The organism is uncultured Bradyrhizobium sp. (assembly GCF_936928535.1).
Taxonomy (GTDB): Bacteria; Pseudomonadota; Alphaproteobacteria; order Rhizobiales; family Xanthobacteraceae; genus Bradyrhizobium.
This window is the reverse complement of sequence record NZ_CAKZHY010000080.1, coordinates 1-49,658: the sequence shown is the minus strand read 5'-3', so window position 1 is coordinate 49,658 and position 49,658 is coordinate 1. Positions and strand designations below refer to the sequence as shown.

The 49,658-nt window shown below is 63.7% G+C and carries 52 protein-coding genes and 1 tRNA gene; 29 read left to right on the top strand and 24 right to left on the bottom strand.

From position 1 onward, the window contains the following. Window positions 1-84: 84 nt before the first annotated feature. Window positions 85-1,281 carry an acetylornithine transaminase gene (locus tag Q0687_RS12750; protein ID WP_298876953.1) on the bottom strand — a complete coding sequence of 399 codons (1,197 nt, stop codon included), beginning with the start codon at window positions 1,279-1,281 and terminating at the stop codon, window positions 85-87. 251 nt (window positions 1,282-1,532) lie between these two features. Continuing rightward, window positions 1,533-2,681: a tetratricopeptide repeat protein gene (locus Q0687_RS12745; protein ID WP_298876950.1), complete on the bottom strand. Its 1,149-nt coding sequence runs from the start codon at window positions 2,679-2,681 to the stop codon at window positions 1,533-1,535. Window positions 2,682-2,805: 124 nt separating this feature from the next. Between Q0687_RS12745 and Q0687_RS12740 the strand changes: the two genes are divergently transcribed. The 4 genes from Q0687_RS12740 to Q0687_RS12725 all read left to right on the top strand — a co-directional run bounded on the left by Q0687_RS12740 (window position 2,806) and on the right by Q0687_RS12725 (window position 5,995). Further along, the gene (locus Q0687_RS12740) at window positions 2,806-3,753 is read left to right on the top strand and encodes a hypothetical protein (protein ID WP_298876947.1); all 948 of its coding nucleotides are present in this window, start codon (window positions 2,806-2,808) and stop codon (window positions 3,751-3,753) included. Between the two features lie 83 nt (window positions 3,754-3,836). Then, window positions 3,837-5,102 (top strand): methyl-accepting chemotaxis protein, encoded by a 1,266-nt coding sequence (locus Q0687_RS12735; RefSeq protein ID WP_298876944.1) that lies wholly within the window; start codon window positions 3,837-3,839, stop codon window positions 5,100-5,102. A gap of 109 nt (window positions 5,103-5,211) precedes the next feature. Then, complete coding sequence (locus Q0687_RS12730) at window positions 5,212-5,643, top strand: MerR family transcriptional regulator (RefSeq protein ID WP_298876941.1); 432 nt, start codon at window positions 5,212-5,214, stop codon at window positions 5,641-5,643. Then, on the top strand, window positions 5,576-5,995 hold the full coding sequence (locus tag Q0687_RS12725; protein WP_298876938.1) for a carboxymuconolactone decarboxylase family protein: 420 nt from the start codon (window positions 5,576-5,578) through the stop codon (window positions 5,993-5,995). Before Q0687_RS12730 ends, Q0687_RS12725 begins: the two co-directional genes overlap by 68 nt. A gap of 292 nt (window positions 5,996-6,287) precedes the next feature. Here the strand turns inward: Q0687_RS12725 and rimO are convergent, their stop codons facing one another. After that, window positions 6,288-7,613, bottom strand: a complete 1,326-nt coding sequence (gene rimO, locus Q0687_RS12720; protein ID WP_298876935.1) for a 30S ribosomal protein S12 methylthiotransferase RimO — start codon at window positions 7,611-7,613, stop codon at window positions 6,288-6,290. 111 nt (window positions 7,614-7,724) lie between these two features. Between rimO and Q0687_RS12715 the strand changes: the two genes are divergently transcribed. From Q0687_RS12715 to Q0687_RS12695, 5 genes are all read left to right on the top strand, one after another. Continuing rightward, a complete protein-coding gene (locus Q0687_RS12715; protein ID WP_298876932.1) occupies window positions 7,725-8,315 on the top strand; it encodes an ANTAR domain-containing protein in 591 nt (196 codons plus the stop codon). Beyond that, window positions 8,312-9,475 (top strand): CmpA/NrtA family ABC transporter substrate-binding protein, encoded by a 1,164-nt coding sequence (locus Q0687_RS12710; protein ID WP_298876929.1) that lies wholly within the window; start codon window positions 8,312-8,314, stop codon window positions 9,473-9,475. The genes Q0687_RS12715 and Q0687_RS12710 overlap by 4 nt, the downstream gene beginning before the upstream one ends. A gap of 336 nt (window positions 9,476-9,811) precedes the next feature. Beyond that, window positions 9,812-11,590: a NirA family protein gene (locus tag Q0687_RS12705; protein WP_298876926.1), complete on the top strand. Its 1,779-nt coding sequence runs from the start codon at window positions 9,812-9,814 to the stop codon at window positions 11,588-11,590. Beyond that, complete coding sequence (locus Q0687_RS12700) at window positions 11,587-13,200, top strand: sulfite reductase subunit alpha (protein WP_298876925.1); 1,614 nt, start codon at window positions 11,587-11,589, stop codon at window positions 13,198-13,200. Before Q0687_RS12705 ends, Q0687_RS12700 begins: the two co-directional genes overlap by 4 nt. A gap of 257 nt (window positions 13,201-13,457) precedes the next feature. Next, window positions 13,458-13,631: a hypothetical protein gene (locus Q0687_RS12695; RefSeq protein WP_298876922.1), complete on the top strand. Its 174-nt coding sequence runs from the start codon at window positions 13,458-13,460 to the stop codon at window positions 13,629-13,631. Here the strand turns inward: Q0687_RS12695 and Q0687_RS12690 are convergent, their stop codons facing one another. The 3 genes from Q0687_RS12690 to pxpB are packed head-to-tail and all read right to left on the bottom strand — an operon-like array spanning window position 13,632 to window position 16,199. After that, window positions 13,632-14,402, bottom strand: a complete 771-nt coding sequence (locus tag Q0687_RS12690) for a 5-oxoprolinase subunit PxpA (protein ID WP_298876919.1) — start codon at window positions 14,400-14,402, stop codon at window positions 13,632-13,634. 31 nt (window positions 14,403-14,433) lie between these two features. Beyond that, entirely contained in the window at window positions 14,434-15,471 is a 1,038-nt protein-coding gene (locus tag Q0687_RS12685) for a biotin-dependent carboxyltransferase family protein (protein ID WP_298876916.1), read from the bottom strand. Continuing rightward, window positions 15,468-16,199: a 5-oxoprolinase subunit PxpB gene (gene pxpB, locus Q0687_RS12680; protein WP_298876913.1), complete on the bottom strand. Its 732-nt coding sequence runs from the start codon at window positions 16,197-16,199 to the stop codon at window positions 15,468-15,470. The genes Q0687_RS12685 and pxpB overlap by 4 nt, the downstream gene beginning before the upstream one ends. A 248-nt stretch (window positions 16,200-16,447) precedes the next feature. On the opposite strand from pxpB, the gene Q0687_RS12675 reads away from it, so the two are divergent. After that, a complete protein-coding gene (locus Q0687_RS12675; RefSeq protein WP_298876911.1) occupies window positions 16,448-17,146 on the top strand; it encodes a ribonuclease activity regulator RraA in 699 nt (232 codons plus the stop codon). An 18-nt stretch (window positions 17,147-17,164) separates the two neighbouring features. After that, a complete protein-coding gene (locus tag Q0687_RS12670; protein WP_298876908.1) occupies window positions 17,165-17,569 on the top strand; it encodes a cupin domain-containing protein in 405 nt (134 codons plus the stop codon). Window positions 17,570-17,581: 12 nt separating this feature from the next. Here Q0687_RS12670 and Q0687_RS12665 read toward each other — a convergent pair whose 3' ends face one another. The 4 genes from Q0687_RS12665 to Q0687_RS12650 form a co-directional block, all read right to left on the bottom strand. Next, on the bottom strand, window positions 17,582-17,938 hold the full coding sequence (locus Q0687_RS12665; protein ID WP_298876905.1) for a hypothetical protein: 357 nt from the start codon (window positions 17,936-17,938) through the stop codon (window positions 17,582-17,584). 178 nt (window positions 17,939-18,116) lie between these two features. After that, complete coding sequence (locus Q0687_RS12660) at window positions 18,117-19,007, bottom strand: DUF2147 domain-containing protein (RefSeq protein WP_298876902.1); 891 nt, start codon at window positions 19,005-19,007, stop codon at window positions 18,117-18,119. 155 nt (window positions 19,008-19,162) lie between these two features. Further along, the gene (locus tag Q0687_RS12655; RefSeq protein WP_298876899.1) at window positions 19,163-19,654 is read right to left on the bottom strand and encodes a hypothetical protein; all 492 of its coding nucleotides are present in this window, start codon (window positions 19,652-19,654) and stop codon (window positions 19,163-19,165) included. Window positions 19,655-19,664: 10 nt separating this feature from the next. After that, a complete protein-coding gene (locus Q0687_RS12650; RefSeq protein WP_298876897.1) occupies window positions 19,665-20,447 on the bottom strand; it encodes a transporter substrate-binding domain-containing protein in 783 nt (260 codons plus the stop codon). A 174-nt stretch (window positions 20,448-20,621) separates the two neighbouring features. On the opposite strand from Q0687_RS12650, the gene Q0687_RS12645 reads away from it, so the two are divergent. After that, entirely contained in the window at window positions 20,622-21,119 is a 498-nt protein-coding gene (locus Q0687_RS12645; protein ID WP_298876963.1) for a DUF1993 domain-containing protein, read from the top strand. On the opposite strand, the gene Q0687_RS12640 is transcribed toward Q0687_RS12645, so the two are convergent. The 6 genes from Q0687_RS12640 to Q0687_RS12615 all read right to left on the bottom strand — a co-directional run bounded on the left by Q0687_RS12640 (window position 21,120) and on the right by Q0687_RS12615 (window position 27,227). Then, a complete protein-coding gene (locus tag Q0687_RS12640) occupies window positions 21,120-21,599 on the bottom strand; it encodes a hypothetical protein (RefSeq protein WP_298876892.1) in 480 nt (159 codons plus the stop codon). 170 nt (window positions 21,600-21,769) lie between these two features. Beyond that, window positions 21,770-22,759, bottom strand: coding sequence for a hydroxyacid dehydrogenase (locus Q0687_RS12635; RefSeq protein WP_298876889.1), 990 nt, complete (start codon window positions 22,757-22,759; stop codon window positions 21,770-21,772). A 35-nt stretch (window positions 22,760-22,794) separates the two neighbouring features. Next, window positions 22,795-23,895, bottom strand: a complete 1,101-nt coding sequence (gene ugpC / locus Q0687_RS12630; RefSeq protein WP_298876886.1) for a sn-glycerol-3-phosphate ABC transporter ATP-binding protein UgpC — start codon at window positions 23,893-23,895, stop codon at window positions 22,795-22,797. Between the two features lie 6 nt (window positions 23,896-23,901). Next, window positions 23,902-24,807 carry a carbohydrate ABC transporter permease gene (locus tag Q0687_RS12625; RefSeq protein WP_298876883.1) on the bottom strand — a complete coding sequence of 302 codons (906 nt, stop codon included), beginning with the start codon at window positions 24,805-24,807 and terminating at the stop codon, window positions 23,902-23,904. Continuing rightward, window positions 24,807-25,745, bottom strand: coding sequence for a sugar ABC transporter permease (locus tag Q0687_RS12620; protein WP_298876881.1), 939 nt, complete (start codon window positions 25,743-25,745; stop codon window positions 24,807-24,809). Before Q0687_RS12620 ends, Q0687_RS12625 begins: the two co-directional genes overlap by 1 nt. Before the next feature lie 141 nt (window positions 25,746-25,886). Continuing rightward, complete coding sequence (locus tag Q0687_RS12615) at window positions 25,887-27,227, bottom strand: extracellular solute-binding protein (protein WP_298876878.1); 1,341 nt, start codon at window positions 27,225-27,227, stop codon at window positions 25,887-25,889. A gap of 486 nt (window positions 27,228-27,713) precedes the next feature. Between Q0687_RS12615 and Q0687_RS12610 the strand changes: the two genes are divergently transcribed. Both Q0687_RS12610 and Q0687_RS12605 read left to right on the top strand, forming a co-directional pair. Beyond that, window positions 27,714-28,514, top strand: a complete 801-nt coding sequence (locus Q0687_RS12610) for a Spy/CpxP family protein refolding chaperone (protein WP_298876873.1) — start codon at window positions 27,714-27,716, stop codon at window positions 28,512-28,514. A gap of 111 nt (window positions 28,515-28,625) precedes the next feature. After that, window positions 28,626-29,003 (top strand): response regulator, encoded by a 378-nt coding sequence (locus Q0687_RS12605; protein ID WP_298876870.1) that lies wholly within the window; start codon window positions 28,626-28,628, stop codon window positions 29,001-29,003. A gap of 83 nt (window positions 29,004-29,086) precedes the next feature. Here Q0687_RS12605 and Q0687_RS12600 read toward each other — a convergent pair whose 3' ends face one another. The 3 genes from Q0687_RS12600 to glk form a co-directional block, all read right to left on the bottom strand. Continuing rightward, window positions 29,087-29,242: a hypothetical protein gene (locus tag Q0687_RS12600; protein WP_298876867.1), complete on the bottom strand. Its 156-nt coding sequence runs from the start codon at window positions 29,240-29,242 to the stop codon at window positions 29,087-29,089. Between the two features lie 143 nt (window positions 29,243-29,385). Next, window positions 29,386-29,589, bottom strand: a complete 204-nt coding sequence (locus Q0687_RS12595; protein ID WP_298876866.1) for a hypothetical protein — start codon at window positions 29,587-29,589, stop codon at window positions 29,386-29,388. A gap of 133 nt (window positions 29,590-29,722) precedes the next feature. Next, window positions 29,723-30,691 (bottom strand): glucokinase, encoded by a 969-nt coding sequence (glk, locus tag Q0687_RS12590; RefSeq protein ID WP_298876960.1) that lies wholly within the window; start codon window positions 30,689-30,691, stop codon window positions 29,723-29,725. 232 nt (window positions 30,692-30,923) lie between these two features. On the opposite strand from glk, the gene pncA reads away from it, so the two are divergent. The 12 genes from pncA to Q0687_RS12530 all read left to right on the top strand — a co-directional run bounded on the left by pncA (window position 30,924) and on the right by Q0687_RS12530 (window position 44,515). Continuing rightward, window positions 30,924-31,550: a bifunctional nicotinamidase/pyrazinamidase gene (gene pncA / locus Q0687_RS12585; RefSeq protein ID WP_298876863.1), complete on the top strand. Its 627-nt coding sequence runs from the start codon at window positions 30,924-30,926 to the stop codon at window positions 31,548-31,550. A gap of 73 nt (window positions 31,551-31,623) precedes the next feature. Next, window positions 31,624-32,682, top strand: a complete 1,059-nt coding sequence (locus Q0687_RS12580; protein ID WP_298876861.1) for an alpha/beta fold hydrolase — start codon at window positions 31,624-31,626, stop codon at window positions 32,680-32,682. Between the two features lie 129 nt (window positions 32,683-32,811). Then, the gene (locus Q0687_RS12575; protein WP_298876858.1) at window positions 32,812-34,845 is read left to right on the top strand and encodes an NAD(+) synthase; all 2,034 of its coding nucleotides are present in this window, start codon (window positions 32,812-32,814) and stop codon (window positions 34,843-34,845) included. A 37-nt stretch (window positions 34,846-34,882) separates the two neighbouring features. Continuing rightward, window positions 34,883-35,266, top strand: a complete 384-nt coding sequence (locus Q0687_RS12570; RefSeq protein WP_298876855.1) for a GrlR family regulatory protein — start codon at window positions 34,883-34,885, stop codon at window positions 35,264-35,266. Between the two features lie 451 nt (window positions 35,267-35,717). Beyond that, window positions 35,718-36,533: a sugar phosphate isomerase/epimerase family protein gene (locus tag Q0687_RS12565; RefSeq protein WP_298876853.1), complete on the top strand. Its 816-nt coding sequence runs from the start codon at window positions 35,718-35,720 to the stop codon at window positions 36,531-36,533. Between the two features lie 30 nt (window positions 36,534-36,563). Next, entirely contained in the window at window positions 36,564-38,201 is a 1,638-nt protein-coding gene (locus Q0687_RS12560) for an ABC transporter substrate-binding protein (RefSeq protein ID WP_298876850.1), read from the top strand. Window positions 38,202-38,205: 4 nt separating this feature from the next. Continuing rightward, window positions 38,206-39,189, top strand: a complete 984-nt coding sequence (locus Q0687_RS12555) for an ABC transporter ATP-binding protein (protein ID WP_298876847.1) — start codon at window positions 38,206-38,208, stop codon at window positions 39,187-39,189. Beyond that, entirely contained in the window at window positions 39,186-40,178 is a 993-nt protein-coding gene (locus tag Q0687_RS12550) for an ABC transporter ATP-binding protein (protein WP_298876845.1), read from the top strand. The genes Q0687_RS12555 and Q0687_RS12550 overlap by 4 nt, the downstream gene beginning before the upstream one ends. Then, complete coding sequence (locus Q0687_RS12545) at window positions 40,178-41,107, top strand: ABC transporter permease (RefSeq protein ID WP_298876842.1); 930 nt, start codon at window positions 40,178-40,180, stop codon at window positions 41,105-41,107. Before Q0687_RS12550 ends, Q0687_RS12545 begins: the two co-directional genes overlap by 1 nt. Then, a complete protein-coding gene (locus tag Q0687_RS12540; protein ID WP_298876839.1) occupies window positions 41,104-41,964 on the top strand; it encodes an ABC transporter permease in 861 nt (286 codons plus the stop codon). Before Q0687_RS12545 ends, Q0687_RS12540 begins: the two co-directional genes overlap by 4 nt. 158 nt (window positions 41,965-42,122) lie before the next feature. Continuing rightward, window positions 42,123-43,970 (top strand): dihydroxy-acid dehydratase, encoded by a 1,848-nt coding sequence (ilvD, locus tag Q0687_RS12535; RefSeq protein ID WP_298876837.1) that lies wholly within the window; start codon window positions 42,123-42,125, stop codon window positions 43,968-43,970. Between the two features lie 218 nt (window positions 43,971-44,188). Continuing rightward, window positions 44,189-44,515: a hypothetical protein gene (locus Q0687_RS12530; protein WP_298876956.1), complete on the top strand. Its 327-nt coding sequence runs from the start codon at window positions 44,189-44,191 to the stop codon at window positions 44,513-44,515. Between the two features lie 68 nt (window positions 44,516-44,583). On the opposite strand, the gene Q0687_RS12525 is transcribed toward Q0687_RS12530, so the two are convergent. Further along, a complete protein-coding gene (locus Q0687_RS12525; RefSeq protein ID WP_298876835.1) occupies window positions 44,584-45,000 on the bottom strand; it encodes a hypothetical protein in 417 nt (138 codons plus the stop codon). Window positions 45,001-45,201: 201 nt separating this feature from the next. Here Q0687_RS12525 and Q0687_RS12520 point away from each other — a divergent pair. Further along, window positions 45,202-45,291, top strand: a tRNA-Ser gene (locus Q0687_RS12520). 107 nt (window positions 45,292-45,398) lie between these two features. Then, a complete protein-coding gene (locus tag Q0687_RS12515) occupies window positions 45,399-46,067 on the top strand; it encodes a DUF4145 domain-containing protein (RefSeq protein ID WP_298876832.1) in 669 nt (222 codons plus the stop codon). Window positions 46,068-46,120: 53 nt separating this feature from the next. Here the strand turns inward: Q0687_RS12515 and Q0687_RS12510 are convergent, their stop codons facing one another. The 3 genes from Q0687_RS12510 to Q0687_RS12500 all read right to left on the bottom strand — a co-directional run bounded on the left by Q0687_RS12510 (window position 46,121) and on the right by Q0687_RS12500 (window position 47,450). Then, window positions 46,121-46,600 carry a hypothetical protein gene (locus Q0687_RS12510; protein WP_298876829.1) on the bottom strand — a complete coding sequence of 160 codons (480 nt, stop codon included), beginning with the start codon at window positions 46,598-46,600 and terminating at the stop codon, window positions 46,121-46,123. A 214-nt stretch (window positions 46,601-46,814) separates the two neighbouring features. Next, window positions 46,815-47,249: a hypothetical protein gene (locus tag Q0687_RS12505; RefSeq protein WP_298876828.1), complete on the bottom strand. Its 435-nt coding sequence runs from the start codon at window positions 47,247-47,249 to the stop codon at window positions 46,815-46,817. A gap of 3 nt (window positions 47,250-47,252) precedes the next feature. Further along, window positions 47,253-47,450 (bottom strand): hypothetical protein, encoded by a 198-nt coding sequence (locus tag Q0687_RS12500; protein WP_298876825.1) that lies wholly within the window; start codon window positions 47,448-47,450, stop codon window positions 47,253-47,255. A 567-nt stretch (window positions 47,451-48,017) separates the two neighbouring features. On the opposite strand from Q0687_RS12500, the gene Q0687_RS12495 reads away from it, so the two are divergent. Continuing rightward, complete coding sequence (locus tag Q0687_RS12495; protein WP_298876821.1) at window positions 48,018-48,461, top strand: hypothetical protein; 444 nt, start codon at window positions 48,018-48,020, stop codon at window positions 48,459-48,461. Between the two features lie 255 nt (window positions 48,462-48,716). Here the strand turns inward: Q0687_RS12495 and Q0687_RS12490 are convergent, their stop codons facing one another. Then, entirely contained in the window at window positions 48,717-49,163 is a 447-nt protein-coding gene (locus Q0687_RS12490; RefSeq protein WP_298876818.1) for a hypothetical protein, read from the bottom strand. Between the last annotated feature and the right edge of the window lie 495 nt (window positions 49,164-49,658).

Sequence of the window (49,658 nt, the reverse complement as noted above, 5' to 3'; positions counted from 1 at the left end):
ATCATCGACAGATGAGCCTCAGTCTATGCTAATCGCCCAACCGGACAGTCGTGGGACAAGCCCGGCCATGACGGAGAGTGCACCTCACGCCACGCATCTCGCCGCGCCGGCCTTGGTCAGGATCGCATCGAGACAGCCGATCATCTCGGCGATCTCAGCCTTCGTGACGTTCAGCGCCGGCATGAAACGCAGCGCGTCGAGCTGCGGTGCGTTGAGCAGCACGCCGGCCTCGAACGCCTGCGCGACGATGCCGGGCGCGATCGGCAGCTTGAGATCGAGCGCCAGCAGCAGGCCGCGGCCGCGCACCCCGCCGAGGCCGTGCCGCGCCGAGACCTTCTGCAACTCGCTTTCGAGCAGCAGGCCGGTCTCGGTGACGGACTTCAAGAAATCGGGCTTGCTGACCTCCTCGAGCACAGCAAGCCCTGCCGCGCACATAAGGGGATTGCCGTTGAACGTGCCGCCCTGGTCGCCGTGCGCAAAGCAGGCGGCGCGTTCGGTTGCAAGCAGGGCTGCGAGCGGCACGCCGCCGCCGATGCCCTTGCCCAGCGTCATGATATCGGGGGCAATGCCGGTGTGCTCGTAGTGGAAGAGCTTTCCGGTCCGGCCCATGCCGGTCTGGATCTCGTCGAAGATCAGAAGCAGGCGGTGTGCCTCGGTGAGCGCGCGCAATTCCTGCAGGAACTGATCGGTCGCCGGCCACACGCCGGATTCACCCTGGATCGGCTCGAGCATGACAGCAACGGTGTTGGCGTTGATCAGCCTTTCGACCGAGGCGATGTCGTTGAGCTTGGCCTTCTTGAAACCGGCGACTTTCGGCTCGAACAGCGGCTCGAAGGCCTTCTTGCCCGAGGCCGACATGGTCGCCAGCGTGCGGCCGTGGAAGCCGCCTTCGAACGTGATGATCTCGAACGCGCCACCCTTGTGCAGGCTGCCATATTTCCGCGCGAGCTTGATCGCGCCCTCATTGGCCTCGGCGCCCGAGTTGGCAAAGAACACCTGGTCGAACGCGCTGGTCTCGACGAGCGCCTGCGCGAGCTTGAGGCTCGGCTCGTTGTAGAAGGCCGGGCTCGGTGTCAGCAGCCGTTTGGCCTGCGACGCCAACGCATCCGCAACCGCGGGCGGGGAGTGGCCGAGGCAGTTCACGGCCCAGCCCTGCACGAAATCGAGATAACGCTTGCGGCTATCGTCCCACAGATATGAGCCTGCACCGCGGACGAACACGGCCTTGGGCCGTGCGGTGATGTCCATCAGCGCGTCATACGGATGGGTGGCGGTGGTCATGTCGAACTCCTCTTTAGGGTAGAAGATCTGGTCGGCGGGTGAAAACGGCGCGCGAAAAGCAAGAAGGCCGCACTTTGCGGGTGCGGCCTTCTCGAAAACTAAGCTGAATTTACTGGTTCAGCGGCGTCGTCGGACATGGCGCAACCCATCATCGTCGCTGGAGCGACGACGGAAAGCTGCGCGGCGGTGGGTCCGAGAGGTGATCATGGGGCGCGTCCGTACAGCCGAAGGGCAGGGTTTGTCAAGCGGGATTACTCGACGCCGTAATGTGCGAACTCCTCGGCGATCCGGGCATTGACCGCCTTCGCCGCCGCGATGTCGCGCGCGGAGCCTTTGGTGTCGCCCTTCTTCCGCTTCGCGAGCCCGCGGCCATAGAGCGAACTCTCGAGCTCAGGCTTTGCGCTCAGGGCGGCATCGTAGTCGGCGATCGCCGCGTCGAGATTGCCGAGCTTCAGATAGGCGAGGGCGCGGCTGTCCAATGTGTCGGGATCGTTCGGTCGCATCCGCAGCGACTGCTCGCAATCGGCCAGCGCGTCCTGCAGGCGGCCGAGAATGGCGCGCGTCATGCAGCGCGAATTGAACACGCCGGCGTAGCTCGCATTGGCCTCGAGCGCGCGATCGTAATCCGCGAGCGCCAGCGCATAATCGTGCGCGTCGAAATACATGTTCGCGCGCGCATAGAAATCACGGTCGTTGTGCGGCGAGAGCTGGATCGACTTGGCGAAATCGGCGAGCGCGCGATCACGCTCGCCGCGATCGCGGAAGATGCGCGCGCGGTTGCCATAGGCCGGGCCATAGTTCGGATCGAGCCTGATCGACATCTCGAGATCCGCCAGCGCGCGGTCGATCTCGCCATGTTCGCGATAGGCCGAGCCGCGGTTGTAATAGGCGAGCGCGAATTTCGGATCGAGCTTGATCGCCCGGTTGTAGTCGGCGAGCGCATGCTCATAGTCGTCTTTGCCGATGTAGGAATTGCCGCGGTTGTTGTAGTACCAGGCATCGTCCGGAACGAGCCTGATGGCGCGGCTGTAGTCCATGATGGCGTGGTCGCGGTCGCCGAGATCGTCATAGACGATTCCGCGATTGAACCACGCGGGTGCATCGGTCGCGTCGAGATCGATCGCACGGTTGAGATCGGCCAAGGCGCGCTCGGTCTCCCCCTTGCGCCGATAGATCTCGCCGCGGTTGGAAAGCGCGCGCTCGTTCGACGGATTGGCTTGCAGCACGGCCGAGCACCCGGCGAGCCGTTGGTCGTCGCTGACCCCTTCGGAACCGAAGCACCATTGCCGCGCCTGCGCCGCCGACGGGGAGTGTGCGGCGGCCGGAAACGTGAGCAGGGTCAATGCGGCAGCCAACGCGCGCAGCGCCGGCCGGATATCGATCGTGTGATTGCATGTCATTTGTTTGCTGCGCAGAAACCTAAGAGCCTCTAGCGCGTTTGTGATCTCGGGACAGCAATTGGTTCGAACCGGATCTCGGCCGGGACCGACCAAGAGGGACGGGACCATCAAGATAGTTTCAGCCTTGTCCGACACGCCTTATCCGATCGACCTCGACAGTATTCGCGGTGCCTTCCCGCCGGGCGTCGAGGCGCCGCCTTTGCTGCTGGATTTTGCCGGCTGGCTGAACGGCCGCCCCTGGGGCAGCGTCGGCTGCTTCTCCCTGCAGGGCCAGTTCTCCGATCAGGCCCCGATCTTCGATGGCAGCCCCTTGCGCGATCGCTTCGCGCTGTTCATGCGTCTGCCTGACGGCTCGGCCGTCGGCGGCTGGTACGGCGCAGGTCTCGACCGGGACGATCCCCCGATCGTGGGTCTGGGCTCGGAGGGCGATTACGAGCTGCTCGCGCCGTCCCTCGATGCACTGCTGACGAAGCTCACATCGCAGCAATTCGACAAGGCCTGGCACGATTTGCGGCCGCACGACGAGGTCGAGCCGCAGACGGTCGAGCTCGCGCAATGGCTCGCGCGGCGCCCCGCCGGCGAACCTGCCTGTTGCGACGACGGCGGTTCGGAGCTGCCCGACTTCCGCGGCTTCGTCGAGAAGTGGAGCCGGGACCGCGAGGAATATTGGGCCAATCATCGCCTGATGGCCGAGCTTGGCTGGCGGCTGGCGGCGCACCTGCCCAAGGGCAAGAAAGCCTGGGACAAGACCCATTTCGAGGTTGCGATATCAGGCAAGCAATACGAGGCGCGCGTCCTGTCGCGCGGGCCGCAGCCGTTCGAAGAGGCCGCCTCGATCGAATCCCTGCTGCGCGACCTCCGCGAGGAGATGCGCCGCGCCCAGCCCGAACTCGGCCTGTGGTACGCGATGAAATTCGGCCTCTATGCCGATGGCCGCGTCATGCCGAATTTCGAATACGACGTGCGGCCGACCATCGACGGCGAGCCGGCGCTCCTCGCCGAAGCCAAGGCCGATCTCGCCCGCGCCCCGCGCCCGGAGCGCTGGGTGCCGAAATGGCTGGCCGCTGGCTGATCTTTCCGAACGGTATGCGACCATTAAGTGTTTGGTTAATGTTTTCTTGCTAGTCACTGGACCGCTTCGAATTGGGGGAGCGGATGCGATTCTTCGGGCGACGGACAAGCCAGGACCGCAATGCTCAGGTTGGGCAAGCAGTCTTCGAACATTCGGTTGATGCGGTCATGGTGCTGGCGGGGCCCAAGATCATCGCCTGTAACGAGGCGGCGGTCAGGTTTGGCGGTTATCGCAGCAAGGCCGATCTGCTGTCCCGGTCACCGGCCGATATGGCTCCTGAATTCCAAGCAGACGGCCGCCGCTCGTCGGACTGCGTCAAGGAGACACTCGCGCGGGCGATGAAGGAGGGCCACGCTCGCTTCGAATGGATCACGCGCCGAGCGGATGGGCAGATGGTCCCGGTGCAGGTCACACTTGTTCCCGCAGAGATCGATGGCCACCAGCCCGTCGTCATCAGCTTTCGACGTGATTTATCGGAGCTGATTGCCGCGCGGGAAGAGAAAAAGCGCGCCATCGCCAAACTTGCCGGCGAATTCGAGGAAACCATCGGCTCCATTGCCAACGCCGTGTCGTCGGCTGCCAAGGACGTGGAGACGACGGCCGGCTCGCTCAGCTCGACCGCTGAGAACGCCGCGCAACGCGTGTCGACCGTCGCTGCCGCCTCGTCCGAAGCATCTGCCAACGTCCAGTCGGTCGCGGGCGCGACCGAAGAGCTGTCGAGCTCCGTTGCCGAGATCAACCGTCAGGTCGCGACCTCCTCAAGCATTGCTGGCGAGGCGGTGCAAGCATCCGCGCGCACCAATGATCTCGTGAGGAGCCTGTCGGAAGCCGCAGCCAGGATCGGTGCGGTCACCGAAATGATCAATGCGATCGCGAGCCAGACTAATCTTCTGGCATTGAACGCTACGATCGAGGCAGCGCGAGCTGGCGATGCCGGTCGCGGTTTCGCGGTCGTTGCCGCCGAAGTCAAAAGCCTATCTAGCCAGACTGCCAAGGCCACCGAAGAGATCAGCGCTCACATCAGTGCCATGCAACGGGCGACCGACGATACCGTTGTCGCGATCCAAGGGGTCGGCACGACGATCGGGCAGATCAGCGACATTGCTAAGACGATTGCCGTTGCTGTCGAGCAGCAGGGACAGGCGACCCAGGAGATCGCGCGCTCGGTCAGTCAGGCCGCTACGGGCACCAGCGAAGTCGCCAGCAACATCAATGCGGTGACGCAGACGATCGACGCCGCTGGCGCATCCGCCACTAACATGCATGGCGCAGCGGCCCAGTTGTCGCGCCATGCCGATGCGTTGCGCGACAAGGTGTCCGGTTTCCTTAAGGCCGTGCGCGCCGCATAGCCCACGGCGCTCAGTTGATCGTCAGAACCCCGCGACGCTGCGATCCCCCTTGACTTAGAGCGCGCTCGAAGGGGTATCTGTACGTGCGTCAGTACGAGAACGGGCACCCATGAAGATCGGCGACCTCGCAAAACGAACCGGCTTGTCGACTCACACGTTGCGTTACTACGAGCGCATCGGGCTGCTGCCATACGCCGACCGGGATCGTTCCGGCCAGCGTGACTTTGACGCATCGATCCTCACATGGATCGAATTCCTCGGTCGGCTCAAGACCACGGGAATGCCGATCAGGGACATGTTGCGTTATGCGGCGCTTCGTGATGAAGGCGAAGCCACCGGGCGAGCCCGGCGGGAGATGCTGGAAACCCACCGGGAACAGGTTCGCACGCAGATTGCCGAACTCCAGGAATGCCTTCTCGTCCTTGATACCAAGATCGCCGGCTATGCCGGCGACGAACAGAGGACGAAGAAAAATGACGCACGCCGAAACACAAGCCGAAAGCCGCTTCGCTCGCGGCCAGCGGGCCCTGTCACGCATTGACGGCAGGGCCGGCGAAAACGTCGTCGCCTCACTCGCCGACATCGCTCCGGATTTCGCACGTTACGTGATCGAGTTTCCCTTCGGCGACATTTACAGCCGTCCGGACCTCGGCCTGCGCGAGCGAGAGATCGCGACCATCGCTGCGTTGACGGCGCTCGGAAATGCCGCGCCTCAGCTCAAAGTGCATATCGAGGCGGGTCTTAACGTCGGACTGTCGCGCGACGAGATCGTCGAGATCATCATGCAGATGGCCGTCTATGCGGGTTTCCCGGCGGCGGTGAACGGTTTGTTCGCAGCCAAGGAGGCGTTTTCCGCGCATGACGGACGACAGGCATCGGGAGGAGCGACGTGACGAACTGCTCCAGACGGGCTTTTTGCTCGGCGGCAATGGCTGGTGTGATCGCCTCCATCTCGTTGTTGCGAGCATCAGAACCTGAAAGTGGTCCGTCATCCTGAGGTGCGAGGCATCGGACGCAACGCGTCCCATGCGGAGCCTCGAAGGATGAACGGCCGAGATGCTGCGGCAGCCGGGCCGTCGTCCTTCGAGGCTCGTCCTGCGTTGCAGGACGAGCACCTCAGGATGACGGTCATGGAGCGGGAAGCGCTGTTAGACTTGGTCGCTACGCTCGCGATGACGGATTGCTTCAGAATCCCGCGACGCTGCCGTGCAGATCGTATTGGTCGGCGCGCTCGATCTTCGCGGTGACGATCTCCCCGACGCGCAAGGGACGGCGGCTCGTCAGATACACCGCGCCGTCGATCTCCGGCGCATCCGCCTTGGAGCGACCCTTGGCCACGGTCGGGCCGACCTCGTCGATGATGATCTGCTGGCGCGTGCCGACCTTGCGCTTGAGCCGGCGCGCCGAGATCTTCTGCTGGCGGGCCATCAGCGCGTTGTAGCGCTCCTGCTTGACCTCTTCAGGCACCGGGTTCTCGATCGCGTTCGACGTCGCGCCGGCAACCGGCTCGTATTTGAAGCAGCCGAGGCGATCGATCTCGGCTTCATCCAGCCAGTCGAGCAGGTAAGCGAAGTCGGCATCGGTCTCGCCGGGGAAGCCGACGATGAAGGTCGAGCGCAGCGCGAGGTCAGGACATTCCTCGCGCCAGCGCTTGATGCGCGCCAGCGTCTTGTCCTTCGCGGCCGGGCGCTTCATCGCCTTCAGCACCTCGGGGCTTGCATGCTGGAACGGGATGTCGAGATAGGGCAGCACCTTGCCCTCGTTCATCAGCGCGATGACCTCATCGACATGCGGGTAGGGGTAGACATATTGCAGCCGGACCCAGGCACCTAACTCGCCGAGCTCGCGTGCGAGGTCGAGGAATTTGGCGCGGACCTGGCGGTCCTTCCACGGGCTCTCGGCATATTTGAGATCGACGCCATAGGCCGAGGTGTCCTGCGAGATGACAAGCAACTCCTTGACGCCGGCACCGACCAGCCGCTCGGCCTCGCGCAGCACGTCATTGGCCGGACGCGAGACCAGGTCGCCGCGCAGCTTCGGGATGATGCAGAAGGTGCAGCGGTTGTTGCAGCCTTCGGAGATCTTTAAGTAAGCGTAGTGGCGCGGCGTCAATTTGATGCCCTGCGGCGGCACCAGATCGAGATGCGGATTGTGCGCCGGCGGCAGCGCGCGATGCACGGCATCGAGCACGCTCTCATATTGCTGCGGACCGGTGATGGAGAGCACGCCGGGATAGGCCTGTTCGATCGCTTCCGGTTCGGCGCCCATGCAGCCCGTGACGATCACCTTGCCGTTCTCGGCCATGGCCTCGCCGATCGCCGAGAGCGATTCCTGCTTGGCGCTGTCGAGGAAGCCGCAGGTGTTAACGATGACGATATCGGCGCCGTCATGCTTGCGGGCGAGCTCGTAACCCTCCGCGCGCAGGCGCGTGATGATACGCTCGGAATCCACCAAAGCCTTGGGACACCCGAGTGACACGAAGCTGACCTTGGGCGCAGCCGTCTGATCCATATCCAAATCTGCCTGATTGACAGGCCTCAGCTAGTCCCAATTGCCCATAATTACAACCCTTTGCATACCCCTCCGGCATGCTATGGATGAATCGCCTGCCGTGAGTGAGCCATGAGCGCCGAACTGTCGCCCAAAATCGTGATCGTCGACGAGAGCCCCGTCCGGGCCGCGATCCTCGAGGAAGGGTTGCGGGAGGCCGGATTCACGCAGGTTGTCCATATCCGTGAGATGCAGAGCCTGCTCGCCCGTATTTATGCGGTGGACCCCGACATCATCGTGATCGATCTGGAAAACCCCAGCCGTGACGTGCTGGAAGCGATGTTCCAGGTCAGCCGTGCGGTGAAGCGTCCCATCGCGATGTTCGTCGACCAGAGCGACTCCGCCTCGATCCAGGCTTCCGTGGAAGCGGGGGTCTCGGCCTACATCGTCGACGGGCTGAAGAAGGAGCGTATCAAGCCGATCCTCGACCTCTGCGTGTCGCGCTTCAACGCCTTCGCAAAACTCCAGGAGGAGCTGGAGCGGACAAAGTCGCAGCTCGAGGACCGCAAGATCATCGAGAAGGCCAAGGGCATTCTGATGAAGGTCAAGGGCCTCACCGAGGACGAGGCCTATGTGCTGCTGCGCTCCACCGCCATGCGCGAGAAGAAGAAAATCGGCGAGATCGCCCAGTCGATCATCACCGCGTCGGAGATGCTGAAATGACCGCACCCCTCCGCATCGGGTTCATCCCGCTGATCGATGCCGCCGCCCTGATCGTTGCCGTCGACAAGGGATTTACCGCGGCCGAAGGGCTCGAGGTCGAGCTGGTGCGCGAGGTGTCCTGGTCCAACGTCCGCGACAAGCTCAATATCGGCCTGTTCGACGCCGCGCATCTGCTCGCGCCGGTCGCGATCGCGTCCTCGCTCGGGCTCGGCCACGTCAAGGTGCCGATCGCCGCGCCCTTCAATCTCGGCATCAACGGCAATGCGATCACGGTATCGCCTGCGCTGCATGCCGCGTTGATGGAGCAGATCGAGGGCGACCGCTTCGATCCGCTGGCCACCGCGAAGGCGCTGGCGAAGGTCGTTGCCATCAGGCGCAAGGCCGGCGCCGATCCGCTGACCTTCGGCATGACGTTTCCGTTCTCGACCCACAATTACCAATTGCGGTTCTGGATGGCGGCCGCCGGCGTCGATCCCGATGAGGACGTGCGTCTCGTCGTGCTGCCGCCGCCCTTCATGGTCGACAGTCTCAAGAGCGGCCATATCGATGCATTCTGCGTCGGTGCGCCCTGGAACTCGATCGCGGTCGATCTCGGCATCGGCCATATCCTGCACTTCTCCTCCGACATTCTCGTTCATGCGGCCGAAAAGGTGTTGGCGGTTCGCCAGGTCTGGGCCGACAAGCATCCGGATGTGGTCGCGAGCCTGGTACGGGCCGCCGTCGAGGCCGCGGCCTTCATTGAGCATCCGGAGAACCGGACCGAGGCTGCGCGCATCCTGGCGCAACCCGACCGGATCGGCGTCGATGCCGAAGTGATCCAGCGGACCCTCGACGGGCGCCTGAAGATCTCGCCCGATGGCGCGGTGCGCGAGAGCGACCGCTATCTGCTGGTCGGGCGCGAAGGGGCGGGGCGCCCCGATCCCGTCCAGGCCGCCTGGCTCTACGCCCAGATGGTACGCTGGGGGCAGACGGCGCTGACCCCGGACGGCGTCAAGACGGCGATGGCCGTCTTCAGGCCCGATCTCTACGACGCCGCCCTCGGTCGTCAGCCTCCCGCCGAGGCGCCTGCGTCCTTCGGCGCTTTTGCCGGTCCGGCCTTCGATCCCGACAACATCAGGGACCACCTCGAAGCCTTCGCGGTTGGTCGCTGGAAGGCCTGATTCGGCGCCTGCATATTTTTTGAGCGCCGACGAACATCGTCCAAATTTTGAGCTTTCTGCTCGAATTTCGTGAGAAGCTGTCCCCCGGACTTTTCCGCAAGCGCCGGTAAACACCTGAAACTATATCGCTTTTTATTTCATGGCGGCTGGCACGCAACTTGTATGTTGCAGTGCGGCCAGCTTGTCGCAGATGCCTGCTGAGCCAAGTCCCACAGCAACGAAGCTGATTGGACCGTTGGGTGGCGAGGCGGGCTTCGGGCCGGCTGAGTTCCTCGCGGGGTCGTTCCCTTCCGTCGATAGCCACCCCCGGTGGCCGCAGGAGCTTCGTTACCGACCATGAAAATCGATACGCTCGCAGTCGACTTCACCGACGAGCAGAAACGCTATCTCGAAGGTTTCACGACCGGCCTGCAGATCAGCCGCGTCGGTCGCGGCTTCGGCGGTGGCGGCAAGGTCAATGCAGAACCCGTTGGTCCCGATGCTGCGCATATCAAGGCGCAGGACAAGCTCGTCGCCTCCGGCAAGAAGCTCGCCGACCAGGAGAAGTTCAAGCGCGACGAGCATCCCTTCGATGCCTATCCGCGGCTGCGTCAGCAGGCGCTGGGCAACATGCCGCCGAGCCCGGCGGACAATTTCCGCTGGCGCTATTACGGCATCTTCTATGTCGCGCCGACGCAAGACTCCTACATGTGCCGCCTGCGTATCCCGAACGGCATCATGAAGCATTGGCAGCTGTCGGGACTTGCCGATCTCGCTGAGGCAACAGGCGGCCCCTATAGCCACGTCACCACGCGCGCCAATCTCCAGCTTCGCGAGATCCCCCCGAAGAACGCGATCCTGCTGCTCGAGGGCATCCAGGAGCTCGGCCTGTGTTCGCGCGGCTCCGGCGCCGACAACATCCGCAACGTCACGGGGACGCCGACGGCCGGCATCGATCCGCAGGAAATCATCGACACGCGGCCCTATGCGCGCGAGTGGCACTACCACATCCTCAACGACCGCTCGCTCTACGGCCTGCCGCGCAAGTTCAACGTCGCCTTCGACGGCGCCGGCAAGATCGCTGTGCTGGAGGAGACCAACGACATCGCCTTCACGGCCTATGAGGTGAGGGATGGCTTTGGCGTCGAGCCTGGGGTCTGGTTCCGCCTCGGCCTCGGCGGCATCACCGGCCACAAGGATTTCGCAAAGTACTCGAACATCATCGTCAAGCCGGAGCAGGCGACGGCCGTTGCCGACGCCATCGTGCGGGTCTTCATCGAGCATGGCGACCGCACCAACCGCAACAAGGCGCGGCTGAAATACGTGCTCGACGCCATGGGCCATGATGGTTTCCTCAAGCTGGTCGAGGAGCGGCTGAAGACGCCGTTCACGCGCGTCCCCGAAGAGGCGTTTGCTGTGCGACCTCAGGCGGACCGCATGGCCCATATCGGCGTGCACAAGCAGAAGCAGGACGGGGCGAACTGGATCGGCGTGTCGCTGACGCTCGGCAAGATGAGCTGCCAGCAGATGCGGGGCCTTGCCAAGGTCGCGCGCGATCTTGGCGATGGCGAGATCCGCCTCACCGTGTGGCAGAACCTGCTGATTTCAGGCGTGCGTGACGAGAACGTTGCGCTTGCGGTTGCTGCGATCAAGGAGATCGGGCTCGCGGTCGAGGCCTCGCACATCCGCGCCGGCCTGATCGCCTGCACCGGCAATGCCGGCTGCCGCTTTGCCGCGTCGAACACCAAGCGCAATGCCGCCGAGATCGGCGATTGGTGCGAGGGGCGTGTCGCCATGGACAAGCCGGTCAACATCCACCTGACCGGCTGCCACCATTCCTGCGCGCAGCACTACATCAGCGACATCGGCCTGATTGGCGCACGTGTGCCGATCAATGAGGAGGACACCGTCGAGGGCTATCACCTCTTCACCGGCGGCGGGTTCGGCCCAGACGCCGATGTGGGGCAGGAGGTCTACCACGACCTCAAGGCCGACGACGCGCCAAAGACCGTCGAGGCCCTGCTGAAAGCCTATCTGGCCAACCGTTCGTCGCCCGACGAAACCTTCCTTTCCTTTGCGCGCCGCCATGACGGCGAAATGCTGCGCAAGCTTGCCGATGCACAGGTGTCCGCATGAACCAGATCACGCCTCCGCCGAAGCTCGATATCATTCCCGCCGGCGCGCCGTTCTCCGACGCGCAGCGTTCCTGGCTGAACGGCTTCTTTGCCGGCCTGTTGTCGCCTGATGTGGCGACGCCCTTGTCCGGGGAGCAGGGCGCCGCTGTCATGCAAAGTGGCGATGGCGACGACGGCGAGGCGCCCTGGCACGACCAGACCATGCCGATTGCCGATCGGATGAAGCTTGCGGAAGGGCGCCCCGTCCGCCGCAAGATGATGGCGGCGATGGCGCAGCAGGATTGCGGCCAGTGCGGCTATAATTGCCACGACTATTCGGAGGCGATCGCGAGCCGCAGCGAAGAGCGGCTCAATCTCTGCGTTCCCGGCGGCAAGGAAACCGCGCGGATGCTGAAACAGCTCCACGAGGAGCTGGACAAGGCGCCGGCAGCAGCCAAGGAAGATGCTGCGAAGGCCGATGCAGTGGCGGCGCCTGCCGTGACTGTTACGATCGCAGAGCCCGGCCGCTCGCGCGACAACCCGATCGCAGCCACCTTCCTGTCGCGGCGCCTGCTCAACAAGGGCAAGTCGGAGAAAGAGACCTACCACATCGAGTTCGACCTCTCGGAGGGCAAGCTCGACTACGTGGTTGGCGACAGCTTTGGCGTCTTCCCGCGCAACGATCTCGGCCTCGTCGACCAGATCATTGCGCTGCTCGGCGCCTCGCACACCACCAAGGTCAACAACAAGACGTTGCGTGAAGCCCTGATCGACGACGTGTCGCTGTCGCCGGCGCCCGACTCGCTGTTCGAGCTGATCTCCTTCATCACCGGCGGCGCGCAGCGCGAGAAGGCAAGGGCGCTGGCGCAGGGCGAGGATCCCGATGGCGATGCCACCACGCTCGATGTGATGGCGGCGCTGCAGAAGTTCTCCGGAACGCGGCCGCATCCGGAAGCGTTTGTCGAAGCGCTGGAGCCGCTGCAGCCGCGGCTCTATTCAATCTCGTCCTCGCACAATGCGACGCCCGGAAAGCTTTCGCTGACGGTCGATTCCGTTCGCTACGTCATCGGCAAGCGCAAGCGGCTCGGCGTCGCCTCGACCTTCCTCGGTGAGCGCATCGCCGAGGGCGACAAGCTCAAGGTCTATGTGCAGAAGGCGCACGGCTTCGGCCTGCCGCAGGACCCGAAGACGCCCGTGATCATGATCGGCCCCGGCACCGGCATTGCGCCGTTCCGTGCCTTCCTGCTCGACCGCAAGGCGACTGGCGCACAGGGCAAGAACTGGCTGTTCTTCGGCCATCAGCGCAGCGATTGCGACTTCTTCTATCAGGACGAGCTCAACGCGATGAAGACCTCCGGTCTGCTCACGCGCCTGTCGCTGGCCTGGTCGCGCGACGGCGAGAAGAAGTTTTATGTGCAGGACCGCATGCGCGAAGTCGGCCGCGAGCTGTGGACCTGGCTCGCAGAAGGCGCGCATCTCTACATCTGCGGCGATGCCAAGCGCATGGCCAAGGACGTCGAGCGCGCGCTGGTCGATATCGTCGCCCAGTTCGGCGCGCGTTCGACCGACGAGGCGGTCAGCTTTGTCGCCGATCTCAAGAAGCGGGGCCGTTTCCAGGCTGACGTGTACTAAGGCGCGGCTCGACCAGCGCTAATCGCCGCCGCCGCGCATCGTGCCGGCGGCGGCGTTCTACTGTGCATGGGGTTGTTTTGAAGGTTTGGGTCAGGGAACCGGAACCGGTTCCATTTGGCTTGGATTCTAACGAATAGGATTCCCGGAACCCGCGGCCGGGGAGAATTTTCGCCTCCAAAGCGGGCTTCGAGAGGGCTTCAATCGCTATTTGCACGATGGTCTTACAGCCGTCGTGTCGGATCGTTCATACTTGGTGGATGGTGCGTTGGAAATCGACCATCCGGGAATTGTCGGCGGAAGCCAGGCTTCATCTCTATGCGCGATCGGTCTCGCGCAGGACAACGGCGAGCGCGCACCCTATCGGCATCTACGGCGCGTGTGCGCTGATCGCGGTGCTGGTCTTCGGCACGCTCTCGGCGCGCCCGTTCTGATCACGCCCCACGCTTGAACGGCGCGACCTCGATCCCGGCATCCTTCAACGATTGACGTAGCGTCCGCGCGATCTCGACGGCGCCATGCGTGTCGCCATGGATGCACACCGTGTCGGTGCGCATCTTGATGACCTTGCCGGTGACTGAGACCACCGCCCCATCCTGCACCATGCGCACCACGCGCTCGGCGATCGCCTTGGCATCATGCAGCACCGCGCCCGGCTTCTTGCGCGAGACGAGGTTGCCATCGTCCTCATAGGCGCGATCGGCGAACACCTCGTGCACCATCGGCAGGTTGGCCGCTTCGCCGGCCTTCACCAGTTTTGAATTGGCCAGCACGACGAAGATCAGGCTGGGGTCGACGGCCTTGATGCCCGCGGCAATCGCCTTCGCCGTCATGTCGTCCTCGCAGGCGACGTTGGAGAGCGCACCATGCGCCTTCACATGCGTGACCTTGTGGCCGGCCGCGGTCGCGATCGCCTGCAGCGCGCCGATCTGGTAGGCGACGAGGTTCTCGATCTCGGAGGCCTTCAGCCCCGCGATCGGATGCCGACCGAAACCGTGCAGGTCGCGATAGCCAGGGTGCGCGCCGACCGAGACGCCGCGCGCTTTCGCCAATTCCACCGTCCTGCGCATGATGTCGGGGTCGCCGGCATGGAAGCCGCAGGCGACGTTGACCGAGCTCGCGAGCTCGATCATGGCGGCGTCGTTGCCCATCTCCCACGCGCCAAAACCTTCGCCGAGGTCGCAATTGAGATCGATCGTCTTCATGGTTGCTCTCCGCCTCTGGTCTTGTTGTCGTCTACGGCTCCGCCGTGACCTGCCAGGTCCCGGCATCCATGGCGCTCACCGCATAGCCCGCAACATTGGCATCGCTGAGTGCTTCGATGTTGAGCTCCACCGTGTCGGACGCGCGCAGGCGATCGGGCAGGGTGCGGATCAGCTGTTGAAACTTGCGCGCCTCGTCCTGCGCCTCTGCGATACCGACGGCCTTGAATCGGAACGCCGTGCCCGCCGAGGTCTGCGCGAGACGACCGACATCGGCCGTGATCACGGTTGCGATCTTGGGATAGCCGCCGGAGGTGCCGCGGTCCATCATCAGCGCGATCGGCGCACCGTTGCCGGGCACCTGGATGCTGCCGTTCACGGTGCCGTCGGAGACGATGTTGTGGCCGTGCAGATGCTTGATCGCGGGGCCTTCGAGCCGGTAGCCCATGCGGTCCGATGTCGCCGAGATCTTCCACTCGCTCTCCAGGAACAGCGCCTTGTTGGCGTCGTCGAACTCGTCGTCTTGCGGACCCAGCACGACGCGGATTGGTCCGCTCACCGGCTTTGGCAATTCGATCCGCAACTCAGGCGCGCCGCTGGCGGCATCGACGGCGAATTCGTCGCCGGCCTGGAGCGGGCGCGGGTAGGGGCTGCCGAGCCCGGCGCGGGCGTTAACCGCGAGGCTGCCGAACACCTCTTCGCCCTTGATGGCGCCTTCGATCGCGAGATAGCTGAACGCGCCGCCACGGGCGAAGCCCAGCGTCAGCGTCTCGCCATCCTTGAGTGTGACCGATGAATCCATGGCGACCGGTTTTCCGGCGACGTCGGCATTGCGTGGTGCGCCTGATATGGCGATACGCACGGCGCCATCCCTGGCCGTGAAGGTCGCACCGAACGGGCCGATCTCGACCGCGGCCGCGAACGGCTCGTTGCCAACAAGCGTATTCGCCGCTGATAGCGCCAGCCGGTCCATCGCGCCGCTGACCGTGAGGCCATAGCGCTGCGCGCCGAGGCGGCCGCCGTCCTGGACGGAGCTCGCAGGCCCGATGCTGGCGACGATGAGCCGGCTCATGCGTCGACCTGCTCGGCGACGATCTCGCCGGCCTCGGCCGCGCGATTCAGCTCCTCGAACGTCTTGTGGTCGATCGCAAAAAACGTCACGCGATCACCGGGCTCGGTGAGGAAGGTTGGATTGCGGTGGAGATGATAGGTCCTGACCGGGGTACGTCCGAGCAGCTGCCATCCGCTCGGCGCGGCCAGGCACTGGATGCCGGCCTGGATGCCGCCGATCGAGATCGTGCCTGCGGGTGTGAACAGCCGCGGGCTCTCCCGCCGAGACATGTGCAGCGATTTGTCGAGGCCGCTGAGATAGGACCAGCCCGGCGTGAAGCCGATCATGGCGACGCGATAATCGCCGCCGGCGTGCCGGGCGACGATGTCATCAGGCGTGGTGTTCAGCGCTTTCGCGACATCCTCGAGGTCGATGCCATGCTCGCCGCCATAGGCGACGGGAATGCGCCAGCGCCGTGCTGTTGTGGTAGGCGGCAACGGCTGGCTGGCGAGGGCAAGAAGTTTTTCGCCGAGCGCATCGAACCCGATCTTGCCGGGATCATAATGCACCAGCAGCGAGCGATAGGTCGGGATCGTCTCGGAGATGCCCTCGATGGGCGCTGCCAGCAGCGCCTTGTCGAGTGCGAGCACGCGTTCGTTGGCAGCGTCGTCGATGGTGCGGCTGAACTCGACCGTGACGGCGCTATCGCCACTGGGCAGAAGGCGGGGCGGGGGAAGCGTCGCGGCCATGAGATGTCGAATTCGGGCCTTGAGGAAATGCGCGGGCTCGACCTTGAGTTCCGCCTCAACCCTGCTTCGCGTAAATGCGCCCGCAAGTCCAATAAATTAATGCTGGGGGTGACGATAAAGCCTTGTTATCGCGTCGCATAACAGCCCGGCGGACCTGCGTTCTCGACAGGGCTTTGGGCCTTGACGGGAAGTCTCCGGCTCGCAAGATGCGCGCGTCCTTTCCCGCACCCCGGAGCTCGTCTGTTTCCATGTCGCTGTCCCCCGAAGCCCGCAAGACCCTTGCCGGCATCACCACCGCCACCATCACCACGGTCCTGCTGAAGAAGGGCCTGCGCAATGTGTGGATGCGCGGCGCGCGTCCGCTTCGCCCGGGCCTGCCGCGCCTGGTGGGACCTGCCTTCACGCTGCGCTTCGTGCCGGCGCGTGAGGATCTGGCGACGCCGGAATCCTGGTCGTCGCCGATCTCGACGCGCACCGCGATCGAGGCGATGCCGGAGGGCTGCATTGCCGTGGTCGACGCCATGGGCATCACCGACGCCGGCATCTTCGGCGACATCCTCTGCGCCCGCATGATGAAGCGCGGGGTCACCGCGCTCGTCACCGACGGCGTCGTGCGTGACGTCGAGGGCGTGCTCGGCACCAATCTTCCGGTGTGGTGCGACGGCTATGCCGCGCCGCCGTCCGTGGCCGGCCTGACCTTCGTCGGCTGGGGGGAGCCGATCGGCTGCGGCGGCGTCGCCGTGTTCCCGAACGACATCGTCGTCGCCGACCAGGACGGCTGCGTGCTGATCCCGGCGGCGATGCTCGATCACGTCCTCAATGAGGGCGTCGAGCAGGAGCGGATGGAAGCCTGGATCGTCAACGAGGTGAACAACGGCGCGGCGCTGCCGGGCCTCTATCCCATGAACGCCGAGACCAAGGCGCGCTACGCCGCCAGCAAGAAGTAACAGGAAACGAGGACCCCCATGGACATCACCCTCGCAGGCACGCGGCCGACCCGCCGCGCGCCCAAGGAAAATTTCACCGGCACCGTGTTGCAGGACCCCATCAACATGGCACCCGCGCCGGCGCGGCTGAACGTCTCGCGCGTCTCCTTCGAGCCGGGCGCGCGCACCAACTGGCACCACCATCCGCTCGGGCAGACCCTCTACGTGATTTCAGGCGTCGGCCGCGTCCAGACCAAGGGCGGCCCAGTCAAGGAAATCCGCCCCGGCGACACCGTCTGGATTCCGCCGGGTGAAGTGCATTGGCACGGCGCCTCGCCGGGTAACAGCATGTGCCACATCGCCATGCAGGAAGCGCTCGACGGCGTGTTCTCGACCTGGCTCGAGCCGGTCACTGACGCCGAATACGGTGCGCCGCTGGGCTAGAGAGCGCGCCGCTCACATCCGCTCTGCGGTCCACGTCCCCGAGCACATGGCGCCACGCCATGTGCCGGAGCCGGACGTGCCGCTGAGCCGGCCGGAGCCGACGGCATGCTTGATGCCGGTGCTCAAGCTGACGCTGATGCCGCCGGCATCGGCGACCCGGCCTGACGCTGTCACCGCCGCGCTGCTCGAGGCGATCTGGCCGTTGCTGATGCCGATCGCGACGGTCGAGCCGTTGCCGCAGGTTTCGCTCGACGACGAGATGCGGACATTCCATGTCCCGTCGAAGGCCGAGCCCGCTGCATCCGCCTGCGCGAGCGGGAAGGCGATGGCGATAATGGTAGCGAAGAGACCCTTGCGAAATCCGTTCATGACACGCCCCTTTGATTTGACCGTGCGGGGATAGTGTCACCGCCGCGGAAGGAGCGATGTGAGGACTGTCACGCGCGCCAAATCCTCTGTGAGGCGACGCACATCGCGGGCACCGTCGCAACGCAAAGGGGCCCGTATCACGGGCCCCTCGTCTTTTTCGAAACTGTCGAGCGCGGCCCTAGTTCACGCGCGTCCAGGTTTGACCGCCGCAGAACATGCCGCCAAAGGCACAGCCTTGCACGCGCAGGCGGTCAGTGCCCCTTAGCGTGATCGTCGAATCGTAGGTCGAGCCCGAGTTGGGGTCGAGGATGCGGCCCGACCATTTCTGGTCCTTGCCGGGCTTCATGTTGATCAGCACCTGCTCGCCATTCTGGTTCGATTTGCTGTCGACTGAATAGCCGCACAGATTATTGCCGCACTGCTCGATGCGGACCTTGCCTTCCTTCTCCTCGGTGAGCCAGACGCCGAGCGGCGAATTGAGATCGCGCGCGGGCGCGGCTGCAGGAGGCGGCGGCGCGATAGCCGCGGCCTGAACGGGAGCAGGGGCTGGTGCAGGTGCAGCCGGCGGTGCTGGTGGCGTGGCAGCGAGGCTCGGAGCCGGCGGTGGAGGTGGTGCGGGCGGCACCGCAGCCACCGTCGGGGCCGCGCTCGGAGCCGGTTGTGGCGGCGGCACCATCTCTTCGGCCGGAGCAGTGCTGGCCGTTGCCGCCGGAGGCGGAGCAACTGCGGGCGGCGGGGCCGGAGGCGGCGCTGCGGCTGCGGGGGCAGATGTCGCAGGCGCTTGTTCCGCTCCCGGGGGCGCGGCTACAGGCGAGGGGGCTGGAGCGGGAGCGGACGGCGTTTGCGGATCGCCCTTGGCCTGCTGCGGCGCCTGCTGGTCCTGCTTGGTGTCGTTCTTCTTGGCTTTCTTGGCCTTGCCCTGGCCAGTGTTGTCGTACACGCCGGGGATCTGCACCGTGCCGCGGTCCGGATCGATGCGGATGGTGCGCCCGCCATACTCGAATGTGTACTGCGCCTGCGCTGCGGTGCTCGCCAAAAGGAATGCGGCCGTGGCCAACAGCTTCCTCATTTCCATCTCCCGAAAAGCTGGTCCCCGCACCGACGCTTACGCCCCGGTTCATCTGCGAAAAGTGATCTGGATCACTGTCACGGTATGAGTCGTCTGCCGGCGGTCCCGGGTTCAACAAGGCCGAACGCGGTCGAGAGTTGGACGGGCGGTTCCGGCTACTTCTCCGGGCAATGCGAATCGGCGGCCTGTTCGGCACGGGCGAGGGCCGCCGCATTGGCCTTGTCGGTGTGGATTTCCACCGCACTAACGAGGCAGGCTTTCTCGCCATTGATCGCGAATACCGAGAGCTCCTGGACCTCGCGCTCATCGTCACCGACCCGGCTCCAGGTCCGGATCACCGCGGCCCTGGGAACGCCGCCGCGCATGATCCACTGCACCTTGTCGCCAAGAGCCTTGCCGGCGCCGCGCCATTGCGCGGTCGGCCCCTGCACCTTCTCGATCGCGCGCCTGGGCGCGATCGTCAGGGAGACGATGTTGCCCTCGTCGGCGAAACGCACGACATAGCCGGCCGGCCCCGGGCAGGTCCACAGCCCGAACCCTTCCTTGGATTGGTCCTTGCAGGTCGGGCCAGTCGCGGGCGTGAAGGGCGTCTGGCCGAACGCGCCGCCGGCTCCGGTCAGCGCGAGCGCCGTCGCCAACGCGATCATCGGCCGCATGCTAGTCGAACCAGGCGGCGTAGATCTTCTTGTAGCTGCCGTCCTCCATGGAGATGTGCAGCCATTGGTCGACGAAGGCCTTCAGCGCCATGTCGCGCTGGAGCCAATAGGCCTTCTCCGAGAAATCGAACGGCTTGTCCGGATGCACCGCGCAGAGCACGCCTGAGTTTTGCTTCTGCTGGTAGCGGGTCTCAGAGGCGTCCGTCATCATCAGGTCGGCGTTGCCCTTGGCGATCTCGTGGAAGATCTCGGTATTGTCGGGGAATACTGTGATCTCGGCGTCCTTGATGTTGGCGCGCGCGAAACGCTCATTGGTGCCGCCGGGATTGACGATGACGCGGGTGCCCTTCTTGTCGATATCGGCGATGCTCTGATACTTGCCGACATCGGCGCAGCGCGCGATCGGCGTCTTGCCTTCGCGCATGATCGGCACCGAGAAGTAGCCCTTCTTCTGGCGGTCCAACGTCACCGAGACGCCGCCCATGGCGATGTCGAACTGGTCGGCCTCGAAATCCTTCATCAGTTTCGGCCAGGCCGTCGGCACGAACTCGACCTTGACGCCAAGCGCCTTGCCCAGCGCTTCCGCCATGTCGACGTCGAAACCGGAAAACTGCTGCGTCGCCTTGTCCAGATAGGTGAAGGGCTTGTAGTCGCCGGTCATGCCGACGCGCAAGGTCCCGCGCTTGATGATGTCATCCAGCCGAGACGGAGCCGGCTGCTGCGCGTAAGCCGAGAAGTTTGCCAGCAACGTCACGGCCAACGCCGCCAGGATTCGAAAGGTCATCTCTTTTCCACCCAAGTCTCTTCCAGCCAAGTTTCTTCCAGCCAAGACTTTTTCAGCCAAGTCTTTTCCACTCATGCCCAAGCTGTCACTGTGCAGCTCTTGGGACGTGGATTTAGACCAGATGCCAGTGTCTGGCGAGATGGAATTGAAGGGAATCTTGAAGTGACGATCTCGATGTACGAGGCCTCGGTCGGCCTGTTCGTGCCGTACTTGCGCAATCTGTCCGTGCTGCTCGACAAAGGCGTTACCCATGCCGAGACCCGCAAGTTCAACCCGGCGGTCCTGCTCGGCATGCGCATGGCGCCAAACATGTACGATCTGGCGCAGCAGGTCGGCGAAGCCTGCCGACACGCAACCGTGGCACCGGCCTTGCTGGCGCAGTGCGAGCCGGTCGCGCTGCCGCCGCTGGAGCACGATATGGCCGGGCTCCAGGCGCGGATCGCCACCTCAATCGAGTTCATTGAAAGCCTGCCGCGCACCGAGATCGACGCGGCCGCGGAGCTGAAAGTCTTCTTCAAGCTGAAGAACGGGACCGAGCTGCCCTTTACCGGGCGGACGCTGCTGCTCACCAACAGCGTCCCGCAGTTCTTCTTTCACGTCACGACCGCGTACGACCTGTTGCGGCACGCAGGCGTCGAGCTCGTGAAGAAGGATTTTTTGGGACGGAAGTAGCTACGCTTCGCCCTTGCGCTCGTAATCGGCGAGCGAGCTGCGGCCGGCGATCTCGCTGCGCAGCAGCTCGAAGCGCTTGTTGGCCTCATTCTCGTGTTCGTCGACAAAATGCACAGCGGCTTCGCTGCTCATGGGGCCGCTGACCACGGGCGTGGACTGCTCGCCGATGGTCTCGTGCACGTAGTACTGGCCGTCATCGCCGCGATGGACCGTCCATTTCAGGCGGATCGCCACCATGGGGCCGGGACCGACCTTGCTGTACCCGTCCGCATCGGTGTGATCAGGGACCAGCGGCTGCTCCTCGACCACGGGATGCTCGTCGACCACATGATGTTCTTCGTGAGCCAAGTGCTCGCCACCGACCACGAACTCGGTCTCGCGAATGATCTCGGTCTCGCGGACAACAAGGGTCGGCTCGGGGTGCTCCAGAATGCTGGCGATGGTCGCCAGCGCGTGGTCGGTCGGGTCGATCTCTGACAAGGGTCCATCCTCCAGCTCGACGCGGCCGGCAAGTCTGTCCCACTGCCGCCGCGGCTGGTGACATTACGCGGGTTTGATTAAGGCTGAGTTGGGGCCCGATCTGCACCAAAATGGGACGCATTCTGGCCTTCCGAAGGCGGGCGAGATGCCGTCCCGCCTTCGGTTTCGCGTCAGCTGAGCACATCCTGATTGATGATGTTTTGCCTGATGGGATCGCCATCCAGCACGCTGAGGATATTGCGTGCGGTCTGCTCGCTCATGCGTTGGACCGCCTCGACTGTGACGCCGGCCACGTGCGGGGCGATGATGACGTTGGGCAGCGCGAACAGCTTGTTGCTGACGGGCGGCGGCTCGACCTCGAACACGTCGATGCCGGCGCCGGCGAGCTTGCCGGAAACCAGGGCGTCGTACAGCGCGGCTTCCTTCACGATGCCGCCACGCGCGGTGTTGATGAGATAGGATCTCGGCTTCATCCGGCCGATCCTGTCAGCGTCGAACAGGCCGACGGTTTCAGGCGTCTTCGGACAGTGGATGGTGACGAAGTCGGCGTTGGGCAGTGCCGCGTCGAGGTCAGTGACGGGCTCGCAGCTGGCGGCCTTGATGTCGGCTGCTCCCTTGTAGGGATCGTAGACCTGCACGTTCATTTCCATCGCCAGGCAGCGCTTGGCGGTGCGGCTGCCGATGCGGCCGAAGCCGATGATCAGCACGGTCTTGCCGTAGAGATCGAATGGCAGCATGCCGAGCCGGTTGGCCCATTGGCCATCCCTGACGCAGGCGTGCAATTCATTGGCGCGCTTTGCCAAGGTCAGCATCATGAACAGCGCCTGCTCGGCGACAGAGGGCGAGTTCGCGCTGCCCGCGACCATCAGCGGCACCTTGCGGCGGGAGAGGGCGGGCACATCGACAGCGTCGTAGCCGACGCCGATACGGGTCACCACCTTCATGTCCTTGGCGGCTTCGAGCTCGGTCTCGCCGAATGCAGTGGCGCCGAGCGCCACGCCGTGGACCGGCGCGTGGCTCTTCAGCAGGGCCTCGAAATCCCCGGCCGAGATCAGGTTGGCAAACTCGACGAGCTCGATATCGTCCCGCTGGGTGAGGAGGGCGCGTGCCCCTTGCGACAAAGTTTGTGTGACGAAAATCTTCTTCTTGTTGGTCGTCATCGCTCCCCGCCTGCTCGCGTTTCTTAAGGCCGGCGTCACAGCACGACGCCGGTCTCCTCGTTTAGCAGGTGCATGTTGTTGAGGTCCATCGCCAAACGCATGGGAGCCCCGTCCTTGGCGCCGGCATTGGGATTGACGCGGCCGCATACCGGCGTGCCTTCAAGGCCGAAATAGACCAGCGTCTCCATCCCCATCGGCTCGGTGACGTCGAGCACCGTATCGAAGGTCTCGACCCCCGGCTCCAGATGCGCATGCGCCTCGGTGAGATGCTCGGGCCGGATGCCGAGCAGCAGCCTGTCGGTCCGCGGCAAAGCGTTGTAGCGCGCGGCGCGGGCTGGAGGCAGCGCAAAGGCAATGCGGTCGGTCAGGCGGATCTGGAGCGTGCCGCCGGCGTCCTCTAGTCGGCACGGGAGGAAATTCATCGCGGGCGAGCCGATGAAGCCTGCGACAAAACGTGTTGCCGGCTTGTGGTAAAGTTCGTTCGGCGTGCCGATCTGCTCGATGCGCCCCTTGTTCATCACCACGACGCGATCGGCCAAGGTCATCGCCTCGACCTGGTCGTGGGTGACATAGACCGTCGTGGTGCGCACTTTCTGGTGCACCTTCTTGATCTCGATCCGCATCTGCACGCGCAGCTTGGCGTCGAGATTGGACAGCGGCTCGTCGAACAGGAAGACCTTTGGATTGCGCACGATGGCGCGCCCCATGGCAACGCGCTGGCGCTGGCCGCCGGAGAGCTGTTTCGGCTTGCGGTCGATCAGGTCGGTGATGTCGAGCAGGCGCGCGGCTTCCGTCACCCGAGCCTTGATCTCGGCCTTGGGATAGTGCTTCAGCCGCAGCCCGAACGACATATTCTCGGCCACCGTCATGTGCGGATAGAGCGCGTAATTCTGGAACACCATGGCGATGTCGCGATCCTTCGGCGGCACGTCGTTGACGACGTCGCCGCCGATCATGATGTCGCCGTCGGTGATATCCTCGAGCCCTGCGATCATGCGCAATGTGGTCGACTTGCCGCAGCCGGAGGGTCCGACCAGCACGATGAACTCATGGTCGGAGATATCGAGGTCGATACCGCGCACGGCTTCAACGTCATCGTAACGCTTGACTACTTTTCGCAATGCAACGTCAGCCATAAGACATCAACCCTTTGTCGCGCCGGCGGTCAGGCCGGCAATATAATAGTCCATCAGGAAGGCGTAGATGATCAGCGGCGGCGCCGCGCCGAGCAGCGCGCCGGTCATGATCTGCCCCCAGTTGAAGACGTCGCCCTTGATCAGCGTCGTGGTGATGCCGACCGGCAGCACCAGCTGATCAATCGACGTCGTGAACACGAGGGGATAAAGGAACTGGGCCCAGGACACCGTGAAGGCGAAGATCGTCGCCGCGATCAGACCGGGCAAGGCGACCGGAATGAAGATGCGGAACAGGGTCTGGAGCCAGGACGCGCCGTCGATGATCGCGGCCTCGTCAAGCTCCTTCGGGATCGAGGCGAAGTACCCGATCATGATCCATGTGCAGAACGGCACCGTCAGCGTCGGATAGATGAATGCCAGCACATACCAGCGGTTCAGAAGCGTAATGCCGGTGAAGTCCTGGATCACCGCGAGCATCTTGAACAGTGGAATGAACAGCAGGCTGTCCGGGATCAGATAAGTCAGGAACACGCCGGTGGCGAGCGTCGCCGAGCCCCAGAACTTCATCCGCGCCAGCGCGAACGCCGCCGGGATGCTGATCAGCATGGTCACGATCACCACCACGATCGAAATGATCGACGAGTTCCAGAAGAACCGTAAAAACTGGTTCGAGCTCAGTAGCTCGACATAGTTCGAGAGCGTTGGGTGAAACACCCACCACGGGTTGGTTGCCGCCGAGATTTCCGCGCTGCTCTTGAGCGAGGTGATCACCATGTACAGCGGCGGTGTCAGGAAGAAGATCGCAAACAGCACCAGGAAGAAATAGGACCAGCGCAGCGCCCAGGCGCGATCCCGGCTCATGCTGCCGAGTTTGCGGGTTGGTCCGGCCTTGTCGATCGCCAGCGTGCTCATCAGGCTTCGTTCCCACGTTTGTTGACATCGCGCAGGATGAAGATCGCCGCGACGGCGAGGATCGGCACCATGAACAGCGAGACGCAGGCGCCGAGAGGAATGTCGCTGCTCTGGATACCGACCTGGAATGCCCAGGTGGCGAACAGATGCGTCGTGTCCAGCGGTCCGCCTGAGGTGAGAATTCGCACGATGTCGAAATTGGCGAAGGTCACGATCAGCGAGAACAGCGTGGTGATCGCGATGATGTTGCGCATCATCGGCAGCGTGACGTACCAGATCTTCTGCCACCAATTGGCCCCGTCGATCGCGGCAGCCTCATAGAGCTGGTCGGGAACCGATTTGAGCGCGGCCAGATACATGATCAGGAAGAACGGCGCGCCATACCAGACGTTGACAAGGATGACGGAGAAGCGCGCCCAGAAGGTCTCACCGAGCCAGGGAATTGGGCCGACGCCGAAGAAGGAGAGCGTGTAGTTGAAGGCGCTGTAGGAGGGATCGAACAGCCACAGCCAGGCGAGCGTGCTCATCGCCGGCGGGATCACCCAGGGCACCAGCAGCATGCCGCGCCATTTGCGCTGCTTCTTGCCGGGAATGTTGTGGACGAAATGCGCGACGATGAATCCGATCAGCGCCTTGAAGACCACGGCGGTGACCGCGAAGATGCAGGACTGCTTCACCACCATCCAGAACGTTTCGCGCTTGAACAGGAAGGTGAAATTGCCCAGGCCGACGAATTTCGTCATCGCCTTGTTCAGCGTCGCCAGATAGAGCGAGAAGAAGGCGGGATAGAGCACGAGCAGCGCGATCAACAAGATCAGCGGCAACGTCAGAAAGAACGCCACGGTCGATTTGCGACCCAGCGTATTGCGCAGGCTCCTGCCTTTTCGCGCGCGGACGGAACTGACGCGACGACCTTGCTCAACGACGACATCGGCCATGGGCAAACTTTCTGGGACAAGCCTTCAAACGGAAGGATCAACAGCGAAGCCGGCGACCGGTCGGCTTCACAGGCGACGGACTGAGCGGGCGCCTTGGCGGCTCATGCAAGCGAGCATGAACCGCCATGGCACACACCCGGCTCAGGTCCTCATGAAGCCCTCGCACTCGTCCTCGGCCCAGGCGAGCGCGGTTTCCAGCTTTTCGCCCTGGGCGAAGCGCAGCGCCATTTTGGTCAGCGTCGCCTGGAAATAGATCTGCTGGGCGATCTTCGGCGGCGCCGGTGACGCGGCAATCGACAGAGTCTGACGGTGGTAGGGATCCGGATAGTGGAACAGCGTGCCCTTCGGCGGCCCTTCCTCGGCCCAGGTCTTGAACTTCGTCATGTTCGCGTAGGCCGGGAGATCGTATCCGCCGCTGGCCACGACGAACTTTTCGATCGCCGCGGGCGAGGACAGATGGACGAGCAGGCTCTTGGCCGCCTCCTTGTTCTTGCCGAAGCTCCAGACGCCCCAGAAATAAGGCAGGAACGGCGCGAAGCGGCCCTTTGGCCCGGACGGGAAGCCATGAGTCCAGCATTGCTCGGCGACCTGCGGCGCATCGCGCTTGGCGACGGCCCAGGCGCTCGGCGGGTTCATGATCATCGCGCCGCGGCCCGAGATCAGCCATTTGTTGTTGGAGGCGTCATCCCAGGACGGCGCGTCGGCCGGCAACACGGCAATCAGCTTCTTGTAGAATTCGAGTGCCTGCCGCACCGCGTCGGTCTTGACGGTGACGTCGCCCTTGGCATTGACGAGCTCGGCGCCGAACGACTGGAAGATTGCACCCGCCGTGTCGACGCTGTCGGTGGTCTCGCCGAGACCGATACCGAAGGGAACGCCGGCCTTCTGACAGGCCTCCGCCGCTTTCAGGAACGTGTCCAACGTCCAATTGTCATCTTTCGGCGGGCTGCCGGCCGGATACATCTCCTGGACGTCGATGCCGGCGTGTTTCTTCATGAGATCGATGCGGGAGCAGGGCCCCTTGATCTGGCTTCCCGGCGTGGCCGGCACCGCAAGCCATTTGCCGTTCGACTGTCCCAGATATTTGACGGTGTCGTTCACCGCGCCGTTCTGCTTGATGAGCGGCTCCATGACGTCGTTGAGCGGCTCGAGATTCTCGGAATAGGCGTGCGGCCACCAGCTCGGCATCTGAAGAATGTCATGACCCGACTTGGCCTGCGCTTCGGCCGCCGCGGTCAGCTCAATCTTCTTGTTGTTGCTGGTGATGTAGTCGATCGAAACCTCAACCTTTTCCTTCTCACCCCATTCCTTGACGAGCGCGGTGGAGGCATCGTTGGCACCGGGTACCCAGTGGTCCCAGAAGCCGATCGAGAGTTTGCTGGCGGCGTAAGCGCCTCGGACATAGGGCGCTGCGATCAGCGCCGTCGAGGACAAAGCAGTGGCAGCCACAAATTGACGTCGCGTCAGTGTCTTGCGTGACATCTCGTTTCCTCGCCTTGGTTCGTTTTATTGTTCTGTCGTTTCCTCTGACTTTCCCAAGTTTGTTTTTGATTTTCTTGTTGGACGTTTCTTGTTGGCCTCGTCATCCCCGGCGGCAAATCACGCGAGGGGACGCGGCAAATTGGTAGCGCGATCAGATCATGATTGATTGCGTCTGTCGAGAAAGCCTGATGTCTCGCTCTCTAGAACTAACGTTGTGTATGGGACGGCGACAGCGCGCGTCGCCGGCCGCGAGCCGAAGCAGCTCTTATTGCGACGCACACGTGGCGCGAAGCCGCCGATCGATCCGTGCGCAATTACGCCGCAGTTCCGAATGAGCTTGCATTGCCGCTTCGCACCAAAGGTCTTTGAGGCGGGGACATTGAAGGTCCGTCCCTAGACCTCGGCTCGGCGAGAACGGTAGAGTTGCAACCGGCAGGACGCCTGCCGTTTCCCCAAGAAGGCAAGCAGATCGAGATGGAGACCCAAATGATCAACCCGGCGCCGCCTGCGCGGCTTGGCCTGCGACGATGGCTTGCGCTCGGGTCCGTGCTGACGCTCCTCGTCGGCGCGGCCGCGGTCGCGAATGCACAAGGTTTGGTCAAGGGCGTCCAGGACGGCGCCGCAGCCGGTAACAAGGCGGCGGGTCCTGTCGGAGGCGTCCTCGGCGGCGCCATAGGCGGCGTGGTCGGCGTCTTCACCGGTGTGCTCGGCGTCGGGAATAACAACAATGGCCAGGCGCCGGCAGCCAAGGACGCCAGCAAGGATTCAGGCAAGGACGCATCCAAGGACGCCAAGCAGGCGGGTCCCGGCAAGGACAAGGATGCCAAGACGGCGAAAGGCGCCAAGGGGGCCAAGGCGACCAAGGAAGCCAAGAACGCCCCCCAGGACACCAAGGACGTCACGGTCCTGACGCAGCCCGGCGCGCCGCAACTGACCGCCGACCAGATTGTCACCAACAGCGATTCCTATATCGAGCGGATCAAGACCGAGCTCAATCTCACGCCCGCCCAGGAGAAGAACTGGTTCGGCTTCTCCAGCGCCATGCACTATCTCGGGCATAATGGCGCGGAGCGACTCAACCTGCGAATGGAGCGGGCCAAGCGCGATCCGCCCGACGACATCATCGAGCAGATGCGCAACGAGGCGCAGTTCCTGATCGACCGCGCCGCCGACCAGCGCAACGTCGCCGATGCGGCCGAGCCGTTATACTCGAGCCTCGATGACAAACAGAAGCAGGTGTTCATCCAGGAGATGGTTCGCCTCAGCCACGAGCGCGGGCTCGATTGATCGAGCTTGAATCGGATTGCATGCATTCGTGGAATTTGAAGGCCACGAATTCGTGAATCCTTTTCGCAAATCGGGTATGCTTAGCTTCGCAGCGAGGCTTGCGGGGTTGATATGGCGGACGGACTCTCCGTTTTCCTGGTCGAAGACGAGGCGTTGATCCGGATGATGATGGCTGACATGGTGGAAGAGCTTGGCCACCATGTCGTCGCGGAGGCGGACAATGTGCGCGATGCGAGCGCCTTCGCAATGACCGCGCAGTACGATTTCGCGATCCTCGACATCAATCTGATGGGCGTTTATGTCGATCCGGTCGCCGATCTGATCGAGCGGCGTGGCAAGCCGTTTCTATTTGCGACCGGCTATGGGCCGGAATTGCTGCCCTCCTTGCTCCGGCGCCGGCCGATTCTGCGCAAGCCGATCGCGCTCGATCAGCTCAAGATCATGATCGACTCGCTGTTTCCGGATGCGCCCGCCAAAGGGCCGCACTGACAACGTCGACGATAAAGGCATCCGCAACGAAAATGGCCGCCCGAAAGGGGCGGCCATGTCGTGACGGAGGATCCGTCAGCGATTCACATCAGGCCGGCGCTGAGGTCCACGCCGTGCGCCATCAGGCTGAACGAGGCGACAAGCCCGAGGCAGCAAAAGATGACAATGGCTTTAAAAGAATAGTCAGTCGACCGGGCCTGGACAGCGGCCGGCATTTCGGCGAGCGAAATCATGCTCATGTTCATTCCCCCTGTGTTGATCCTGAATTGCATCAGGTGAGGGGACCCTAGAGCAAAAAGTTTGATACAGGATTGCCAGGGATCCTTAACGAAATCGCAATCGATCGCGGACTCCTCGCCGCCCGACAGCAATCCTGCAGGCGCTAGTTGCGGCCGCCCTGCAGCACCTTCGCGATGGTGTGGGCCGTCATGGCAGCGCGGTCCGAGGCGCGCTGTGCGGCCAAACGGTCCCTCGCTTTTTCCTCGATCAGAAGCTCGATCAGCGCCATCCGCTTCGTTTCATCATCCGCCTCGGTCAGCAGCCGGTGATAGCGGTGATAGTCGAAGCCTACATCCTGTTTACGCATGTCACGCCCCCGTACCTACGCCACACACTCCCGCGATTGTTTCCGATCGGACCCATCAGGGCAAGCACGATCCTGCATGGAACCGCGCGTGCGCTGCAATCAGCTGTGGAATTGACGGACTGGGGGCCGCGCCTCAATCGAGATTGTGGTCGGCGAACATCTTCAGGCCAACGAAGCTCGCGTCGGGCTTCATGACAAGGCGCGTCGGGATGTTGCGCAAGTAATCCTGGAAGCGCCCCTTGGCTTCGAAACGCGCGCGGAATGCCGAAGCCGAAAGGAATTCCGGAAAGCGCGGCGCGATCCCGCCGGCAATGTAGACGCCGCCCCTGGCGCCGAAGGTCACCGCGAGGTTGCCGGCCACGGAGCCGAGGATGGCGCAAAACATCTCCAGCGTCGCGCGGCTGAGGTCGCAAGACCCGTCCAGCGCCGCCTTGGTGATCGCTGCGGCATCGCGTTGCGGCACCTGGGCTTCATCGATCTCGGCCATCGCCTCGTAGAGCGATTGCAGGCCGGAACCGGACAGGGCCCCGCGCTCGATCGAGACATGGCCAAAGCGCCGGCGCATCGACGCGATCACCCGTTCCTCGCGCTCGTTCTCCGCTGGTAGCGTCGCGTGCCCGGCTTCGGTGACGACGGCGAGCCGGGAGCCGTGGCGCTCGACCAGGCAGGAGACGCCAAAACCGGTCCCGGGCCCGACCACCAGCAGCGGCTCGCCGGGCATGCCGTCCCGCCCGCCCAGCGGAATCAGGTCGGCCGGCTGCAACGCGGGCAGGGACCAGGCCACCACCTCGAAATCATTGAGCACGTGAACGCTGTCGAAGCCGAGGGCCGGCTGCAGCTCGTTGCCGTCGATGACCCAGGGGCTGTTGGTCATGACGCAGCGGTTGTTGGTGACGGGGCCGGCCACGGCCAAGACCGCCCGGACCGGCTTCTCGCTGTCGGCCCGCCGCAGCACGTCGGTGATGGCCTCGCGGACCGTTGGATGGTCGGCGACCTTCACATAGTCGATTGGTCCGATCTGCTCGCCATTGCTCAGCGCGAAGCGCGCATTGGTGCCGCCGATATCGGCGAGAAGAATATTTCCTGTCTTGCCGATACTCATGGCCATTTGGCTGCCGCGGCTCGCAAGCCCCGGGAACCCTTTCTCCTCTGCTTCGTCGCTCCGATCCGAATGGCGCGGATATCAGAGATTCCGCCCTCAGGTACAGCTAGTCAACACAGACCCTCCAAAAGCGTTGCATCCAGGACGGTGGTTGCGAAGACGCGCGGGAAGATCGACATTGGCGAGCACGGCCGGTGCCGGGTGCGCCGGGCGCACGACATGGGACCTCTCGATGAAGATATCTGACCGCGACGTGCTGCTGGTGATCGACGTGCAGAACGATTTTTGCACCGGCGGGGCGCTCGCCGTCCCTGGTGGCGAGAAGGTCGTCCCCGCCACCAACCGGATCGCCCAAAAATTTGCCAATGTGGTGCTCACGCAGGACTGGCATCCGGGCAATCACGTCTCCTTCGCGTCGAACCATCCGGGCAAGCAACCATTCCAGAGTATCGAGCTCGACTATGGCACCCAGGTGCTGTGGCCGACCCATTGCGTCCAGGGCACGGCCGGCGCCGAATTCCATCGGGATCTCGACCTCACGCGGGCAAGCCTGGTGGTGCGCAAGGGCTTTCGCCGCGGCATCGATTCCTATTCGGCGCTGTTCGAGAATGACAAGACGACGCCGACCGGCCTGCTTGGCTATTTGCGCGAACGCGAGCTGAAGACCGTTTTCGTGGCCGGCCTCGCACTCGATTTTTGCGTCCGCTTTTCCGCGGAGGATGCCCGCAAGGCTGGCTTCGAAGTTGTAGTGATCGAGGACGCCTGCCAAGGCATCGACCTCGACGGTTCGGTCGCGGCGGCCCATCGCAGCTTCAGGGAACTCGACATTTCCATCATCAGCCTGGAGGCGTTCCTGTGAGGATGATCAGGTAATGGCGCCGGAGAAGAGTAGTCGGCAGTCCGAAGAGGCGGGGCGGGGCCCTGGTGACCCCATGCTGTGGCCTTTCGCGGCGGCGCGGCTCGCGATGGAGGCCTGCTTCTGGTGGCTGGAGCGCGGTTCGGTTGAGCCGGGCGAGAGCGAGCTTCCCTGGACCACGCCGGGCACCGTGGCGCTCGAGCTCGCCACATTGCGGCTTCGCGATTGTGCGCGGACGCAATCCGGCCAGCCGGCGCTGGTCTGCGCGCCCTATGCGCTGCACCGGGCTCTGATCGCCGATTTCGCGCCCGGTCACAGCGTGGTGCAGTCGCTGCAACAGGGCGGTATCGATCGGGTCTATCTCACCGACTGGCGCTCGGCCACGCCTGAGATGCGCCATCTCTCGATCGACAGCTACCTGTCCGATCTCAACGTTGCCGTCGACGAGATCGGTTCGCCCGTCGATCTGGTCGGGCTGTGCCAGGGCGGCTGGCTGTCGCTGCTCTATGCGGCGCGCTTTCCGGCCAAGGTGCGGCGGTTGGTGCTGGTTGGTGCGCCGGTCGACCTCTCGGTCGAGTCGAGGCTGGCGCAGCTCGCCCGCAACGCGCCCGAGATCGTCTACGATCAGCTCGTCGCGCGGGGCGGCGGCAATGTCAGCGGCGAGGAGATGCTGCATGTCTGGTCGAAGCCGCCCGGCCTCGACGACATTGCGACAGCGTTGCAGCGAGACCTCTCGGACGAAGAGGGGGCGGCTCTTCTCGCCCGCTTCAACCGCTGGAACAGCGAAACGCTCAATTTGCCTGGCACCTATTATCTTCAGATCGTCAACTGGATCTTTCGCGAGAACCGGATCGCATCGGGCCATTTCACCGCGCTCGGCCGCGCGGTCGACTTAAAGGACGTCATCGCGCCAGTCTTCCTGTTGGCCGGGCTCGACGACGATGTCGTGCCGGCCGCGCAGGCCTTTGCCACGGCGAAGCTCCTCGGCACGTCACCGGCTTTCGTTGCAGCACACTCCGAGCCGAGCGACCATCTCGGCCTGTTCATGGGCGCGCGGACCCATGCCCATGCCTGGCCCCGGATCGCCGAATGGCTGCGCAACGACCTCTCCGGCGTGCTGGCGCGCAGGGCCTGACATCAGGCGCGGCTTGCAAGTCCGTTATGCATGATGGCGGATGGCCTGCACGGGGCCCGGTCGATGGGCTACATAGAGTCCAGGGCCGGCGGGCTGCCGATCCGACAAGATTTAAGGGTCCTTTGCGCGATGAGCTTCCACTCGATCTACGCCCACGGCTTTGCGCGCGTTGCCGCCTGCGTCACCACCTCCCATGTGGCCGATCCTGCGGCCAATGCGAAGGCGGTCATCGCGTCGGCGAAGGCGTGCGACGCGCAGTCGGTCGCGGTTTCAGTGTTTCCCGAGCTGTGCCTGTCCGGCTACGCGATCGAGGACCTCGTCAAGCAGGATCCGCTGCTCGATGCCGTCGAGCGCGGCCTTGCTTCCATCGCCGAGGCCTCCGCGACGTTGATGACCGTGCTGATCGTCGGCGCACCGCTGCGTTTCGGCGTCAGTATCTACAATTGCGCTGTGGTCATCCATCGCGGCAGTGTTCTGGGTGTCGTGCCCAAGAGCTATCTGCCGACCTATCGCGAATTCTACGAGGGCCGCCATTTCGCGTCAGGCGCCGGCATCGCCAGTGAGGTCATTGCCATCGGCGAGCTCCAGGCGCCATTCGGCACCGACCTGCTGTTTGCCGCCGAGGATGTACCCGGCCTCACCATCGGCGTCGAGATCTGCGAAGACATGTGGATCCCGGTGACGCCGGCCTCCGAGCTGGCGCTGGCCGGAGCCAGCGTGCTGATCAACCTCTCGGGCAGCCCGATCACGATCGGCCGAGCGCGCTCGCGTGCGCTCCTCTGCCAATCGACCTCTGCGCGCTGCCTTGCGGCCTATGTCTATGCCGCCGCAGGCGCAGGCGAATCCACCACGGATCTGGCCTGGGACGGCCAGACCTCGATCTACGAGAACGGCGTGCTGCTAGTGGAGGGCGATCGCTTCAGGCAGGACGGCCAGATCACGATGGCCGACGTCGACCTCGACCTGCTCAGGCAGGAGCGTGCTTCGATGGGCACGTTCGACGACAACCGCCGGCAGCGCGAGGCGTTATTCCGGAAGGTGACATTCGCCCTGAAGCCGCCGGTGGCCGACATCGGCTTCCTGCGCAAGATCGAACGCTTTCCGTTCGTGCCGAGCGATGAAAGCCTGCTCGAGCAGGATTGCTACGAGGCCTACAACATCCAGGTCGCGGGCCTCGTGCAGCGCATGCGCGCCACGGGCACCAAGCGTGTCGTGATCGGCGTCTCCGGCGGCCTCGATTCCACCCATGCGCTGATCGTTGCGGCCAAGGCCGTCGACCTGCTCGGCCTGCCGCGTGAGAATATCCTTGCCTATACCATGCCGGGCTTTGCGACCGGCAGCGAGAGCAAGACCAATGCGCTGGCGCTGATGAAGGCGCTCAAGACGAATTGGCAGGAGCTCGATATCCGAACCACCGCTACGCAGATGCTCAAGGACATCGGCCATCCCTTCGGCAAGGGCGAGAAGGTCTATGACGTCACCTTCGAGAACGTGCAGGCGGGTCTGCGCACCGACTATCTGTTCCGTCTGGCCAACCATCATGGCGGCATCGTCATCGGCACCGGCGACCTCTCCGAACTCGCGCTCGGCTGGTGCACCTATGGCGTTGGCGATCAGATGGCGCATTACAATGTCAATGCCGGTGTGCCGAAGACGCTGATCCAGCATCTGATCCGGTGGGTGATCGCTTCAAATCAGTTCAGCGGCGATGTGAACGGAACCCTGGCCTCGATCCTCGCGGCCGAAATCTCGCCCGAGCTGGTTCCAGTGAATCCGGGCGAGAAGCCGCAAAGCACCGAGGCCTCCGTCGGGCCCTACGAATTGCAGGATTTCAACCTGTTTTACACATTGCGCTTCGGAATGCGGCCGTCCAAGATCGCCTTCATGGCGTTCCAGGCCTGGAAGAATGTCGGCGAGGGCGAATGGCCGCCGGCATTCCCGGCCGACAAGCGCCGCGCCTATGACCTTGCGGAGATCCGTCGCTGGCTCGAGGTCTTCCTGCGCCGGTTCTTCGCCTTCAGCCAGTTCAAGCGCTCGGCGATGCCAAACGGGCCGAAAGTATCAGCCGGCGGCTCGCTGTCGCCGCGAGGCGATTGGCGCGCACCGTCGGATTCGAGCGCGGTGGCCTGGCTCGAGGATCTCGAAAGAAACGTGCCGAGCTGAGCGCGCGGCAGATCGGTATTGCTGGGGAGACGATCTGATGTCGGCCGGGGACGGGTCGGAAGCGGACGAGGAGGGCGGGGTCGTCAACGGCCTCTATATCTTCGACATCGAGATGCGTGACGGCAAGCGGGGTCAGGCGAGAGGCGTGGTCGTGCTGTGCGACGGACGCATCATGGGTGGCGACAGCTATTTCTACTACACCGGCAGCTACAGCTTCCGGAACGGCAAATGGCGCGGCGACATGATCGTCAAGCAGCACACCGAGGCCGTCGGGAGGACCCTCGCGTTCGGAGGCAGGGAGGTCACTTGCGGCTTTTCGGGAGGCTACTCGGCTGGCGGTGCGGAAGTTGAAGGCATGGCGCTGGTCGGCAAGACTAGCGTGACCTTCACGGCGCGGCTGACACTGAAGGATGCGATGTAAAGACGCTGTCAAAACGACTTCGCGCCGCGCGGCTGATCAAGCCGGCGGCGCGAAATTGCGTTCAATCTAGAAAGTTCCGAGGTCCGGAGTGCCTAGGAGTCCGGACCTCGTCACCTTGCCCCAGCCTTCAATCCCCCGCCCCATGTGGTCCCCCAACCCCATAGTGCGCGATCAGAGGGTGATGCCCTTGGAAGTGGCCGCCGATCGATGTCCCGCGATGTACGCGAGTTGGTGTTAGGATTCCATTCCGGATCACTACGGGCGCAAATGCGCTTGATCCGCGCGAAGATGCGTGCGTCTGCCGTGCACAAGCTCACATTGACCGAGATCGACGACAAGGCGCGACAGGATGTCCACATCTCCTGCGGTGGCGGAACCTTGATTTCACCGGCCTGTCATTGAACTGGTCTAGCGCTGCTTCCGTCATCGCTGATGATCAAGGGAGCAAGTCATGTCGAAGCCGGTGTTGGGCGCCGCACTGTCCATCAAGTCGATCCCCGCGCACCGCGACTGGCTTCTCGAACGACAACGCGATCTCGAAGTCCAGGATTTCTTCCGCGCCGACCTGCTTGACGGCGACTGGCGTACGCCCGCGACCGAGATCAAGCAGATGCTCTCGGGCCATACCGGGCGCCTCGGCATCCATGGCCCGTTCTGGGGCTTCAAGATCGACAGCCACGATCCCCTGATCCGCCAGGCCGTGACCAAGCGTCTGCTGCAAGGCCTTGATGCCGCGGAGTTCCTCGGTGCGACGCAGATGGTGATGCATTCGCCGTTCACGACCTGGGATCACAACAATCTCGATCTCTATCCTGACAACCGCGCCAACATCGTCGAGCGCGTCAAGGCGACGCTGGCCGAGGTGATCGCGCGCGCTGAGACTATCGGTTGCGAGATCGTCATCGAGAACATCGAGGACAAGGACCCGCGCGACCGCGTCCGTCTCGCCAAAGCGCTCGAAAGCAACAAGGTGCGCGTCTCGCTCGACACCGGCCATGCCAATTACGCGCATATCTCCACCGGCGCGCCACCGGTCGACTATTACGTCGAGACCGCCGGCGACATGCTGACGCATGTGCACCTCCAGGACACCGACGGTTTTGCCGACCGGCACTGGGCGCCGGGCGAAGGCAATATCCCGTGGGTCGCATTGTTCCGTGCACTCGGCCGGCTCACGTCGAACCCGCGGCTGATCCTCGAACTGCGCAATCACGACGACGTCCGCAAGGGCGCAGCGCATCTCGCCACGCTCGGTCTCGCCGAATAACTGACATCACAGAGGGCAGGGGTCACCGCCATGAGCAAGCTCACTCGTCGCACCATCCTGAAATCAGGCGGCGCTGCCGCAGGCACGCTGCTGCTGCCGCGCTTTGCAATCGGTCAGGCCGATAACCGTCCGTCGGTAACGATCGCGGTCCAGAAGGTGACCAACGCCAATGTGCTCGACGTGCTGCGCGAGCAATCCAATGTCGGCGAGCGCGTATTCTTCTCTTCGATCTGGGAAGGCCTGATCTCCAAGAACTGGCGCGGCAACCTCGAGGCCGTGCCCGGTCTTGCCACAGAATGGCGCCGCATCGACGACCAGACCGTCGAGGTCAAGCTGCGCCAGGGTGTGAAATTCCACAATGGCGACGAGCTCACGGCCGAAGACGTCGTCTTCACCTTCAGCCGCGAGCGCATGTTCGGCGAGACCGAGGCCAAGAGCCGCACCACGATCCAGGCGTTCGAGAAGATTCCGATGCCGAAGCCCGGCAAGGAACTGCCGCCGGACGTGCCGGCGGTCGCGCGCCGCATCTGGCCCGACCTCGTGCGCGTCGATGCCGTCGACAAGTACACGGTGCGCTTCTACAACGCGACGCCCGACGTTACCATCGAAGGACGCCTGTCGCGCTATGGCTCCGATATCGCCAACCGCCGCGCCTGGGACGAATCCGCGAGCTATCTCGACTGGGCGCGCAAGCCTGTTACGACCGGCCCCTATAAGGTCGTCGAGCTCAAGCCCGATGTGTCGCTGACGCTGGCAGCGCACGACGAATATTGGGGCGGCCGTCCGCCGCTCAAGCGCATCCGCTTCCTCGAAGTCCCCGAGGTCGCAAGCCGCATCAATGGCCTCTTGTCGGGCGAATATCAGTTCGCCTGCGACATCCCGCCGGACCAGATCGCCGGCATCGAGAAGAATTCTGCGTTCGAAGTGCAGGGCGGCACGATCCTCAATCACCGCCTGACCGTGTTCGACAAGAACCACGCCGTGCTCGCCAATCCCTTGGTGCGCCGCGCCTTCACCCACGCGATCGACCGCCAGGCCATCGTCGACAGCCTGTGGGCCGGCCGCACCCGCGTGCCGAAGGGCCTGCAGTGGGAGTTTTACGGCGACATGTTCAACGCGGACTGGGACGTGCCGGCCTATGATCCCAAGCTCGCGCAGGATCTGTTGAAGCAGGCCAATTACAAAGGCGATCCCATTCCGTACCGCCTGCTCAACAATTACTACACCAACCAGGTCGCGACCGCGCAGGTGCTGGTCGAGATGTGGAAGTCGGTCGGCCTCAACGTCGAGATCGAGACCAAGGAGAACTGGTCGCAGATCATGGAGCGCGCGCCGACACGTGCCGTGCGCGACTGGTCCAATTCCGCGGCCTTCAACGATCCCGTTTCGTCGCTGGTTGCCCAGCATGGCCCGAACGGCCAGCAGCAGCAGATCGGCGAATGGACCAACGCCGAGTTAAACACGCTCTCGGAATTCCTGGAGACCTCGACCGACCGCGCCGCCCGCAAGAAGGCGTTCCACCGCATGCTTGAGATTGCCGAACGCGAGGACCCCGCCTACACGGTGCTGCACCAGAACGCGACCTTCACGGCCAAGCCGAAGTCGATCAAGTGGAAGGCTGCGCCGGCATTCGCGATGGATTTTCGCGCCGGCAATTACGAGGCGTAAGGCGGTGACTCCGCTGGTCAGCATCCAGGGCCTGAGCGTTGCCTTCAGCGGGGTGCCGGTCCTGCGCGGCGTCGATCTCGCGCTCGGCAAGGGCGAGGCGCTCGGCCTTGTCGGCGAGTCCGGTTCCGGCAAGTCAGTGACCTGGCTTGCCGCGCTTGGCCTGTTGCCGCGGCATGCAAAGGTCGCGGGCTCCGTTCGTCTCGACGGGCGTGAGATCCTCGGCGCACCCGCTGCAACGCTCGATCAGGTCAGGGGCGGGCGGATCGCCATGATCTTCCAGGACCCGGCGAGCGCGCTCAATCCGGTGCTCACCATCCGCAAGCAGCTCTGCGAGGCGCTGGCGCTGCATCGCGACCTCTCGGGCGAGGCCGTGAAGGCGGAAGCGTTGCGGCTGCTCAATCTCGTCGGCATCCCCGACGCCGCGCGGCGCCTGTCGGCTTTCCCGCATGAATTTTCCGGCGGTCAGGTCCAGCGCATCATGATCGCGATGGCGTTCGCTGGAAACCCTGATCTGCTGATCGCGGACGAACCGACCACGGCGCTCGATGCCACCATCCAGGCGCAGATCCTGGAGCTGCTCGCCACCATCCGCCGCGAGATGGGCATGGCGATGGTCCTGATCAGCCACGATCTCGGCGTCGTCGCCGAAAACTGCGAACGTGTCGCCGTCATGTATGCCGGCCGTATCGTCGAGCAAGCGCCCGCCAACCAGCTCTTCGCCGATCCCGTGCACCCCTACGCGCAGGGCCTGATCGGCGCGCTGCCTCCGCTCGATGGGCCACGCCGTCGCCTCACGGCCATTCCCGGCACGGTGCCGGATCCTGCACACATGCCCAGCGGTTGCGCCTTTGCGCCACGTTGCTCGCTAGCAGCCGAACCTTGCGGCGCTGCCGCGCCAACCCTCGCCCCGATCGCGGACGACCGCGCAGTCGCCTGTATCCGCGCCGAGGCGTCGCGCCGCGCGCTGCTCGGGATCGCCGCCGAATGAGCGCGCCGCTCGTCGAGGTGTCCTCGATCTCGCGCAGCTATGCGATGCGCTCAGGAATGTTCGGCCGAGCTACGGCCGTTCATGCCGTCGACGGCGTCTCGCTGACCATCCCGAAAGGCGAGACGCTCGGCCTCGTCGGCGAGTCCGGCTCGGGCAAATCCACCACCGGCCGTATCGTGCTCGGCCTCGAGCCGCCCGATCGCGGCGAGGTGCGCTTCGAGGGCAAGCCCGTGGCCGCGCTGGGGACACAGGCGTGGCGTGCGCAGCGCGCCCGCATGCAGATGATTTTTCAGGACCCGCTGGGGGCGCTGGACCGGCGCCTGCAGGTCGGCACCCAGATCCGCGAGCCGCTCGACATCCACGGCCTCGGCACCCCGGCCGAGCGCGAGGATCGCGTCCGGGACTTGCTCCGCGCCGTCGAGCTCACGCCGGCTCATGGCGCACGCTACCCGGGCGCGCTCTCCGGCGGGCAGCGTCAGCGCATCGTACTGGCGCGAGCGCTCGCGACGAAGCCTGATTTCCTTGTTTGCGACGAGCCGGTCAGCGCACTCGACGTCTCGATCCAGGCCCAGGTGGTGAATCTGCTGTGCGATCTCCAGGCGCAGCTGTCGCTGACGCTGCTGTTCATCAGTCACGACCTGCGTGTCGTCAGGCAGATCAGCAACACCGTCGCCGTGATGTATCTCGGCCGCATCGTCGAGATCGGCAGCGCCGACGATCTCTTCGCGCGCCCGGAGCATCCGTACACACAGGCGCTGGTCTCCGCTTCGCCCGCGCCCGGCCGACGCAGCGCGGGTCGCATGGTGCTGGCGGGCGATCCGCCGAACCCGGCAGCGCGGTCGCAGGGCTGTGCCTTCCATCCGCGCTGCCCGCGCGCCATCGCGCGTTGCGCCAGCGAGGTGCCGAAATTGTCCAGCGTCGGCGGCGGCAGACAGGTCGCCTGCCATCTCGTGACCGGGCCGCAGGCCCGGACGCAGGACGCGGCGTAATGGGTCGCTATTTCGCCATTCGCATTGGACGTGCGGCCCTGACGATCTTGCTCGTCGTTACTTTCGCCTTCATCGTGCTGCGCCTCTCAGGAGATCCCGCGCTGATGATCCTCGGACCGGAGGCGCCGCCTGAAGTCCTTGCGGCCTTCCGCAAGGCCTGGGGCCTCGACGATCCCATCTGGTACCAATATCTCGATTATTTCGGCGCCATCGCCAAGGGCGAGCTCGGCCGCTCCATGCGCGACGGGCGGCCCGCGATCGAGCTGGTGCTCGAACGAATTCCGGCAACGCTGGCGCTGACGCTGCCGGCTTTTGCCTTCAAGGTCGCGCTCGGCATTCCCGCCGGTATCTACGCCGCGCTGCATCGGGGCTCCGCGATCGACCGCGCCGTCATGATGACCGCGGTCGCAGGATTCACGGTGCCGAGTTTTGTCCTTGCGCTGCTGCTCGTTCTGATCTTCGCCGTGCAGCTCGGTTGGCTGCCGTCGGGCGGGCAGGACAGCTGGCGTCATGCCATCCTGCCGATTGCGACGCTCAGCCTCGGCGGTGCCGCCGTGCTGGCACGCTTCACCCGCAGCGCCATGCTGGAGGTGCTGGGCCAGCCCTATATCCGCACCGCCTCAGCCAAGGGCGTGCCGTGGCGCAAGGTCGTGACCTCGCATGCGCTGCCGAACGCGGCGATCCCGACCGTCACCATTCTGGGCTTCATGGTCGGCTCGCTGATCGCGGGTGCGGTCGTGGTCGAGAGCGTGTTTGCCTGGCCGGGGGTCGGGCGGCTGCTCGTCGTCGCCGTCGCCAACCGCGATCTCGCGGTGGTGCAATGTATCCTGCTGCTGGTCGCGCTGACCATGGTGACGTCGAACCTGATCGTCGATTTCCTGTACGGCTTCCTCGATCCGCGGCTGCGCGCCAAAGGAGTCCATGCATGACCGAGGCGACGCTAAAGGACAGCGCCGTTCGCAGGCGCATCAGTCTGCCCGCCATCCCAGTCTCGGTCGCGCTAGCGATCGCCTGGATTGTCGCCATGTTGCTGATCGCCGCCTTCGCCGAGAAGGTCGCACCCTATGGCTATACCCAATTCGACCTGCGCAACCGGCTCGCCGCACCCGGCAATGTCGCGCACGGGCTCGGCACGGACGAGCTTGGCCGCGACGTGCTGTCGCGACTGCTTGTCTCGATCCGCATCTCGCTGCTGATCGCCTTCGGTGCCACCGCGATCTCGGCCGTTGCAGGCACCACGCTCGGCTTCCTCGCCGCGCATTTCCGCGGCCTCGTCGAGCAGCTCGTGCTGATGCTGACCGACTTCCAGGCCAGCATGCCTTTCCTGATCATGGCGCTCGCCGTGCTCGCCTTCTTCGGCAATTCGCTGCCGCTTCTCATTGGTCTGATGGGTCTTTTCGGCTGGGAGCGCTACGCCCGCATCGCGCGGGGCCTCGCCATCTCCGCCAATGCGCAGGGCTATGCCGCCGCCGTCCGACAATTGGGGGCCGCGCCTTCACGGATTTACCTGCAGCACATCCTGCCCAACATCGCCTCGACCCTGATCGTCTCGACCACGCTGGTTTTCCCCGAGGTGATCCTGATGGAGTCGGGCCTGTCCTTCCTCGGCCTCGGCGTGCAGCCGCCGATGACCAGCCTCGGCAATATGGTCGGCTATGGCCGCGAGTACCTGACCCGGGCGCCCTGGATCATGCTGGCGCCGGCCACCACCATCGTAATCACGACGCTGGCCGTCTCGGTGATCGGCGACTGGCAGCGCGACCGGCTCGATCCGACGCTGCAGTAACCCGCGCCGGGAGCAGGGGAGGCCTGCGATCGCCCAATCCGGGCCGTTTCAGGGCAAGTTCCCGTTGCGCCTGATCATCCCGTGCGCTATCCGGCCGGAAAGGCCTGAGGCGGCTCCAGATTTTCCCGCCCCGGCCGGCCAAACCCGAGGACGGAAACATGCCAGCCTATCGCTCCCGCACCACCACCCACGGCCGCAACATGGCGGGCGCCCGCGGCCTCTGGCGCGCGACGGGCATGAAGGACGGCGATTTCGGCAAGCCGATCATCGCGGTGGTCAACTCCTTCACCCAGTTCGTGCCCGGCCACGTCCACCTGAAGGACCTCGGCCAGCTGGTCGCCCGCGAGATCGAGCAGGCCGGCGGCGTCGCCAAGGAGTTCAACACCATCGCGGTCGACGACGGCATCGCCATGGGCCACGACGGCATGCTCTACAGCCTGCCGTCGCGCGAGCTGATCGCCGACAGCGTCGAGTACATGGCCAACGCGCATTGCGCCGACGGCCTCGTCTGCATCTCCAACTGCGACAAGATCACGCCCGGCATGCTGATGGCCGCGCTGCGCCTCAACATCCCCGCCGTGTTCGTCTCGGGTGGACCGATGGAAGCCGGCAAGGTCAAGCTGGCCGGCAAGACCAAGGCCGTCGACCTCATCGATGCCATGGTCGCCGCGGCCGACAGCAAGGTCAGCGACGAGGACGTCAAGGTGATCGAGCGCTCGGCGTGCCCGACCTGCGGCTCCTGCTCGGGCATGTTCACCGCCAATTCCATGAACTGTCTGACCGAGGCGCTCGGCCTCGCGCTGCCCGGCAACGGCACCGTGGTTGCCACCCATGCCGACCGCAAGCGCCTGTTCGTCGAGGCCGGCCATACCATCGTCGATCTCGTCCGCCGCTATTACGAGCAGGAGGACGCGAGCGTGCTGCCGCGCAACGTCGCGAACTTCAGGGCGTTCGAGAACGCGATGACGCTCGACATCGCCATGGGCGGCTCGACCAACACCGTGCTGCATCTGCTGGCGGCTGCCCATGAGGGCGAGGTGAAGTTCACCATGCAGGACATCGACCGCCTGTCGCGGCGCGTACCCGTGCTCTGCAAGGTCGCCCCGTCAGTCGCCGACGTTCACGTCGAGGACGTGCATCGCGCCGGCGGCATCATGGGCATTCTGGGCGAGCTCGACCGCGCCGGCCTGATCGACACGTCCGTGTCGACCGTGCACGCGCCGACCATGAACGAGGCGCTGGAGCGCTGGGACATCAAACGCTCCAAGAGCGAAGCCGTGCGCACCTTCTATCGCGCCTCGCCCGGCGGCATCCCGACGCAGGTCGCCTTCAGCCAGGACCGCCGCTACGACGAGCTCGACGCTGACCGCGAGAAGGGCGTCGTTCGCAATATCGAGCACGCCTTCAGCAAGGACGGCGGCCTCGCCGTGCTCTACGGCAACCTCGCGCAGGACGGCTGCATCGTGAAGACAGCGGGCGTTGACTCCTCGATCCTGAAATTCTCGGGACCCGCGCGCGTGTTCGAGAGCCAGGACGCGGCCGTCGAAGGCATTCTCGGCGGCAAGGTCGTTGCCGGCGAGATCGTGGTCATCATCTATGAAGGCCCGCGCGGCGGCCCCGGCATGCAGGAGATGCTGTACCCGACCAGCTATCTGAAATCGATGGGCCTCGGCAAAGCCTGCGCGCTCGTCACCGACGGACGTTTCTCCGGCGGCTCATCGGGCCTGTCGATCGGCCATCTCTCGCCGGAAGCGGCCGAGGGCGGCAACATCGCCCTGGTGCGGACCGGCGACCGCATCGCGATCGACATCCCGAACCGCAGCATCAATCTCGAGATCTCTGACGAGGAGCTCGCGAGCCGCCGTGCCGCGGAAGAGGCGAAGGGCGATGCCGCCTGGCAGCCGGCTCCTCGCAAGCGCAATGTCTCGACCGCGCTTCAGGCCTACGCTGCGCTCACCACCAGTGCTGCACGCGGTGCGGTGCGCGAGGTGAAGCTCCGCAAGTAAGTAAGCGCGTCTTGTGCGATTGCGCATGGTCAACAAGTTCTGAACGGCCGGCGAAAGCCGGCCGTTCGCATTAAGGATGCCCCGACGAACTTCAGCAGACGTGAGTTTTGCGGCGTATAATGCGGCCACCTTCGCAATTCCATTTCGGGCAATTGGGGCGCCAAATAATGTCTCGTACTCTTGCTGTTGTCTTCTCCACGGCCGTCGCTGCGTTTTCGATGACGGGCGCGGCTTCCGCCGGCTGCTACAATTGCTACGCGCCGCCGCAGCCGTGCACGACCTGCTATCAGCAGCAATACGTCGCGCCGCAATATCGCACCGTCGACGAGACCGTGATGGTGTCGCCCGGTGCGACGGTCGCGCATCGCACGCCGGCGCAGTACCGCACCGTGATGGTTCCGCAGACCGTGATGGTGGCGCCGCCGGGCGTGCAGTACGAGCGCATCCCGCCGCAATACGCCACGCGCCAGCGCGTCGAGATGGTGTCGCCGGGCTATTCCTACTATGCCCCGGTGCAGCCGACCTGCGGCAATTGCGGCTACTGAGCCGACATCGTAACGGACGGATTTGGCGCGGTGCTCCCAAGGGGCGCCGCGTTTTTCTTTTGTCCGGCTTACGGAATCGCCACCTTGTTCGAGACGACTATTCGGCGCCGCAACCGGTCGATGAGAGTGATGTAAACCGCCCTTGGCCGACGCGCTTCCGGAATCGAGAACCAGAACTCTGAGAGAAGGGACGGGTCTGTGAAGCCGCAGAATCCATAGAGCCTCTGGCCTCTGGCGTTGTAGATGTCGACCCAGGTGCGAGATGCAGAGGTATTGAGCCCGCACGGTGGCAGCTTTGGCGAAGCTGCAAAGAGCACGGGCGAGTAATCGCTCCAGTTGACCACCGTCAGCCCGACGATAAGCGTGGGTCCGAAAACCACTTGCCCGGCAAATTGGAGGACGGGACGTGGAAACGGCTGCGCCAGTGCGGATGTCGCAAATCCAACCAATAGCGCCAGCGTCCAAACAATCCGCCTCAGGCTCATCTTGATCCTCCGTTGAAGTCAACCAACGCTAGTGCCGACCGGCGGGAGGCCGTTGATCCGCATCAACGGAGAGGTGCGTTCCGTTTGGCGGTGACCGAATGGGTCGCAACGACAAGCGCCCCGTCAAACAGCGTCGCCAAAGCCAAAACTTCGCGTTGCCTTCCCGAACGGCCTGCGTTAAGCGACAGCCATTCCGGGGTTGGAAGGGTGGCCGAGTGGTTTAAGGCACCGGTCTTGAAAACCGGCGTGCCCGCAAGGGTACCGTGGGTTCGAATCCCACCCCTTCCGCCAAAAATATACATAAGTATCTGATCTTTTTGGTGTTTTAGAAATATTTGATGTCTACCCGCAATTCAACCCACAGTCTGATACGGGGACGTGGAATAAATGGAGCGGCGATGGCTGCCGAGTTGCTTCAAGACAACAAGAGCGTCCGGGCGAACTGCCCAGAGTGTAAGGGCGCCCTTACCACGTTCGAATCTCCTGCGACACACTTCGCAAGGCAAAGGACGCACGCCATATGGGACCACTATAACCTGCTGAAATGCGCCGGCTGCGGGCGGGGCGGTTTGTCATGGGTCGAGCAGACAAAGACCTCGACAACGATGGGACAGGCGACAACTTATAAACTCAAACAGTTTTACCCGATCAGCGTTGAGCATCTAACGCTTCCAAAGAGCGTGCCCGCTGAGCTGGAGAGTGAGTTTAGAGAAGCTGAATTGGTCGCATCGGTCGGAGCTTGGCGCGCTGGATCCGCATTGATGCGCTCGACCTTGGAAAAAGCGCTGAAACACAGCGGCTACGCGAAGGGCACGCTTGCGAAATTGATAGACGAGGCTGCCGCGGACGGCGCGATAACAGCCTCGAGATCGGCTCGTGCCCATGAGGATATTCGCGTATTAGGCAATGACATTCTCCACGATGACTGGAGAGAGGTTTCTCCCAATGAATTTGAAACGTCGCGCCGATACACTCAACGCATCCTGGAAGACCTCTATGATGATCGTCCAGGCGTTCTGAAGCTTCTCGCTCAAAAAGGGCGCTCGCCCGCCGATAAGGCAACTTGAGGGAATAAACCCGCCGACCATGGCCGGCGGGTAACTGCTGCTGCTAGAGTGGTTCAGATTTTGTCTGAGACTTCGTCCCACACTTCTTTGGCACCTTCTACGAATGCCTCAACGTAAGCGTTGCCGGGCATGACGAGATTACTCGAACCGTCGCTCCACAGACTTGCTTCAGGACCCTCGTTCCGGACATCGTTGTTGAGAACTTCGTCAACTTTCATGCCCATGTCGAATTCTTCAAAATAGCCGCTTCCGAAATCGATTTGAGCGATGGCTTTCAGTTCTTTGAACGAGGCGCGACGCTTCGCCCATTCGCGACCATGTACGATCCCATTGTCGCGTTCTTCGTCTTCGTATTGATCCTTTGAAGCGCGAAGCCGCTCGATAACACCTTCCATATCGTCTCCTTTGAACGTCCGTGCTGTTACTTCCCGTTCGAAGGCCGCCTGAGCGACCTCCGACCAGTTCACGCGGTCATCCAGGGCAGACATGCGTTCCTTCAGGCTGTCCGGGACTGAAACGTTGATGCGGGCCATGCATCTCTCCTTATGCGCACAGACCAATGTAATGCGCATTCCCGGGCGGGTCAAGGAGATGATGCGCATGAATCGCAATCCGGCACATTGATGCGCAATAAAGGGCCGGATCGGACCGTCTTCAGGTAAAGAAAAACCCCGCCTCGCGGCGGGGCTGGAGTTGACTAGGATTCCCGCCATGTGGACGGGCGAGCGAAGGCTAAACCGCCTAGTCCTAAGTTTCCAGATCGTTCGTATCGCCGATCGCACCGCCGCGGCACCAGCCAAGGCTGGGTTCTTTATCCCCGTTGGCCTCGTCGTCGCAGTTGTCGTGCTCGCAGTCGTGAAGCCACTGGGGCTGCCGCGTGTCGGCCCAGGCCTTGTTCTGGTTCATCGGCCTGTCGAGCGCGCCGAGTGACGGTTCGTTCTCGGTCCCGTCATCTTCGTCTAGGTCATCCTGTTCGAGTTCGGTTTGGACGTACTCGTCGCTCGCGTTCAGAAATTCCAGAAGCCGCTCGATTTCGGCCGATGCCCTTTCCCGAAGCTTGGCGAGTCGCCTGAGCGTTTTGGCCCGTTGCCGCTGCTGGGCAGCGAGGCGGCGCAAAATCTCGTCCTGAGTCAATTCTGGCCCGTCTAGGGGCGTGCCGGTTGGCGGGGGTACGTGCTTCACGGATCACGCCTCCACCAGCACGCGCCGGCCGGTGGCCGGGATCAGCTCGGCAGCGCCGCCGGACAGGCTGGGCGGGTTATCGATCTCAACGAGATCTGGCGCACTGCCGTCGTCCTCTGCCCTTGAGAAGACGTCGCGGAGGTAGGGGTCGCGGAAAAGGGATGACAGACGTGTGGTATGATTTGAATCAGCTCTGGCCATTGCTTAAGCCCCGATGGTTGGAGTTAGGGCTGGGTGGAAGTTGCTGCTTCCACTCGGCCCGCATTTTCTGTAAACTGATAATATGAAGAAGTCAATTTCAGTAAACAAAAAATCAAGGGGGCGCCCTAAGAAGGCTGGCGGGGTTGATCCCGTTACCGCCGTACGCCTGCCAAAGGCGACAATCGCCGCGGTAGACGCTTGGGCTAACCAGCAGAACGACGGGCCCGGCCGTTCGGAGGCCATCCGTCGGCTGGTCGAGATCGGGCTGAAGACCAAGAAGTAGGACGCGGTATTAGACAGGGCGAGCATGGTACACGGCCGCTGGATTGCACTGATTGTGCTGTTGCTGATCGCGGCGTGGCTGGCTCTTGGATGGTGGCAACTTCAATGAGCGAGCCGAGCCCCCCCTGATGAGGCTCGTTCGCCAGCCGTTCTTCGAAGCACAACCAAAAGCAGCCGTTTCGGTTGTATTGGAACGGAGCGTGTACGCCGTTCAGGTGCGGTGCACTAGCATTGCTCTCTCGCCTGAGTTGCGCTTGGATACGCCTTTCGGTCCGGGAGACCACCATGCGTATTTTAGCGCTGCTGATTTTCTGCGCCTGCTTGGCTGGCTGTCAGACGGACAGCGCCACTCCTAGCGGCCGCCCGGAGGTTACGATCCGAAATATGAAGCCGGAGCAGGTGAAGCCTCAGTTGATCAACGCGATGATCAACGAAGGTGGCCGGCTTAGAAATGATAGCACCTACCTCGTGACATTTGAGCGGCCATGGGGCAACGCTGCAGGCGCCGCACTGGTAGGTGCTCTCGTCAGTACTTACGGCGCGAGCGCCGTTGAGCGGCTATCGTTTTCCATTGCGGACGCTGGCAACGGAACGAGGATTGTCGTTGACCGCTATATGGTGACCGTGGGCTACTTCGGGCGGGAGGACGCTAGCCCGGCCAATAATGGCCTTGGATTGGAGCCGCTTCAGCAGGTTCTCGACCGCGTCGCCGGTCAGATCAAAAGCTGAAACGGTGAAGCAATGCTCAGCCGTTTGCGAGAAATAGTGTTCCACATTCAGCGGCGAAAGCCTGGCGCGCGTTTTGCGGAGAGCGTGCGGAGGGTGATCCGGTTAGCGCGGCTTATGACTGCCGTTCGTGCCACCGAACGAAGGCAAGGGATTAAACGGGCCAAGAGCAACTGAGGAAGGCCCCGCCACTTCAGGGGGGCTTTTGGGGTGGGCGAGGCCTCCCACGCCGCCCGCGGAGAAGGACGGCGCGCGGATTCAAATCGGCGACGGTGCCGCGGTTCCTTGTTGTGCAGCGCGTTTCGCAAGTGCCCGCTTGCCCTTCGGCGGCGATGCTCTTCGCGCCTTCGGCGGCGCCGGCGGCGGTGCAAAGACCTTTGCCAGCTTGTTTGTCAGCACCATCCCGAGATAGGTCGACAAGTTCTTTTCAGAGAACACGTCCAGCCCGCGCATCGTCTCCAGGATCTGCACCAAAGGCAGTCGGTCGAATGCCTCGATGAACGCCAAGCCGCGATCGGTCCATTCCGGCCGCATCGACATACTGACTGCGCTGACAATCGGCTCGATGAGCGCGTTCTCGTTGCCATCGGACTCCAGGATCGTGCGGATCAACAGCGTCACGTGCTGAGCGCCAGTCCCTCCATCGTAGCGGTCACGCCGATAAAGCATCTTCTGCAACGTCTTCCTGGCGCCAGCATCGATCAAAGGCACCTCTAGCGCGTTGAGGAGGCCCTGGAGCTTGGCCGCGACCGCCTCGCTCTCCCAAGGATTGGGCTGCTCGATGAAGCGAAGCGCGGCGCGCTCTCGTCTTTGGGCGGCTGTGGTTCGAGGCATTTGCTTCCCAACCCTCGCTCTCTCCGTTAACGCAGCCAGAGTAATCTTAATTCACGTCTCGATTAGACTCAGAAAACTCGATGCGAGAAGATCGGACCTGTCGCACCAAGATGCCGCTCGGAAGTACGGCGGACACAATGACTGTGCGACCGGGCCGCCGGCTGGCACTTTTCGTGCTGTGTAACCGGCGGCCCCCTCATTGGAGGCGAGCTCGTGTTTGGAAGAACGGAGACTCATCACAATCTTCTTTCCTTGAAGCCGATGACGCCATGGGTCCACGAGTGGCACGTGATTGACGTTCTGTTCCCGCGCCGGCGCCGAGCTGAAGATTTACATCGCGACGCGGCCCGTCGACTTCCGCTGTGG

Coding starts and splice junctions, on each gene's coding strand:
- ilvD (WP_298876837.1), top strand. CDS start 42,123: ATGCCAGCCTATCGCTCCCGCACCACCACCCACGGCCGCAACATGGCG.
- pxpB (WP_298876913.1), bottom strand. CDS start 16,199: ATGGCCGCGACGCTTCCCCCGCCCCGCCTTCTGCCCAGTGGCGATAGC.
- Q0687_RS12575 (WP_298876858.1), top strand. CDS start 32,812: ATGAGCTTCCACTCGATCTACGCCCACGGCTTTGCGCGCGTTGCCGCC.
- Q0687_RS12530 (WP_298876956.1), top strand. CDS start 44,189: ATGACGGGCGCGGCTTCCGCCGGCTGCTACAATTGCTACGCGCCGCCG.
- Q0687_RS12675 (WP_298876911.1), top strand. CDS start 16,448: ATGTCGCTGTCCCCCGAAGCCCGCAAGACCCTTGCCGGCATCACCACC.
- Q0687_RS12605 (WP_298876870.1), top strand. CDS start 28,626: ATGGCGGACGGACTCTCCGTTTTCCTGGTCGAAGACGAGGCGTTGATC.
- Q0687_RS12695 (WP_298876922.1), top strand. CDS start 13,458: ATGGTGCGTTGGAAATCGACCATCCGGGAATTGTCGGCGGAAGCCAGG.
- rimO (WP_298876935.1), bottom strand. CDS start 7,613: ATGGATCAGACGGCTGCGCCCAAGGTCAGCTTCGTGTCACTCGGGTGT.
- Q0687_RS12705 (WP_298876926.1), top strand. CDS start 9,812: ATGAAAATCGATACGCTCGCAGTCGACTTCACCGACGAGCAGAAACGC.
- Q0687_RS12700 (WP_298876925.1), top strand. CDS start 11,587: ATGAACCAGATCACGCCTCCGCCGAAGCTCGATATCATTCCCGCCGGC.
- Q0687_RS12715 (WP_298876932.1), top strand. CDS start 7,725: ATGAGCGCCGAACTGTCGCCCAAAATCGTGATCGTCGACGAGAGCCCC.
- pncA (WP_298876863.1), top strand. CDS start 30,924: ATGAAGATATCTGACCGCGACGTGCTGCTGGTGATCGACGTGCAGAAC.
- Q0687_RS12645 (WP_298876963.1), top strand. CDS start 20,622: ATGTACGAGGCCTCGGTCGGCCTGTTCGTGCCGTACTTGCGCAATCTG.
- Q0687_RS12710 (WP_298876929.1), top strand. CDS start 8,312: ATGACCGCACCCCTCCGCATCGGGTTCATCCCGCTGATCGATGCCGCC.
- Q0687_RS12615 (WP_298876878.1), bottom strand. CDS start 27,227: ATGTCACGCAAGACACTGACGCGACGTCAATTTGTGGCTGCCACTGCT.
- glk (WP_298876960.1), bottom strand. CDS start 30,691: ATGAGTATCGGCAAGACAGGAAATATTCTTCTCGCCGATATCGGCGGC.
- Q0687_RS12660 (WP_298876902.1), bottom strand. CDS start 19,007: ATGAGGAAGCTGTTGGCCACGGCCGCATTCCTTTTGGCGAGCACCGCA.
- Q0687_RS12725 (WP_298876938.1), top strand. CDS start 5,576: ATGACGCACGCCGAAACACAAGCCGAAAGCCGCTTCGCTCGCGGCCAG.
- Q0687_RS12625 (WP_298876883.1), bottom strand. CDS start 24,807: ATGAGCACGCTGGCGATCGACAAGGCCGGACCAACCCGCAAACTCGGC.
- Q0687_RS12685 (WP_298876916.1), bottom strand. CDS start 15,471: ATGAGCCGGCTCATCGTCGCCAGCATCGGGCCTGCGAGCTCCGTCCAG.
- Q0687_RS12545 (WP_298876842.1), top strand. CDS start 40,178: ATGGGTCGCTATTTCGCCATTCGCATTGGACGTGCGGCCCTGACGATC.
- Q0687_RS12635 (WP_298876889.1), bottom strand. CDS start 22,759: ATGACGACCAACAAGAAGAAGATTTTCGTCACACAAACTTTGTCGCAA.
- Q0687_RS12745 (WP_298876950.1), bottom strand. CDS start 2,681: ATGACATGCAATCACACGATCGATATCCGGCCGGCGCTGCGCGCGTTG.
- Q0687_RS12735 (WP_298876944.1), top strand. CDS start 3,837: ATGCGATTCTTCGGGCGACGGACAAGCCAGGACCGCAATGCTCAGGTT.
- Q0687_RS12620 (WP_298876881.1), bottom strand. CDS start 25,745: ATGGCCGATGTCGTCGTTGAGCAAGGTCGTCGCGTCAGTTCCGTCCGC.
- Q0687_RS12690 (WP_298876919.1), bottom strand. CDS start 14,402: ATGAAGACGATCGATCTCAATTGCGACCTCGGCGAAGGTTTTGGCGCG.
- Q0687_RS12595 (WP_298876866.1), bottom strand. CDS start 29,589: ATGCGTAAACAGGATGTAGGCTTCGACTATCACCGCTATCACCGGCTG.
- Q0687_RS12515 (WP_298876832.1), top strand. CDS start 45,399: ATGGCTGCCGAGTTGCTTCAAGACAACAAGAGCGTCCGGGCGAACTGC.
- Q0687_RS12540 (WP_298876839.1), top strand. CDS start 41,104: ATGACCGAGGCGACGCTAAAGGACAGCGCCGTTCGCAGGCGCATCAGT.
- Q0687_RS12650 (WP_298876897.1), bottom strand. CDS start 20,447: ATGACCTTTCGAATCCTGGCGGCGTTGGCCGTGACGTTGCTGGCAAAC.
- Q0687_RS12570 (WP_298876855.1), top strand. CDS start 34,883: ATGTCGGCCGGGGACGGGTCGGAAGCGGACGAGGAGGGCGGGGTCGTC.
- Q0687_RS12560 (WP_298876850.1), top strand. CDS start 36,564: ATGAGCAAGCTCACTCGTCGCACCATCCTGAAATCAGGCGGCGCTGCC.
- Q0687_RS12525 (WP_298876835.1), bottom strand. CDS start 45,000: ATGAGCCTGAGGCGGATTGTTTGGACGCTGGCGCTATTGGTTGGATTT.
- Q0687_RS12655 (WP_298876899.1), bottom strand. CDS start 19,654: ATGATCGCGTTGGCGACGGCGCTCGCGCTGACCGGAGCCGGCGGCGCG.
- Q0687_RS12495 (WP_298876821.1), top strand. CDS start 48,018: ATGCGTATTTTAGCGCTGCTGATTTTCTGCGCCTGCTTGGCTGGCTGT.
- Q0687_RS12565 (WP_298876853.1), top strand. CDS start 35,718: ATGTCGAAGCCGGTGTTGGGCGCCGCACTGTCCATCAAGTCGATCCCC.
- Q0687_RS12670 (WP_298876908.1), top strand. CDS start 17,165: ATGGACATCACCCTCGCAGGCACGCGGCCGACCCGCCGCGCGCCCAAG.
- Q0687_RS12580 (WP_298876861.1), top strand. CDS start 31,624: ATGCTGTGGCCTTTCGCGGCGGCGCGGCTCGCGATGGAGGCCTGCTTC.
- Q0687_RS12550 (WP_298876845.1), top strand. CDS start 39,186: ATGAGCGCGCCGCTCGTCGAGGTGTCCTCGATCTCGCGCAGCTATGCG.
- Q0687_RS12500 (WP_298876825.1), bottom strand. CDS start 47,450: ATGGCCAGAGCTGATTCAAATCATACCACACGTCTGTCATCCCTTTTC.
- Q0687_RS12750 (WP_298876953.1), bottom strand. CDS start 1,281: ATGACCACCGCCACCCATCCGTATGACGCGCTGATGGACATCACCGCA.
- Q0687_RS12665 (WP_298876905.1), bottom strand. CDS start 17,938: ATGAACGGATTTCGCAAGGGTCTCTTCGCTACCATTATCGCCATCGCC.
- Q0687_RS12600 (WP_298876867.1), bottom strand. CDS start 29,242: ATGAGCATGATTTCGCTCGCCGAAATGCCGGCCGCTGTCCAGGCCCGG.
- ugpC (WP_298876886.1), bottom strand. CDS start 23,895: ATGGCTGACGTTGCATTGCGAAAAGTAGTCAAGCGTTACGATGACGTT.
- Q0687_RS12510 (WP_298876829.1), bottom strand. CDS start 46,600: ATGGCCCGCATCAACGTTTCAGTCCCGGACAGCCTGAAGGAACGCATG.
- Q0687_RS12610 (WP_298876873.1), top strand. CDS start 27,714: ATGATCAACCCGGCGCCGCCTGCGCGGCTTGGCCTGCGACGATGGCTT.
- Q0687_RS12730 (WP_298876941.1), top strand. CDS start 5,212: ATGAAGATCGGCGACCTCGCAAAACGAACCGGCTTGTCGACTCACACG.